The organism is Paraplanobispora siamensis (assembly GCF_016863175.1).
In the GTDB taxonomy this organism is placed as follows: domain Bacteria; phylum Actinomycetota; class Actinomycetes; order Streptosporangiales; family Streptosporangiaceae; genus Planobispora; species Planobispora siamensis.
In genome coordinates this window covers 99,295-145,224 of the sequence record NZ_BOOJ01000052.1, presented here as the reverse complement: position 1 = coordinate 145,224, position 45,930 = coordinate 99,295, and the positions used below count along the sequence as shown (strand labels likewise).

Here is a 45,930-nt window from a genome sequence, read left to right as displayed (position 1 = left end):
CCGTCGATGCGCACCTCTTCGAAGTGCGTCAGGTGGGCGGCCCACACCTCCGGCAGCAGCGGCTGCCCGGCCTCCGGGAGTGGCTGCATGCGGGCGACGGCCAGGCAGGACCGGCCGCCGATGGCGTCGGCGACGGCGTCGATGATCTCTATTTCGGCTGACGTGGTGACCACGGATGATCCTTTCTATTTATGCGGTGATCTGGGCCATGGTGGTGGGGTCGGTGACCCTCTTGACCTCGATCCACGTCTCAGTGCGCTTGGGCATGGGCAGGCTGGCGACCCAGTCGGCGAAGTCGCCGCGGAAGGACGGGTCCCAGCTCAGGTACTCATCGCGCAGGTCGGCGACGGCCTGCCAGTAGCGCTTGTAGTCGTTGACCTGCCGGGTTTTCTCCACAATCCGGTAGTCGCCGAAGCGGCCCTGCTTTTCGCCGCGCAGGGCGCCCTTCAGCATGGAGATCGCGGCCTTGTATTCGCGTTCGGCTTCGTTTTCGTCGTCCTTCCAGCCGCGGGCCACTTCGGCGGCCCAAGCGACCAGGTCGGGGTCGGCGTCGATGCCGAAGGTGGTCAGGAACTCGGGGGAGACCCCGGCGGCGCGGGCGGCGGTGACGCTCCAGCAGTCGTCGTAGAACTCACAGAATTCGGTGCAGATGGGGTCGGTAGTGCCGCGGCCGTCGCGCGGCAGGTCCAGCCCCAGGTCCAGCGCGACGTTCAGGGCGATGAGCGATCCGACGGCCGATCGGGCGAAGGCGTCGCAGTAGGGCCGCTCATAGGTGCGCTCATCGCCGGTGGCGCGGTTGATGTAGGTCAGACGCATGACCTGCACCGGGTGACCGGCGTCGGCCAGGCCGTAGCCGTAGACGGCGACCTGCTTCCAGTAGCCCTCATCGGGGCCGGTCTCACTCAACCGTTCCCAGCCGCGCGGGCCCTTGGTCTTGATGTCGTCGACCAGCGCCAGCACCGGGTCGTAGCGGTCGATACGGCCGGGCCGGTCCAGACCGGGCACCCGCACCGGCATCTCCACCTTCTGCCAGGGGTACAGCGCCCGGCGGGCGGTGGCGGCGACCTCATGGATGATGTCGCCCAGCAGGGCGGCGGAGGTGCTGACGGGGCGGGCCAGCTGCGGGTGCAGCTCCCGGTACCAGATGCGCTTGCGGCAGGTGGTGACGTCGGAGGGGCCCACGCCCCAGCCGCCGGCGGCCGGGACGGGCCGCGGGTAGGTGGCGGTGTGCCAGCGGTCGATGTCGTCCATGACGGAGGAGCCGTAGGCGGTCATCGCCTCCTGTGCCAGGACGTAGGCGCCGTCGGCGCGCCAGGCGCGGCAGCCGCACCCGGTGCGGCACTTGCCGGAGAACGCCCGGCCGCCGTGGTGGTGGCGGCCGTGGCCGCAGCAGCAGGGGTCTTCGCGCGGGCCGATCGGCAGCCCGGCGACGATGATGCGGCGGGCTGCGGCGATGGTGGCATGGGTGGGGACGCTCACGCGGCCCCCCTGACGTGGGACATGGGGCACCCTCTCCTGACGATCCGCCCCCGCCGGGTCGCTCTCCCGGCAGGAGTGGATACGGTGCGTCATGGGCGCCGACGGTATCGGCGCCCAGCGGGTAAGGTCCCGCCCTACTCCGATAGGACAGGTACTTAGCGCTTGGATGTCATGGTATCCCGAGGATGGGGGCACTCGACAAGGGTTACGGGCGAGGCTGCGATTTTCCCCTCAGGCAACACCGGCCTTGGCGATCCGATGGCGCACTGGTGACACAAAGAGTTACGTTGCATGCACTATCGGATGCCGGTTGTTTGCGAGAGGAAAGATGACCCGTCCCTCTGCGGTCCTTTTCTGCTCCCGCGCCGGTTACGCCGGATGTCATACCGGACAACAGCGCCCGGACAGGCACGATGCCCACCCCGCTTCTCCCTCCAAAATCGTGGTGGTAGCCGATGAATCCAGAACTCCCAGCGGCAGAGGATCCCGACGAACGCCGCCTGACTATGATCTACAGCGGAGGTAAAGTCGATAGTGTGGCTGCGGACACAAGGAGCGAAGAGCTACTGAAGCGCCGTACGGAGACAGCGCACGCCATCGCCGCTGAAGACATCCGCGCCTACACGGCCACGGTCGCCGCCCGCGCCCTGGATCCCGACCTGGACGTCACGGAGATGATCGACGCGGCGCGGGAGATGGCCGCCCGCGACAGGCGTTTCCGCGTGCTGACCGTCCTGCGCGCCCGCATCTGCACTGGCGCCTCCTGGGACCAGATCGGCGCCCTGCTGACCATCGACGCCGACACCGCGAAGGCGCTGTACGCCGACGCTGAGCAGCGCTGGCGCGACGGCGATCCGGCCCCCTGGGCACCCCCGGCAGAAGACCCGGCCGGCACGCATCCACGCCGCCCGGTCGCCGCCCCGATCCACCTGCCGCCGGAGACCCTTAACGATCTGGTGGAGCGGCTGGACGTGGAGCGGCTGGCCGATCTGGCGGTGCAGGTGCTGACCCGCGCCCGCCGCGACCCCGACGTCCCTCCGTAGCCTTCAGTCGCCGTCCTGGCCGTCGGCGTGACCGAACAGCACCGCCACCGGCGCGGTCGCCCCGGCCGGGAACCCCGCGTACGCCGCGGCTTCACCATGGCGCCCCAGCTCCCGCAGCCGCACGGCGACCACGGCCCGCAGCGGACCCAGCACATCCACGATGAAGTCGGTCGGCACGTCCTCCAGCACCGCGCCCGCCTGCCCGTAGCGGCGCACGATCGGCACGCAGACGTCCCGGCCGATGATCGTTGATACTTCGGTCAGTTCCGCCAGTGCCCACGCCCGCCGCTGGGCGGGCGTGGGCGGCGGAACATGCACGGCCTCAGCGTGCGCGCCCACGGTGTGAATCACGATGTGCCGCACGGGCAGCCGCAGCGCCGCTGCGGGCGCACGCCCGCCATCGTGCACGCCGTCGCGCACGCCCGCGGCTGGGTCGACCAGCACATTCACGGGCCGCGGGGTCGTGCGCACGGGGGAGGCCGGGCCGCCCACGCCGTGCGCACCGGCGTGCTGGGCGGCGGCCAGCGCGGCGGCCCGCGCCTGGATGACCTGCGTGGCCGCCTCATCGCGCACGCGTGCGTCCTGGGCGTGCAACTCCTCATCGATGAACACGTTGCCGCACTGGGCCGGGAAGGCCAGGCGCAGGATGTTCGCCCGGGAGCACTTAGCCAGCATGTAGATGCCCTTGCCGCCGGACCAGCCCGGCTCCAGCTCCACCAGCGGCACCCCGTCGGCGCCGATCACCTTGCGCCGGTCCTCACCGTGGCCTTCGTAGACCAGTTGGTAGGGCGCGAACGTCTGCCAGGCCACCTCCGCGGTCATCTCCCGTTCGGTGCCCTTGCCGTCGTAGTAGCAGATCGTGGTGCGGGCCGCGGCCGGGTGCGTATCCGGCCAGACCCAGGTCGACACCCACACCCGTTCCCGCTTGCCGGTGACGGGGTTGAGGTGCCACCAGGCCGGGGTGTCGTCGGCGGAGGTGAAGACGGTCTCCCCCCAGCGAATGAACCGGCCCGTGCGCTGCGCCAGCTCCGTCAGGCCGTGGATGCCGGTCTGGATGACGTAGCGGGCGTGTTCACCCTCCCCCCGCCGATACAGGTGGATCTTTCGGGACCACGGCGACAGGTTCAGCTCAATGCACAGCTGAAGGAAGACGTTGATGTGCGGCCAGGACGCCGGCTCAGCGCGCGGGTCGAAGTTGGAGATCGCCCGGAACGCCTGAGCTTGCAGCGGGGTCAGCCTGCTCTGGCCCGGCTGGATGGTCAGCGGCCCGACCAGCTGCGGCACGGGGACGGCAGCATCATCGATCACCACGGTCATGATTGATCGCCTCCTGATGGCACGGCCGGGTCGCTCTCCCGGCCATCATGGAATGCGCAGCTACTTAGCGTCGCACCCACAGTCACGGTACCGCGCACGGGCCGGGGAGGCGAGGGTGGGGCGATCTATGCTGAAGGGGCGCCGGGCGTGAGCGACGTCCGGCCACCAGGACTTCAGGAGGCCTCCATGTCTGTACGCCCCCACCCGGCTGATGCCCCCGGCCAGCCGGCCACACCGGATCGTTCATCGGCCCTGACCGCTGTCGAACAGAGGGAAGTGACGCTGCTGGCCGCCATGAGCGATGAAGACTTCGTCGACGCCGTCGCTCACTACGCCGCCAGCCCCGACCCCTCTGGCCGGCGGGTCTTTCGCAGCCCGCAACTGCTGGAGCGCACCTACGACGCGCTGGCGCTGCTGATCGACCGGGCCGGCCACCGCATGCGCTCCGCCCAGACCCACCGGGCCCGGGAGCGGGCCACTGCTGATGTTCAGCGCTACCGGGAGCACCGCGCGGAGCTGAGTCCCTTCATCAGCGCGGCCCGCGCCGCCGCCGCCGATGGCACCGTGCGCCGCCAGGCCGAACGCATCTTGGCCCAGGTGCGCTACCCGGACACGAAGTTCCTGATGGGCTGTCTGGAGCGGGGGATGAGCGGCCCCGAAGCCGCCGCGGCGCTGCGCGAGAAGATCAAGGGGGAGCGGGCCCAGACATGATGCTGGCCACCCCTAACCCGGCGTCCATGACCTCGCCGTGGTGTCCTCTTACTGCTCGTGGTACGGAGTCATCGGGAGCGAATCCTCGTCCGCCCGTAACTGCATCTGTCGCTGCCCGCACGCGGGCGGCCAGGCCTTCGGAGAGGTCATACCTGGTTTCGTCAGATGCAGCCGCAGGCCCGAAGGCCAAACGCGCAGCAAGGGGGTGGCCTTGCGCTCTCATGGTAGGGCACACTCCTCGCCAACCCAACCCTTGGCGTGGATCTAGATGCTGGATCCGGGCGGCGGAATGTACGGTTTCGTCCTCAGCGCCTCAGGGTCACTCCGCCAGGTGTGCTTGGCGAAGAACCCGGCCGCCAGCGCGCACAGCCCCGGCACCGCAACATAGATCAGCGTCACGATCGGCTCCGGCACCGCGCCGTGCAGCACCGTGGTCTCCAGCAACCACACCAGCGCGCCGGCCACAGCCGCGGCCGTGCTGGAGGCCGTGACCTTCCGCTCAATCGGCGCCCTTGCGCCGGCGGTCGCTTCGCTCATGACAACTCCCCTTCGCGGTCACTCTTCAGCCGGGCGATCTCCGCCCGGGCGATCACCAGATCGGCGCGCAGCCGCGACACCTCTTCCCCCAGGTGCTGGATCTGCCGGCGCAGGTCAGCCTGTTCGGCGGCGTTGCGCTTGGAGGTCTCCTCCGCCGCGACCTTGGCGTCCTGCAACTCCGTGCGCAGCATCGTGACGACCGTGTCGGCCGCGCCGACGGCGACGCTGTCGGTCTGGCGGTCCAGTTGGCGCAGCTCTGAGCGGCGCCGGCTCCAAGCCAGCGCGCCCTGCACGATGCCGCCCCCGACGGCGACCTGGGCGATGGCGATCAAGATCTCAGACAGTTCCATCGCCACCGGCCCCAGCAACCCACCGCGCCTGCCGCATGATCAGCCGGACCTTCAGCAGGCAGCCCACGGCCAGGGCCGCGGAGATAGTGCCGGCGGCCAGGCCGTGCACCTGGAGACCGGTGGTGACGGTGAGGCTGTAGAAGCTGTAGCCACCGAACATCACCCATAGGCCGGGGATCTCCATCGTGGTGCGGTGCCGGTACAGGCCGATCAGCTTCAATGCGCCGCCGACGGCGAAAGCGACTCCCCACAGGTGGGCGACGACGTCGGCGCTGTTGGCCAGGGAGTTGGCCATGCCCCGGCTGACGTCATCGCCCAGCACGGCGCCCAGGATGCCCAAGACGATGGCGGCGACCGCCGCCATCGTGCCGAACGGGTTGGCGTACAACCGATCGCGCCAGAGCGTCATGATCTCTCCAATGCGGTGATCTGCTCCCCCAGCCTGCGCATTCGGGCCCGTTACCGTCGCGCCCTTACCGTTGCCAGGCCCGCAGCACCCGCACCGTGGTGGCATCGCCTCCCGACACCCGCCGGGCCTGGATGTACACCCGGTGGGCCTCTCCCATGGGCCAGGCGTCCGGCAGGGACAACTGCACCCGGATGTCGCGCTCAACGCCGCCGGCCGGGGTGTCGATCGCGGCCCCGGTGATACTCAGGTCCGGCACGGTGATGCGGGCCTCCATCACGCTGGCAGCCCCGGTGCCCATCGCCAGGTCGACATACAGCGTGTGCCCGGACCGGTACACCGTGGTCACCAGCGTGTTGGTCATGGCGGCGGCCGTGCACGGCTCCCCGCGCGCCGGGTCGGCGGAGGTGAAGGTCACATCTTCGCGCCGTACCCGGGCGGCCTGGGCGCCGACCTGCTGGCGGATGTCGGTGACCGCCCGCACCACGTCCGGGGTGGTGGTCACCACCCGGGATCCGGGGTGACGGGAGGGTTGCGGGGTGACCGGGATGATCCGGCGCTGCCCACGGGCCATGCTCACCTCTCCTTTCAGGCGGCGGCGAAGTCGGCGCAGGTGAACGTCAGCCGTTCCGCGCCTTGCACGCCGGGCGCGACTGCGCAGCCGGTGATGCGCAGGTAGTTCAGGTAGCCGGGTGCGCCGGTGGTCGGGTTGGGCGGGTGGCGCCAGTCCGACAACCGCACCAGCACCTCATCGCCCATGCCGAAGTCGCCGATGTCGACACCGGCGCCGGCGACCAGCGTGAACTGGGCGACGACGCGCGGGGCGGAACGGAAGTCCTGTAGAGCATCGGCGTGGGTCTGCAACGTGGAGCCGTTGACGACGCCGTCGAACGATTCACTGTTTTCCATCACCGGGTAGCCGTCGGCGATCAGGTCGGGCCGCTCCGATCGCGCGGTGAGCTGCACCCCTTCGTCGGTCTCACTGTTGGCCCAGGTACGCGTCGACATCGGTACACCGGCATCACCCCAGGTGTAGCTGTCGATGTTGCCGCCGGATCCGGAAAAGCGGTCAAACTCAAAGACCAGGCCGGAATCTTTGCCGGTACGGCCCAGACGGGGGTAGCCAAGGACCAGCAGCTCATGGGGCAGGCCGCCGACCCATCCGACCTGGGTGGAAAAGTCAAACCCGTCGATCACCTCTGACAGCTGGGTCAGCGCGGTCAAGACGGGCGATTGGTCGTATTGGCTGTAGGAGCGATCCCGCAGCCGGCCCGACAGCACCGACGGATCGACGGCGATCCACATGTCGCCACCGGGTTCGGCTTGCGCCGTGGTGAGGAAGGAGCGGGCGATGGTCAGCTGGTCGACGCCGGAGAAGACCACCGACGGCATGGTGCGGCGCGCGAAGTATCCCAGCGACTCCTCCGCGCTGACGGTCAGCTTCCCGGTGGAGGAGTCGTAGGAGGGTTCCTGGTGGATCCAGCCGCCCCACACCAGACCGCCGTCCCGCTCCGCGAAGATCTTCGTCCGGTACGGCTGGACAGCCTCCAGTACGCGTGCGGCCGGCAGCTCATCGGCATACAGCGGGATCTGCCCGGTGAAGGTGCCCACGCCGCGCAGCTCCCACGAAAACGACACCTCATCCATGGGCAGCGCGTCGATCAGCCGGCGCGTGGAGAAGTCGTAGAACAAGTAGCGGTAGGTGGCCATCACTGCACCGGCTGGGCCAGCAGGTAGGAGTCGGAGATGGCGTGGGTGGCGGGCGCGCCGGAGGAGATGCGCGCCTGAAGCGTGAACGTGGTGCTGCCGGGGGTCAGGCCGGTGTACAGCTTCGTGCGCGACGCACTGCGGATGGGCGCGTTGGCGCCGCCGGCGTTGTCCAGGTTGCCCGACACGCACGCGCTGTTGCCCAGCGTTGGGGTGCTGCTGTTGGTGCCGGTCACGTTGACGCCCAGACGCACCGATGCCTGGTCGGAGGCGCTGTTGTAGCCGGTGAACCCCCAGGTGACCAGGACGTTTCCGGAGGCCGGGACCACGACGGACACCGACGGGGCGCCGGTGTAGGCGACGAAGCTGCCGACGGTGGAGATCGTGCGGGTGTTGCCTTCGTCGTGGGCGTAGGCCGGGGCGTAGACATCCAGGGCGGCGGCCACGTCCGCAGCCGTCTGGTAGCCCGCATCCACCCAGCCCTTCCAGGCGCTGCCATCGAACCACACCGGCCGGTTGAGATCGGTCTGGTAGGCGGCCATGCCTTCGTAGGGGTTGGCGGGCATTGCGCTGGACAGGACCGGGATGGTGCCGCCCAGCGCGGTGGTGTAGACCCGCAGGTCCGTGATGGCGGCGTTGGTGATGGTCGTGGCACCGGCCGACACCAGCACGCTGGCCAGCGCGACGGCGCCAGCCGGGGTGGCCGGGGTGACCGGGGAGCCAGCCGGGGTGCCGGTGACCGCCTCCAGTCGCCATTCGTTGGTCGCGCCGGAGACCTCCGCATCGTAGATGCGGGCCACGATCAGGTCGCGGCGGCCCAGCGTGGCGTGGGCCGCGGCGATGGCCACGTCGTAGCTGGCGTCGTTGTTGACGATGTAGACGCCGCCGGTGGCCGACTGGGCCTGGACGTAGCCGACCCCGGCGCCGACCGTGACGAACATCGCCGGCGTGCTGCGCTGCGTCACCTGCAAGCCGGTGTTGCTGGGCGTGGGGCGCACACCTGAACGGATGGCCAGGGCACCGGAGCCGTGCGCGGGCATCAGCAGGCCGGCCTGCGACAACCGGTCAAGGCGGGCGGAGTAGGTGCCGGCCTGGAGGTAGGTGGGCGGGTTGATCGGAGCCATGGTGTCCCCCGGGTCAGGTCCACGCCGATGCGGCGGTGACGGTCATGAGCGGTTCGGTGGGTGGCAGGGCGACGCCGCGGAAGGCGAACTCATTCAGGCCCGGGGTGGCCATGAACCAGGCGCTGCCGGCGCTGATGGTGTAGGCGCGGTTGGAGGTGCCGTTCAGCAGCGCGGTCTGGCGCAGCAGGTCGACCACCAGCACGTCGCCGACGTCCAACGTCAGGTCGAAGGTGAGATTGCGGCCGGTCTGCACGTGCTCCACCCGCGGGGTCTGCACGGGGCCGTTGAACGTGATCGTTGCGGGGGTTTCGTCGAAGTCGCCTTCGTTGAGGAAGAACACGCTGCCGGTGCCGCCTTCGACGACGCCGCCGTACAGCACCGGGTAGGTCTTGGGGTAGGTGCGGCCGGTGGTCGTGGCGGCGGGCAGAGCGGTGGAGACGGTGGTGGTGGTCGGGTCGTAGCGACGCGGGTCCCCGGCCGTGATCGTCATGCCCCAGGAGAAGATGTGGGCGCTGACGTCGGTCAGCTCCACCCGGTCCGACATGCGCACCTGCGCGGTGCGGGTGCGGTGCGCTTCGGCCACCAGCAGCTGGATCGGGACGCGGGGCTTGAGGGCGGCCTTGATGCGGTCCTTGGCCTCCAGCATGCTGATCCGGTCGGGGGCCTGGGCCTTGCCCGTCAGGTTGATCACCCGGGCGGCGTAGAAGCCCGGTCCGGTCCAGGCGCCGTCGCCAGCCGTTTTCTCCTCAATCGTCGCCTTGACCGGCGGGCTGGAACTCCAACCGTCTTCGACTTCGACGACCCACTCCACGCCGAAGTCGTCGACGACGTTGCCCTGCCAGGTGCCCAGCGTGTAGACGGGGGAATCGATGGGGGTGCTCATCCCAGCATCGCCCCCAGACGGCGGGCCGCGATGGCGCCGATCTCCTCTTCGGACTGGTGCGGTTGCGGGAACACGTTGACGACCCCCTGACGGGCGGCGGCGGTGGCGGCGTGGGTGTAGGCGCGGGCGACCTGGGCGCGGGCACGGCTGACCACGTCGACGCCGCGGTTGAGGTCGTGCACGGTGCGCACCCCGCCCAGCAGGTCGATGGCGCGGGGGTTGAGGATCCACTCCAGATCCCCGGTCCGGTTGTCGATCAGGTTTTTGCCGGGGTAGACCGGGCCGCCGCCATCGCGCAGGAACGACTGCGGCACCCGGCCCCACCACGCCGGCCGGACGTCGGTTTCGCGCACGTGGGCGCCGGTGAAGGGCGCTTCGATCACCCTGCCGCGGCCGGCGTACATGAAGGTGTGGTCCGGGTTGGGCTGGCCGATGTCGCCTTCGCGGGGCTGGCCGGAGACCGGCGTCAGCCACGGCCGCTGGCTGTAGGTGGTGCGCGGCATGACCTTGCCCACGGCCCGGTACCAGCCGTACTGCATGAGGCTGGAGCAGTCGAAGCCGCGGATCCCGGCGCCCTGGGCAAAGCCGAAACTGGGTCCACCCGGGCCGCCGCCGCCCCAGGAGTACGGGGTGCCGATCACACCGCGGACGGCCCGTACGGCGCGGCGGCCGGGCCCGCCCAGCTTCGATTCCTGGTCGTCGGCCCAGTTCAGCACCCACGGGATGACCTTGGCCGGGACGCCGGCGACGATGCTGCCCCACGGGGTGGCGCCCAGGCTGCGCTGCGCCCAACCGATCAGCGGCTTCAACACGGTGGAGGCCGCGGCCCGCACCCCGGAGGAGAAGAAGTCCTTGGCCTGGTTGAAGAAGCCGCCCAGGGTGTCCAGGATGCCGCCGCCTGCATACCCCGGCACGCCGGCGGGGTCACCGACGCCGATCAGCCAGCGGGTGGCCGCGCCGATGCCGCTGCGGGCGATGCGGTTGCCGGTGTCGATCCACCGCTTGCCCAGCGCCCGGGTGAGTTCGGGGCGCAGGATGGCTTCGCCGCCGGACAGGTTGAGGGCGCCGCCGGTGGGGGAGACGAACCGGTGCACGTCCCGGCCGGGGGTGTAGCCGGGCAGGATGCCGCCGCGGGCGAAGTTCAGGTTGAGCCGTCCCAGGACCTGCGCGCCCGGGATCTTCGTGGCAATCGCATTCCAGACTGCGACGATGCCGCGGTCGTAGATGTCGTCGGAGACCTTCTCCACCGGGCCGCCGACCTTGGCCGGCAGCCGCCCCCAGGTGAGGCCGATGGCGTTGGTAGCGGTGGAGAAGAACCCCTTGACGCGATCCAAGATCGTGTCGACCTTGCCCGGGACCGGCCCCAGGTGGGTGGTGACGCCGGCAGCCACCGCCTTCCATCCGGCCTGGGCCTGGCCGGCGGTGTCGTTGGTCTTCAGCAGCCCGAACCGGGTCTTGATCTTGTCTAGGAGGGTGTCGACCCGGGGCGGGACCGGCCCCAGGTGGGTAGTGACGCCGGCAGCCACCGCCTTCCACCCGGCCTGGGCCTGGCCGGGGGCATCCTTCCGCAACCCGGCGAACCGGCCGCGGACCTTGTCCAAGATGGTGCCGACGCCGCCGACGATCGGTCCCAGCACCGGCACGCTGCCCGCCGCGGCCTTCAGCGCCGCATCGGTCAGCGCGGGCGCCTTGGCCCGCATCTCCGTGAACTTGCCGACGGCCTGGCTGACGATGCCGCCCACGCCGGAGGCCAGCGGGCCCAGCCCGGGAACGGCGTTCAGTACCGCATCGAAACCGGTGCGCACCGACTTCGGTGCGCCGCGGTTCAGGCCGTCGAACTCGCCTTGGGTGCGGTTGACGATGTCGCTGACGCCAGCCACCAGCGGCCCCAGGAACGGCACGTTGCGCGCCGCCTGGGTGAAGCCGGTGCGCACCGTGGCCGGCGCGGTCTTGCTGAGGCTGGCGAAGTGGCCGCCGGCGCGGGTGAGCAGTCCCTGCACCAGGCCGGGCACGCCGCCCAGGCCGCGGGTGCCGGAGGCGTCACGCAGGATGGTCGCCCAGCTGCCGGACAGCGCCTGCGGAACCTTCTTGCCGAAGTCGGCGAAGAACTTCCCGGCGGTGTTGAGTTCCTTTTTGATCAGCTCCGGGAAGGCGACCGCCTTGGCGATGCTGCCGACCCCGCCGAAGTAGTTGCCGAACGTCTCCAGGCCCATGTTGACCGGGTGGTGCGGGCCCAGCCCGGAGCCCTTCATCAGCCCCTGTAGACCGCCAATGCCGCCGCCCAGCAGGGCGCCGGGCAGGCCCAGCAGGGAGCCCAGCCCGCCGTAGGAGACGGCGCCGGAGAAGCCCTCTCCCAGAGCGCCGCGCAGCCCCTTCTGGCCGCCGGAGATGACGTTGGCGATCTCATCGGAGAACAGCAGCGCCAGCAGGCCCACACCGGCGGCGCCGCCCTTGGCCAGGGTCTTGCCCTTGCCGCCCTTGCCGGCCTTACCGCCCCCCAGCAGCGGCAGCGCGCCCGCTCCGGCCGCGGCCACCCGCTCCCAGGCCCTGGCCAGACCGCGGCTTTTCTTGGCGTTGACGGCGGCCTTGTCGCCGACGTCGTCGAAGGCCTTGCCCAGCCTGTTGGCCCGCCCGGAAGTGGTGCGGGCCTTCTTGCCGATGTCGTCGACCGCCCGGGACTTGTCGCGGTCCTTGGGCAGCTCCCGGTCGATGGCGTCGCTCAGCCCGTCGACGTCGTCAGCCAGATCCCGGATCCGGGAGCGACCGCCGCCTCCGCGGCCGGTCATCAGGCCGAACAGCTTCGACAGGCCGCTGAAGCGGGCCACCTTGCCCAGGTTGGAGGCGATGCCGCCAATGGCGCGGGCCACCAGGCCCAGCGCCAGGCCCGCGCCGGCCAGCACCAGCAACGTCGTCAGGACGGTGCCGCCACCGGGCAGTTCGGTGATCTTCTCCAGCACGTCCAAGATGGCGTTCAGGACACCGAAGAACCCGGCCAGGCTGTCGCCACCGGTCAGTTCCGCCAGGCGGCCGATCAGCCGGAAGATGCGGCCCAGGACGGAGGCGAACTCCCCCATCACCGGAAGTGCTTCTTCGAAGAACTTCCGCAGCCGTTCCTGGTTTTGCGGATCTTCGGTCCATTCGCGGAACTTCTCCGCGCCGGCGGCGATGGAGTCCAGCAGGGTGGAGCCGGACGGCGCCGCGGCCTTGGCGATGTTGCGGATGCCGCGCACGACGTCGGAGATGGTGCCGACGATCTTCTTGGCGACGTCGCGGACCCGCCGCAGCGAATCGGCCAGCTCACCCGTCTTGCGGCGGGCTTTCAGGGATTCGCGCCAGCCTTCGGCCAGCGTCTTGATCCACTTGGCGAACGGCTCCAGCAGGATCGGCCCGGCGACGACCGCCAGTTCCTTCAGCGCGTCGACCAGCGCGATACCGGCGTCCCCGAAGTCGCTCAGCGCCCGGGTGTTCGACCGCATGATCTTTGCGACGTCGTTGCGGAACGCCGGAGTGCGTACCAGTTCGGCGAAGTCCTCCGCCAGACGGCCGATGACCTTGGCGGTGCCGACCAGGCCGGTCTGGATGGTGTCCAGCAGCGGCATGCCGCGGGTGATGGCCCGCTGGAGCGGCGGCAGCAGCGCTGCCTGTACCGCATCGCGCAGCCGGCGAAAGCGCGGCGTCAAGACGCTGTGCACGAACCGGGCGAACCTGCGACCGGCAGGGCCCAGCTTGTCCATCTCGATGCCGACGTTGCGGACCGCCGCCGACTGGGCCTGCGCCGCCTGCGTGCCAGCCGACATCGCCTCCACGATCGCCCGGCGGGCATCGGCGACATCACGGGCGCCGTCACGCTGGGCGGCGCGCAGCGCCCGCTGGGCGTCGGCGACCTCACGCATTCCGTCGCGCTGGGCGCGCACCAGGTCGGCCTGCGCGTCGGCGACATCGCGGGCGCCGTCACGCTGGACGCGCGCCAGTTCGGCGATGGCATCGGCCTCATCGCGGGCGGCCTGGGCACGGGCATCACGCAGGTCGCGTTCGGCTTCGGCCTGGGCTTCGGCTGCCGCCGCCACCCGGTCGCGGGCCTCCACGACCTCCTGGGAGCCTTCGACGCCGGTGCGGTCGGCTTCGGCCTGTTCGGCCGCAAGGTCCGCCTGGTGTTCGCGGATCTTGTCCAGGGCCAGCACGGCCTTGTCGTAGTCGACCTGCGCCTGGCGCCTGTCCAGGTCGGAGTGACCTTCGGCGTACGGGCTGGTGATCGCTTCCAGGCGGCGCCGGGCATGCTCCAGCGCCACGACCGCGTCCTGCTCATCCAGGGCGGCATCGCGGATGGCCAAGCTCAGGTCTTCGAAGCGTTCGGCCGCTGCGGCGCCGGCCCGGTTCAACTCCTGCTGGGCGCGGGCGGTGGCGGCGTGGGTGGCCGCCAGGCGCCGCTCCGCCTCCTGGACGCGGCGGGCCCCCTCCACCCGGGCATCGGTCAGCCGGACCTCGGCGGCCAGCGCGCGTTCGGCCGCCGATTCGGCGGCGCGTTCGACCGCCTGGCGGGCGGAGGCGACCCGCTCAGCGGCCGATTCCTGGGCCCGGGCCAGGCTGCGGCGGGCATCGGCAATGCGTTCGGCGACCGCCTCTTCGGTGCGGGCCAGGCGTTCGCGGGCGGCCCGCACCTGGTCGGCGGCGGCCGACTGGCGGGAGGCGCCCGTGGTGGCCGACTGGCCGGCCTGCTCCTGGGCGCGGCCCAGCGCCTTGACCGCATCGCCGATGCCGGAAAAACCCAGGAACAGGGTGCCGATGCCCTGGGCGGCAGCGCCGACCAGGCCGGGTACGGCGGCCAGCACGCCGACGGCCTGGGAGCCGGCCGCGGCCACCGAAAACAGGCTGGCGGCCAGGTTGGTGGCGGCGCCGGCGGCCACCGCGATTCCGGAGGCGATGGCCGGAAACCGCGACAGGATGACCAGGGCGCGGCCCAGCGCTGAGAGCGCCTGGCTGCCCGACACCTGCACCGGGATGGTCACCGCGCGGCCGGACTGGCTGCGGCGGAATGCCTCCACCTGCGCAGTGGCGGCCGTGGTGTCGGCGTCGACACCGACGTTGACCTTCTGGTCGCGGGTGACCTCACGGATGCGGCGCCGGGTGGCGGCGTCGTCGACCTCCAGCACCACCCGCGCCCGCACATCCCGGGCGGCCTGGGCCAGCTTGGTGGCGATCTCTCGCCGGGCCTGGGCGCGGTCGACCTCAATCTTCGCGGTGATCTTCGCGCGTTGGGCGGCGGCCTTGGCCTGCGTCGCCACCCGTGCCGCATCCAGTTCCACCTGGATCTTGGCCTTGGTGCCGGCGAGTTCGGTCTCCAGGCGCTCCTTGGCGCGTCGGCGCAGGCCGGTGGTGTCGATCTCCACCGTGGCATACAGCCGACCGGCCGATGCGTCCTCGCTCACCCACGCCCCTCACGCGCGCACCGCACCGCGGCACGGTGCGGCGGCTACCTCGTGGGGGTGGGCATCCGGGGTTGAACCTAGGGATCGGCGGGCGCTTAGGTCGCCCCCTACGTGCGCCCGCCTACGGGTCCGGTCAGGGGCCTCACGCGTCGGCGGCTGAGCGGTCCTGCCAGGCCTGCATCAGGTCCTCCAGGGTGGGCGGGGGTTCACCCGGCGCCATCAGCCGCCAGAACGCCGGGTCGTCATCCGCCGGGCGCAAAGCGGCGCCGTCGACGGTGGCGGCCACCACCCGCCGGCTGGGCGGCTGGTCGGCTTCCACCAGCCGGGAGCCGGTGACGGCGCACACCAGCACCTCTTCTTGCACCAGCCAGCCGGGCAGCGCGGCCGTGGCGAACCCCCGTTCCACCGGAGGCAGCAGCAGATACAGCAGCCGCCAGCCGTCGGAGGCGGGTTGGAAGTCGGTGGTGACCCACTGCCGTTCCACCTTCACTGCGGATCCCGGGGGCCGAAGGTGGAGTCGACATCGGCCAGGAAGCGCCGCATCCGCTGCACGTGCCGGGCATCGGCCAGCGCGTGGTGGGCGCCGGCCGTCTGCTCCGGCAACTGGGGGTTACCCAGCCGGTCGCACTCCTGCTTCACGTCGCAGGTGTACATCGGCACGTTGCCCGGAAGGTCGGCCATGGTGCCGAACAGCTGCGCCATCACCACGTGGTCGTAGGCGCCGTACCAGGCCCACAGCCGCGGCTGCGGAGTGGCGGTGATGAACGCCTGCACCATGCGGGCGATCTTCGCGCGGGGGTGCACGTCGGGGTGGTTGCGGTCCAGGTGCCCGGCCACGCACCGGCACCGGGCGCCGCCAGCGTGGGAGGTCAGCGGCAGGTGCGGGTAGACATGGGCGCGCAGCCACGGATGGGCGTAGACCGCGCTCAACTCCAGGTCGGCGTTGATCGCATACAGCTCCCGGCCGTCGTCGGCGACCATGCCGATGGACACCAGCATGATCGGGTGGTCCGGGCCACGCTCCAGAAATTCGGTGTCGTAGTGGATGTCGATGGTGGATCTCCTATGCACTGGCCCGGCGGTTGGCCTGGGCCTGCTTGAGCACGGCCACGGCGTGCGCGGTGCCGCGCTTGCCGGTACGCGCCCGGGGATTGGCCGGCCGCGATGGCCGGGGGATCTGGATCGGCTTCTTGATCCGCATCTCCGCCGCCAGGATCGACACAACCTCGATGACCTGCGCCAGCAGTTCGTGATGCAGCGTCCACTGCTCTGCCTGCCGCAACTGCTCGCGGATCTCCGGCGTGGTGCGGATGTAGGACGTCTCCGGCAGCCGGGCCAGCCAGCCAGCCAGCTGCCGCAGGCCTATGAAGCCTTCTTCGCCCGGCCGCCGCCACGCCCCCCGCGCGTCGACGCCGAGGTGGTCACGGAGGTCGTATTCGAGGTCTTCCCAACGGGCGATGGCGTAGTGGACGGCGCAGATTCCCCCAGGCCCACCCCGTACCAGGAGAACAGGGTGCTGGCCAGGTCGGTGATGTCCCACGGGGTCGGCCGGATGGACAAGAACGCCTCATAGCCGGCGTCGCTCAGCAGCCGCCGGGTCATCTCCTTGATCATCGCCACGACCTGGGTGGGCAGGTTCGGGTTGCCGGCCAGCACGCCGACGATGAACTCCATGGCCGCTTCGGCGTCGACCCGGTTATCGTTGCCGGCCGTCTGTCCCAGCATGGTCAGCGCCTGCTGGATCAGCAGCGGCAGGTCCAGGTCCAGGTCCTGGAGGGGCTCCAGCACGTCAATCGGAAACTCCGGGCCCAGATCTGCGATGAACACATCACCGCATTGCAGCCGCAGCATTTCCCCGCGGCCCTCCCGGCGCGCGGCCCGGGCCTTGGCCCGCGCAGCGCGGCGGGCGGCGATGTCGACGGTTTCGGGGGTGTAGGACATGGGCGTCTCCTTCAGCGAATGATCGACTGAAGGGTCACAGCCAGGGGGCGCTAAGGTCGCGTCCTTGATGCGGCGGCCGGGCACCGGACCCCGAGCTGGGTGCCCGGCCGCATCGTCCCTGCCCAACCCGCCTTGGAGCCCGGGACAGCCCGCGGGCGGATGGCCGGCCCGGCGGGCGCTGGCATCGACGATACGAACGCCCGCCGGGACGGCTCCAGCCTGTGCGGGGACCAAGCGCACATCCGGGGTGAACCTTTACCAAGGTCACCGAAGGTCACGGCACGGGGGCGAACGCCTCATCTTCGGTCAGCAGGTACCAGTCGTCGGCGAAGTCGTTGCCCAGCACCGTCAGGCGCAGCGGCAGCGTCGACTCCGACGTCTTGTTCAGGCTGATCTCCGCGCCTTCGCCCTGCTCCGCCTTCGGGATGATCAGCCGGTAGACCTTGTCCTCATCGATGATCTCGATGATGGCCGCCACCGACTGCCGGCCGCCGACCGCGGGCGGGCTGTACTTGTAGTGCTTGGGGATCGCCGGAGGGCCAACGACCGCGGCCACTTCGGTGATCGTGCCACCGCCGAAGACCGCCAGGAAGTTCTCACCCGACCACTCCTGGAGGTCGACCTGGGCGGTGGCGTTGTCTTCGGTCTGCCAGCGCCGGGTGGGCCGGTTGCTCTGGTGGGAGCGGACCTCTTCGAAGGAGGGGTCGGTGTTGAACTGGAGGCTGTCGGGCGTGAAGTAGCCGACCTCCCGCCAGGCCGGGTCAAGGGTGGCTTCCGGTCCGGCCGGTGCCGTGGTGCCCACAGGCGCCAGGTAGACCCGGGCGTTCTGTGCGATAAGGATGCGGTCGCTGTCCACCGCCATGGGGGCGTCCTTCCGACGTCGCTCATGGGGGTGGGCGTCGCGGGAACCGTAGGACGGGCTTGCTGCTTACGTCGCGCCCTCAAATCCGGGGCAGCCGGTGGCGGGCAGATCTATGCCGGAAGTTGACCGCCCCATAAGATAGTTGCTGGTGCAACCACCCCACGAAGGAGCGCCACGTGCAGACGCTTGACGCCCTGGACGCCGCCTTATCGGCCAGCGCCGACGGCCGCCGGTTCCTGACCGCCGTCGGCGTCCGGCCCGCCGACCCGTTCCCGGCCGCCGCTGAGCGGGACCCGGTGTGCGTGCATGCACGGCGTGCGCGCCGCACCGCCCGCCGCGCGCTGATGGCCGCCCTGGGCCTGCCGCCAGCCGGAACATGCACGCCTGAGCACGCGTGAACGCCTGCGCCCGCACCGGGAAAGCCGCACGCCCCCGCGGGTGTGCACACCCTGCGTGCAGGCGTGAAAGCCCACGTCAGAGCCGTGCACGCAGAAGGTGGGCGTGGGTGTGCACGCCTGCGGCGAAGCGTGCACACCCACGCCGGCTGGAGGGGTTCACGCGTGCCGGGACGCGTGGCAGTACACCCGGCACGACCCGACGTAGCGGCCCTGCCCGGTCGGCTCCGGCGCCCATCCCACGCCCACCCCGCCCAGCACCTCCGTGATCACGGCCTGGCCGGGTGGGACCGGCAGTAGCGGCAATTCCTTGATCGCCGCGATGGCGATGTAGCACAAGTCCTTCAGCGCACCCTTGCCGATCGTGCCGTCCAGATCCCCGTAGGCCTCCACCTGAACGGTCGCGATCACCAGTTTGATCAGATCGCGGTCGTCGCCCGGCGGATCGGTGATCCGCAGCCGCGGGTACGGCGGGACGTTGTCCAGCCCGACCCGGCCCGGCCCGCCCAGGGCGGCCGTCACCTCCGGATGCTCCGACAGGTGAGTGATCACCCGGGGGATCGGGTCGGCCCGGGCCAGACGGCGTACATCCACTACGACGACTTGCTGCTGCCGCTGGAGGTGGACTTGGCCGATGCGCTGCTGGTCCGGCCCAGCGCCGCCTGCACCTGCTCATCGTCTTCGGGGTCGACGGTGGCGTAGCCACTGGAGATGACCCCATGCGCCTCGTGATACGGCACCTTGATCTTCTCCCCGATCTTGTAGTCCCGGACCTCTTGGGCCCGCACCCGCTTGGCGCTGGCCTCCGGCAGCGGGTGGGCCAGGGTCAGGGTGACCATCTTGTTCGACACGGCGCCTCCATCAACGTCTCCAGACGAAGTGAGGATGCTGCCGCCAGGGGGCTAAGGTCGCGCGCTTGCCCGCGCCCGCAACCGGGCCGCCACCGCGTCGATCGCGTTGGCCAGGAACGGCGCCGGCGCGTCATCGCTGGTGCCGGTGTGGGATTCAACGATCCGCGGGAAGGCCACGCTGACCCGGCCCACCGCCCGCGACCCGGTCAGCACCGCCGGATGCGCCTGCACCTTCGCCGCGATGACCCCGGGCACGGTGATGGCGATGCACCGGCAGCCGCCGCGCTGCCCGGCCGGCAGGGACGGATCCCGGGGTTCCCGCGCCAGGTCGTAGCCGGCCAGCAGTTGCGCCCGCCGCCCTGGGGCGGCGCTTTGCTTGCGCAGCTTGAATCGCAGGTTCGCGGGGATCATCTGCCGGTGCGCGTCCTGGTGGGAGGGACGCACCCGATCGTCGCCCATCGTCACCCACACCCGGGCCGCGGGCGCCCGCGCCGCCGCTTCGGCGGCCACCTGCGCTGCCAGGGAGGTGGCGCGGCCCAGCACCTGGCGGGCCACCGCCGTATCCAGGTCCCGCCGTAGCACCGCCCGCATCCCGCCTCCCGATCTACGCGTAGTGCGTGGCCGGCACGTGCAGCGCCCAGTCCCGCGACGTCATCCACAGATCACCCAGCCCGGCCAGCGTCACATCCGGCTCCCCGGGCATCAGCTCCACCTGCGCCCGGTGGTAGACCGCGGCGACGAACTGGGCAGGCAGCAGATGGTGCGGGCTGGCCACGCGCCGCATCGCGCCGATCCACGGCAGCCGCATCCGGGAGACCGACAGCGCCAGGTAGTCCACCAGCCCGTAGCCGATGCCGTGCAGGCTCAGGGCGGCCTGCGCCAGCGCGTCGCGCTGACCGGCGCTCAACCCCAGCCGCCAGCCGTACATCACGTAGTCGTAGGCGTAGTCGGCCAGCGCACTGATGCGGGCTCCGCTGGGCCAGGCCTCCACGATGCGTTCGGAGTCGATGACGATGAAGGCGTGGTTGTGAGCGGTCGATTCACCCACCAACATCTGCCCAACCGTGGCACGAATGTTGGTCAAACCGTAGGAGCAGGTCAGCCCGACGGTGCCGGGCGGCGGGGTCCAGGACACCCCCCAAAAATAGGGGATGACCAGCCATAACGTCGCGTCGTCAAACCCGTCCATAGCATCCGATAAAGACGCTCGTGGGCAACTAAGTACCCGCTCTTTGGAATCGGCAGGTTCGGCCCTCTATCCCCCTCGCCCACGTCGCTAAGTACATGTACTATCGGGGTGGGGAGAGCGACCCCGTGATCAGGAGGAACCGTGACCGTCTTCGTCCCGCATGAGAACGCCGAACGCTGGGACTTCCGCGCCGCCCGCACCATCCTCACCGGCGCCGGGAACACCGCCTCCCACGCCGGCAGCGACGGCTTCGCCCTGATCAGCGACGGCTGGGACGTGGCCATCGTCCGCATCCAGGACGGCGACATGTTCCGGCCCCGGACCGGCACGGCCCGCACCCGCTGGGAGGCCGCCCTGAACAGCTACGCCCGCACCATGACGGAGTCCGGCTGGCAGATCGTGCGTACCAACGCCATCACCGTCGTGGTCCGCGCCCCGCTGCCGGAGACTCCGCAGACCACCGCCCGCCTGCACCGCATCGACGTCGGCCACCACCGCCTCACCTTCGACGGCCACCCCGGCATCGGCGGAGAGATCCGCATGCACCTGGGCGGCACCAGCGCGGGCGCCGGCGGCTACCACGCCTACAGCCACACCGGCCGCCTGGTCTTCCACCGTGGCGACATCACCCCGGCCGTGGAAGCCTTGGCCCACCACTACGGTCTGCCGTTCCCCATCCAGATCCACCACTGACCCCGACGCAAATGTGAGGTGAAAGATGAGCAACGACCCCTTGACCGTCCCGCAGCCCCGCCCGGCCGCCCTGGCGATCAACATCGTCATGCCGGAGCGGACCGTGCACATCGGCCCCTTCTCCTCCGAAATCGACCGCGACGAATACGCCCGGCGCCTGCGCCGTGCCATGCTCAGCACGGCCCACCCCGACGGCACCCTGCTGGGCTCCGTCCCCCATACTCCCGACCTTGACGGGGTCGACCACCTCAGCCCGACCCTGACCAGCGACCCCTACACCCTGGCCGACTTGATCGACGCCGAACCGCCCGGTGATGGCACCGGCCGCACCTTCCCCGACGTCTTCACCCGCCTGACCATCCAGTACGGCCACGACAGAGGCATCCGGCTGTATGAGAACGCCCTGGCCCACACCCGGGAAGAGCAGGCCCACGCCGACCACTTCGCCTCCCACGTCGACGGCTGCGACCGGATCCTGGAGCTGACGGGCAGCGCCAACAGCGACATGGCGGTGGCCAGGAAGATCCTGGACGACATCAAGGACGCGGAGTGGGGCGGCGACGGGGAGCTGAGCCACGCTGACTACGCCGATGCCGTCGCGACGCTGGATGACATCCGGCGGCAGCTGCGCGCGGTGGAGCGCATCGTCACGGCGTTCCGCAGGGAGGCGGAGTCGTACCGGGTGGAACACGCCGCCGCGGCCGACGAACGCCAGCAGCGCCGTGAGCAAATGCGCGGCGAAAAGGCGGCAAAGAGCGCATGACCTCCCTGAGCCAGCGCATTCAGGAAGAGCGCCTGTACCTGGGCTACGACGCCGACGACCTGGCCCAGGCCGTCGGCGTCACCGCCGCCCAGGTCCGCTCATGGGAGGCCGGGGAGACCGAACCCACCCCGGAGCAGGCCCAGCAGCTGTGCCAGGTGCTGGGCCTGCCGATGGAGCGGCTGCACGGCGCCGACCTGACCATCGACGCGGAGACGACCGCCATCTTGTGCGGCCACCCAGGCCCGACCCACGACGACCTGTACGAAGTCGCCCGCTTCAAGGAGTTCCTGGCTTACCACCTGGACGGCCCACGGTGATCGGCAGCGGCCCCATCGAAGAACCGACCGACCCCCGGCTGCTGGCGGTGACCGCCTATGCCGGATCCCGGCACGGGGAATGCATCATCCGGGGCCTGATCGTCTTGAACCATCTGCACCGGCCTGACGGCGATGACCTGCGCTGCCCGACGTGTCGCGATTCCCGCGGACGGCGCGTGCCCTGGCCGTGCCGCACCTATATCGAAATGTCGCGGGCGCTGGGCGCCGACGCCCAGCCGATCCTGGAGCTGGCCGACACCATCGGGGTGAAGGTCGCACCCCTGCTGGACATCGACGCCATCGTGGCGGCCGACCGAAAGGCCCGATGGGAACGCAACGCGATCGAGGAGTGAGAGGCCGGGGAGGCACTATGAGAGGAGAAACGGGAGTGCCTCCCCGGCGGGCCGCAGATCGGGGGACCGGGCGGCCGGTGGGGGGCGTGCACGGCCGAAGGGTGGCCAGCAACGCCCTTCCACGGTGCCAGCATCTGACCGCTACCGTCGCGGCCTACGGTCGCGTGGCCGCCTGGGTGCGCGCGTGCGCCTCCACCCGCACGTAGTCCACATCGGGATGGGCGTTGTGCTTCATCAGATCGGCGGAGGTCACCAGCCACTCCAGGCCGGAGGCCGGTTCCGCCACCAGGTCGCCCTGGGCCACCGGCCAGGCCGCCGGGTCCAGCGCCAGCACCCACGTGCGCCCTCCGGTCGCGCCGATCGCCGCGTCCGGCCCTTCTTCGGCCCGGCCCGGCCACGGCCCGGCCAGCGCCGCCCAGGTGTAGCCGGCGCGCTCCCCATGGGAGCCCACCGCACCGCCGGAGCGGCGGCGCACTCCCAGCATCCGGTCGGCCAGCAGCACCGCCATGCGCTACACCGCTTCGTCGTGGACGCGCCGCACGCTCTGCCAGAGGTCGGCGTCGGCCAGCGCCTGGTCGTTTTCGCCGTCCAGCCAGTGCACGACCGTCGCCCCGTCGTGGCCGTGGATCTTCTCGATGTCGGCGATGGAGTCGGCGATGCACGTGGTCTTCCACGGGCTGTTCCACCGGTAGGCACACACCCCGTCGGGGAAGCGCACGCCGTGCACGACGACGCCCGACCCGGACACCCCCGTCACGTCGACCTTGCGGATCAGAACGAACCGGCGAAACATCATGCTCCCCACTGCCCGGTGTAGGTGTGCTGGTCGTACGGCCAAGGCGCGCTGGCCCGGCTGGGTTCCTGGTAGGCGCGGCGCCCGCGGACCTTCCACTGGTCACAGGAGGCGAAGGTCGGCAGTGATCCCACGGCCCGGTCCCCGTCGGCCACCTGCTGGCCGGAGTCGTTGTCGTTGGCGTAGGTGACCGACTGGCCCTCCACCGTGATCGACTGCGGGAGGCGGGGCGGCTGCGGCGCCAGCCGGCGGGCCAGCTCCCGCAGCGGCGCCGACGCCATGGCGTGCGCACGCACCAGGCGCCGCATCGGCTCTAGCGCCGGGTCGGTGGCCGCGTCCAGGCCGGCGGTGTAGACGACGCTGTAGCGGCCGGTCGGCTGCCCGTCGACGACCTCCGGCGTACTGGAGATCACCGCGATGACCGGCTGGTGGGCCAGGTGCCAGCCGAACGGCTGGCCGGGATCGGGCCACAGCCCGGCCTGGGTGTAGGTCCGGGGGGTGATCGGCCGCCCCAGGTAGGACTCCAGGTCGGTCTGCGCGTCCACGATCGCCTGTTCGACCACCCAGCGGTCGCCCTCGGTCATCGGCTGCGGGATGGACATGCGCCGCGCCAGCTCCGACGGCGACACGATCAGCACAGGGGACGTGGGTGCGGGCATGCTCACGACGCCGACGCTCCCAGCCGGAAGGCGTTAAGGTCGCGCCCTAGAAATGGAGGCGCGGCGCCCCCCACCCCCTTTGGAAAAGGACGCCGCGCCATGCGCGGCCGGGCCCCGCCCACCCCACTTGTGCCGGGGCCCGACCGCACGCTCAAGGTCCGTCTTACGACGGCTGGTTCTCCTGGATGTCTCGGTACTTGTCGGTGACCTGCCGGGCGATCCACACCGGCACCTGCGCCCCGGCCGGATACAGCAGCTGCGTGGTGACCTGGGAGGCGTTGGGGTACTTGAACCGCTCATACACCCGCGTCTTGACGGTGGCGAACGTCGACGGGTTGCCGGCGGCGGGGAAGTCGAAGACCTCATCGGCCGTCAGCGGATTGCCGTCCTCATCCACCAGGCCCTGGTGGCTGGAGCCGGGCACCGACCGCAGTGCGGCGTTCGCGGCGACGTGGTTGGTCGTCGACTCCGGCACGCCGTCAGCCGGTTCCTGCTGCCGCTTACGCTCCGCCGGCGGCTCCAGCGGCGCGGCGTCGGTCTGCGCGACCAGGCCGCGCGGCTGGGTCGTCGTCTCGTCCTCCACCGCCGTGGTGGTCGTCTGCGCCGCCTCCGGGTCCGCCGCCGGCTCCGGGGTCTGCGCCTTGCTCTTGCGTTCGGCCACGTCAGCTCCCTGATCTCAACTTCGGCTGCACCCTAGGGGCGGGATCCGGCTTAGGTCGCGGGCTTAAACGTCGGCGTCGACGTCCAGGCCCAGCAGGACCGACAGCACGACGTCCAGGTCCACCTCCACGTCGGCGGCCACCTCCACGTCGGCCGCGGCGGGCGCGGAGAAGGCCAGGGCAGGCAGCAGGACGGCGGCGGCGGTGGCCACGATTGCGATCAGGCGCTGGAACACAGGGGACCCCTTACGGTCGGGTGATCTCACATCGCCGCACACCGTAGGCAGGGCCGCGCCGTACCGTCGCGCCCTTGGAAAGCAGGGAAGGGAAGGGGTCAGCGCAGGCGGGCGTAGTCGGCGGCGATACAGCGTTCCAGCAGCGCCGCATCGCCCCACATCTGGCTCATGCGCGCGGTGTACTGCGTGCGGCTGATCTGGCCGTGCTGGAAGGCCAGCGCCAGGTCGCGCCAGGCGTCGGCGCGGGCCCGGATCGCGGCGATGCCGCCAGCGCTTTGCACCCCGGTGATAGCCAGCGCCCGGATGTCGTCCAGGCCCAACGGCTGGACCGGCAGGCCCGCGGCATACAGGGCCGCGGCCAGGTCGCCGTACCGGAAATGATCGTTCAGCCAGCGGGCGGGATCGTCGCCGGACGATGTTGGCAGGTGTCCCACTACGGCAACCATCGCTTCTCCCGCTACAGTGAAAGTCATATGACTTTGATGGTGAGTGTCCCTGACAGCGCCCTACGGGGTCAAGTCAGCGGCCGGGCATAGGCGGGAGCGACACATGATGGTGGCCCGGTACCAACAACTCGCCGACGACCTCCGCCGCGACATCCTGGGCGGCCTCTACGCCCCAGGAGAGGCCATCCCGCCCATCAGCGCGCTGGCGCAGCGCTACGACATCGCCAAGACCATGGTGTCCCAGGCGTTGCGCATCCTGGAGAACGAAGGACTGGTCCGGCCCGAACGCGGCCGGGGCACCATCGTGCTGGACCGACGCGCAGTCGACTTCGACCTGTCAGTGTGGAGCCGGGTCAACGTCCCCGGCGGCGGCGGGCCGGTCGGCGGCCCCTGGCAGACCGCCTGCGCCGCCCAGGGCATCAACGGCGACATGAAGGCCATCGAAGTGGTCACCGAATCGGCCGGCGCCGACGTCGCCGCACTACTGGGGATGGCCGCCGGGGAACTGGTGGTGCGCCGGACCCGGCACGCCACCATCGATGAGCGGCCGGTGCAGATCCAGCACGCCTACTACCCGCACGCCAGCCTGGCCGCCGGCACCGCGCTGGAGCGGCCCGGCCGCGTCGAAGGCGGCGTCTACGGCCTGCTGGCCAGCCTGGGGGTGCAGCTGACCCGCTGCGCGGTCGCCCTGGAGTCCCGCCAGCCGACCCCGGAGGAGGCGGCGGAGCTGGGCCTGCGGACTGAGGCGGTGACGGTGGTGGAGCGGGTGTCGTTCACCGCCGACGGCACCCCCATGGAGGTGCTGCGCATCACCGCAGTGCGCACCCGCTTCCGGCTGGAGAACGTCAGCCTGATCGCATAGGCAAACCTGCGGTCAACATCATTCCTGGCTTGCTTGACCTGCGCTGCGGGCCCTGGCCGTACGGCCAGGGCCCGCAGCAGGGGGAGCGGAAGACGGCTACGCCGGTTCGGTGAAGGTGCCGATAACGAAGCTCTCGGGCCTATCCACCACGAGCCCTACTCGCTCTTCGCAGCGAATCGTCACGGCGTTTCTTTCGAACATGTCCCTGTTCTCAGTCGAAACTTGAATGTTGACCTGCTCACGGTCGTAGAGCTTGGCGCCGGTGCCCCAGGCGCCCAGTACGAAGCGGCCTTCCTGGATGGCCGGGGTGTCGACGACGTCCAGGCGCCACACGCGCTTCTCGCCGCCGACGGCGACGGAGACGGCGATGACGTAGGCGCCGTTGGCGTCCTTCTCCAGTTCCAGGTTCTCCCAGTCCAGCGGGTGCATGACCACGCCGTTGGGCATGAAGTAGGCCAGGATCGACCGGGTCATGGCGCGGCGGACCTGGGCGGAGAGGCTGTCGGCGGAGTTGCCGGTGTAGGTCTGCACGCCGGAGGTGTTGAACAGGCCCGTCAGGTTCTCGCCGACGCCGTCGCCGTAGAGGATCTGCCAGTCTTCCTGCATCTTGATGCCGTCGATCATGTCCCTGTCGATCAGCCCGCGCAGGCGCGGCTCATCCTCCAGGGTGTTGCGGTGGGCGTACATGATGTGGGCGATGGTGGCGATCGGGTACGAAACGGGCACAACGGTCAGGTCGGAGCGCGGCTTGAGGCCGTAGACGTCGGTCGGGCCGCCGGTGGGGGCGTCGACGCCGTTGGCGGCGCGTCGCTCCGGCACCGCGGCGGCGCGGTTGGTGAACCCGGTCTCGCGGATACCCCACAGCAGGTTCGCCGTGGTCCGCTCCGCCGGGAAGAGATCCCTCACGCGGCCGGGCCGCAGCATGCGCGGGGTCAGGCCCAGGTTCTCCTGGCGGCCCAGCGCGGGCAGGGTGATGTTGCCCGCCATCGCGGAGAAGACGTCCTTGACCTGGAAGGAGGCCAGGCCCTTTTCGAATCCGGCGATCTGGCCGAAGCGGCGCCAGCCGGACTCCCGCATCTCCGAGAACGCCTCACTGGCCAGCCATTCGTCGGCCAGGGACTTGGCGGCGATCAGGGCGTGCTGCTGCTGGACCTGGTCGGTGCCGGCGGCCGGGGCGGGCCCGGCCGGGTCGGTCATGAAGGAGAAGACGCCCAGGCCCTTCTGGGCCACGACGATGGCCTGGCGGATCTCGTCGGCGTCGTTGACCGCCTTGGCGAACTTGGCGTACTCACCGGTGCCGATGACGAAATGGCCTTCGCCCGTTTCGTCCTTCCAGGCCTTGGCGTACTGGTCGATCTCTTCGGCCTTGGCGGCCAGGGCGGTGTTGAGGTCCTTGAGGCGGTCCTTGACCGCCGTGGTCGACTTCATGTGCTGCTCCACAGCGAACGGCGGCCGGGGCGCTGTGGGGTGCGCTGGCCGCGGAACACGCGGGGGTGTTCGCCGTTCGCCCCGTCAGCACGGGGACGACACGATCACGGCTGACCGTAGAGATCGCTGGGTGTTAACGTCGCGCCCTACCTGCGGAAATCCGCAAAAATATTTCGTATTCAGATACGACGTCGTATCTGAATACGAAATCCGATGTTTGAAATGCAGGAAAGGTCATATGCGTTCGGTGACAGCGTCGTTACTGTGAGCGTCAGCGCATCGCCGGGACGGCCATCTCGTCCGCCCGACCGGCGACGGCCACGACGTCACGCGAAGGCACCCGATCACACCCACCTTCGCCAGCGTCCATCGCGACCGTGCGGAACGTCCGGGGGGGCACTCCGCACCGGGCCGCACCGGCCAGGCGCATGGGGGATAAGACGGGCCCCGCGGCAGCAGGACGGTGAAGGGGGAACTCCACCGTCCGCCCGCGGGGCCCGCACCGGACTCACACCGGCTGAACCGCCTTCGCTGCGGCCAGGATCTCCGCCACCCTGGCTTGCATCTGCTCATTCACCACGACTACCTGGTCTGCGTCGGCCCTGGCGTCCTTGACGGCACGCGCCGACGGCGCAGTGGAGTCCGGCGCCTCCGGCGCGCTCTCCTGCTCCTCCACCCGCGGCTTGTCGTTGATGCTCAGCCCGGCGGCCTTGAGCACCATCACGATCTGCTCCACCGCCGCCACCAGCCGCTTGGCGTTGGTCGTCGACAGCACCCGGCCCGCCTTGCTCTCCTGGTGGCGCAGCAGCGTCTTCAGCCCGTCGGCCGCCTCTTCGATCATCGCCGCGTACGGCAGGGGCGCGTCGGCATCGCCGTCCACCCAGACGCTGACCTCCACCGGCACCGGCTGACCGACCAGCAGCCCGCCGCCGGCACTGGCGGTGTAGGGCAGTTCGAACGACTTGACTCCGCCGTCGGCCAGGGTGGTCACCACGACCCGGTCCATCCAGGTCGCCACGACGTCAGTGTGGCTGATCGGCACCCCCAGCATCTTGGCCGCCAGCTCCCGTAGCGCGTCGCGCCGCTCTTCGTAGCTGTCGGGCAGGTACAGCCCGCGCGTGGACTCCACCGCCTGGCCGGCGTCCTTGCCGTCACGGTTGGCGCCCGGCCAGCGGCCGGTGGCCGCCTTGTGCACGTTGGCACAGAACCCCTTGGCCTTCTCCGGCGGCATGTGCTGAGAGGCGATGCGCACGCACCGGTCGAACGCGCCCGGCGTGTTCCAGCGGATCTTCGCCGCGCCCTCTCCCCGGATGTACCAGCGCTTCAGCCGGGCGACCGCGGCGGCGTCAGCCGGGGTGTCGGCCACGCCGGGCGCCCCGCCCTTGGTCCCGTCCGCCGGCCCGTCCTGCGGGGCGTCGCTGCTGTCCGGTACGGTCGCGCTGTCCGCTGCGGCCTGCGAATCGGCCGCTTCGTCCTGCGGGCCGTCACCGCTGTGGTCGTCGGCGTCGTCGCTGTCGGCCGGGTCGTCATCGGCACCGCCCTGAGGTTCGGGGTCCGGATCGTCGACGGGAGCATGCGCGGCGCCTTCGGTCAGCTCCGCCTCATCCAGCTGTGCGACGGCGGCGTGCAGCTCCGCCTCATCGACCGGTTCGTCTTCGCCGGCGGGGTCGGCGTCGGCGCTGGAGGCGGCGTCGGCCTCCCCGCCGGCGCCGGGGTCCTGCACCGGGGCACGGTCCTGGCTGTCGGCGGCCTTGACCTCGATCGGCTCATAGGCGGCGTCGTCGCCGTCGGCCGTGCCGATGGCCTTGACCGCCAGGGTGCCGGTCTGGCTGTTGGCGCCGAACAGCACCGGTGAGTATTCGAACAGATCGATGCCCTTGATGCGGCGGATACCGTCCTTGCCGCGCACTCCCTTGCCGCGCGGCACCCGGTAGCCGATGCTCCACTCACACTGCCCGACCTCGCTGAAAAACTTCACGTCGTGGTAGGCGTCGCGACCGGTGGTGGTGTCCAGGTTGTAGCGGGTCTTGACGTACAGCGCGCCCGCTTGCGCAGGCCACGGCTGGCCGTTCTTGGTGGTCTTCGGCAGCCGCGGATCCCCGGGCAGCCACTCTTCGATCACCTCAGTGCGGCTGGCCCACTTCTTCCAGTCGTGAGAGAAGATCCCCTTCGGGTGCCGGCGGGCCAGCGATTCGGCATACACGCCCGGCTCGATGACGTCGTTGTCGGAGTCGACGACGCCGGTCACCGACACGATGGCTTCCACGACGCCGGTTTCATCGTCGGCACCCAGCAGTTCGGTGTCGGCCGCCGCGGTGGCGGTCTTGATTTCCAGGCGCACGAACGCCCCTCCCCTTGCACACGTCCGCGGGGGTGGGTGCGCGTGGTAATCGCAAGGTAGAGGGGCGTCGGAGGTAAGGTCGCGCCCTAGGCTGCGCGCTGGCGCAGCACGGCGGCGATGTCGGCCAGCAGGCCGGTCAGCGCGGCGCCACTCGCCCGGCAGGCGTGCGTGATGGGCAGATCACCCAGCATGCCGATCGGGCAGCCCACCAGGTCATCGCCCTCCAGCCAGTACATGACGCCGCTGTGGGCCAGGTGCGTCATGCCCAGCGGCTTGTAGTGGCCCTGGTCGATGCGCATCAGGTAGGAGCGCACCGCCAGGTGGTGGCTGAACAGGTCGTAGGCGTCGTGGTCGTCGACGGGGATCTGCGTGCTGGACATCTGAACCGGACGGCCCTCACGGTCACTGCCGATCGGCCGGGAGTGCAGCTCTTCACCCTCCAACCAGTATTCCGTGGTCAGGTCGCGCAGCCGGGCCCGGCAGGCGGGCGCGACCGCCTGCACCGCGGTGGTGACGCGAAAGCAGGTGCCGCCGGGCAGGTTCACGGTCAGGCGGCCGGAGCGGCGATCGAAGGCGATGGTTTCTGCGGTCATCGTGGCGCCTTCGGCCTCCAGGTGCGCCCGGACGGCGTCGAGGACGGCATGCATGACCAGCGGGTGGATCTGGTGGGGGTACATGGACTCTCCTGATGGTGGGTTCGCTCACCACCATAGTACGGGTACTTAGCGAATAGGGGGAGGGGGAATCGGCTGCGCCGCAGCGGCCCGCGCCGCTACCGTGAGAGCACGGACCCAGTCTGCGGCAACGATCAGGAGGGCTGGTTTCCGTCTTCTGTGGTCGACCCCCGGCGTCTGGGCGCCGGGGGTCGATCTGTGTGCAGACTCAGGCGGTGTAGGTGAAGGCGCCCGCCTTGGTCGCCGACCCGCCCGCGGTGGTGACCACGACGTCGGCCGGGCCCGCGCTGCCGGCCGGGGTCGTGCACTTGAGCTTGGTGGCGGTGTCGACGTCGACCGCGGTGGCCGCCACGCCGTCGACGGTGACGGCAGCATCGGCGGTGAACCCGCTGCCGGTAATGGTGATGACGGTGCCGCCCGCGGCCGGGCCGGTGGCCGGGGAGACGGCCGCGATGGTGGGCGCGGCGAATTCGGCATCCCATTCGCTCTGCCGGATGATCTGCCCCTCCCGGAAGCGCAGCTGCCGCATCTGGGTGGGGAACTCCACGTTGTCGTACGGCGTCAGCTCATACACGTTGACCTTCACGCGGACCTGCGGGTCGGTCTCCGCGATCGGCTCCAGCACGGTGTTGCCCGGCGCCTTGGCCAGCGCCGTACCGTTTTCCCTGATCAGAGCCATCATCCACCCCTTGACTGAAACGGGCCTGTCGGGGGTGGCAGGGCTGATCGTCGCAGCATGCCGGTCTTATCGTCGCGGTCTTGTCAGGTACGCCCCGACGCCAGCGGCGACCGCGGCCAGCGTCAGCAGCGCGGTGACGAAACCGCGCATCTGCCCGACGGTGGCGTCCCGGTCGGCCGCGCTGGCCGTCCGGCCGTACAGGGCGGCATCGGCCATCAGGTGTGGCAGCCACACCACCAGGACGGCCAGCACGGCGGCGCCGGCCAGGACGGCAGCCCGGCGGCTCACGACGCCTGCCGTTCCGCGTCGGCCGCTTCCCGCTCAGCACGGGTGAAGCGGGTGCGCTCCGGCGCGGCCACGAACCGGCCGCTGACGCGGGAGCGGTGCATCACCCAGCAGCGGCAGCCGTAGGTCTCCGCCGGTGGCCCGGACGGGTCCCCGGGGTAGCGCAGCAGCGCCGCTCCGACTTCGAACCACTCACCCAGCGGCTGAACCTGGCCGTGCGCGGCCCGGTGGGTGGGGCGCACCTGCTCATCGCGGCGGGAGCGCCACACCTTGTCGATCGGCTGGCCGATGCTGACCAGCGCGGTCGCCGCACTGTCCCGGGCGCCGTTGATGGTGACGGTGGCGGCCTGGACGGCGACCCGCTGCGCCCAGTCGGTCAGCTGCGGTGCGCGCTGCCGCACCGCGGCGGTGATGGCCTCCATGTCGGCGCCGGAGGAATCCAGATCGGCGATCAGCACCCGCAGGCGTTCGGCCTGCACAGCGGCGCTGGCGCCCAGGATGGCCGTGACGCTGGCCACCAGCGGCTCCAACACGTAGCTGACCGGGGCGTCAGGGGCCAGGTCGGCCACCAGCGCGGCGGCGGCGGCCACCGCGGCGGCCGTCAGGATCGGGTGGGTGGCTTGTTCCACCTCTTCCTGCCAGCGGCCCGCGTCCACCGCGCTGGCCGCATCGACGGCCTTGGTGCCCACCCGGGTGTCGACGTCGTGTTCGGCCACCCAGTGGCGGGTGCCCTTGCGGGTGCGGGGGGAGGACAGGCGGGCCGCGGTGCGCTCCGTCAGACGCAGCATGATGGTGGTGATGGCGGCGGCCAGCGTGGTCTCCAGCCGCTGCCAGGCGGCCGGGTCCGGCTCAGAGGCGCGGTCGGCGGCCTTGGTCTGCGCGGCGGCCGGGGCGGGCCGTACCAGACGCAGCACCGGCCGGGCCGTCGTGGCCACCGGGCCCAGGACGGGGGCGGGCGGGCCCAGGTGGCGGGTGGCCACCACGGCCGCGGCCTTCGGCACGTCGGCCTCCTGCGGCTCTTCCTGCTGCGCCCCGTCGCCGTCTCCGTCGTCGCGGTCGCTGCCGGTGCCGGGCGGCAGCGCGGCCAGCCGGCCGGGAGCCATGTTCGCCGCCAGCGCCGGCGGCACCTTGTCGGCGGCTTCGGCATCCAGCGCCTTCTGGTCGGCGTCGCTGGTGGCCACCAGCGTCTTGCCGGTCGGCAGCCACAGGGCGCGGGTGCGGGGCATGTCGAAGGGGCGCAGGCCGATCCGCTCCCGGTACTCATCGATGCTGATCAGCCCGGCGGTGAACTCCTCCAGCGCCTGGGCCCGGCGCGCCGCCGCGGCACGTTGCAGCACCTCCACATCGGAGGTGTCCAGGAACCCATCCAGCTCATCTTCGCTGTCGCCGTCGAACCCCGCCGCCAACAGCGTGAGGAACGGCGGCATCGTGATCGTCCAGAAGTTGTATAGCTCAGCCTCAGCGTTGTCGTAGGTGCGGTCGGCTGCGTACCCGATCACTGATTCGCCGACGCCGAACGCCGTCAAGATCTCCGTCTTGGCGGTCTTGGCCGTCTCCGCATACGCCATGTCGGAGGGACGGGCCGCGGTGTCGATGTAGGAGACCTGTCCTTCGATCACCGTCAGCTTCCCGGCCTCCTGGGGGCCGGTGCCAAAGCGGGAGCGCAGCTCCGCCATGCCCCAGTCGTCCAGCTCCCCGTCGACGGCGACGATGCCGCCGGGCCGGCCGTCGTTCTTCAGGGCGGTGACGTTGTACAGGCGGGCGAAGAAGTCCAGTTCAAGCGACAGGCCGGCCGCCTCCAGCGGGGTGACGCCGCTGTAGGGATCCAGCGGGTGCGGCTCCCTGAACCAGATGACCCTCTCCGCGGGGATCGGCTGGCGGGTGCCGTCTGCGCGCAGCACTTCGAACCGGTCGATCAGCGTCTGGCCGGTGCCGGGCACCGGGTAGGTACGGCCGGGCGGCAGCAGGTCCAACCGCACCACGGCGCCGGAGGCCGACAGCGTCTTCTCCACGAACGCGCCCCGTTTGGACAACAGGATCTGCGTGGCCAGCCTCTTGCGGAACTGCTGGCCGCTCTCCAGCGGGTTGGCCTGCTTGTTGAGCACCCCGTACATGGGGTGGTCGTCCAGCACCTCTTCGCCCTGGCGCAGCCGGTACGGCAGGCGGGAGGCGTGCCCAGCGATGGCTTCGACCGCCTTGTAGACATAGACCAGGCGCTCATAGGCCTCAGCGACCGCGCGTTCCACCGGCCACGGCCGGGCCTGGTAGGTGGAGTACAGGCCTGCGCTGGCCATGGCGGCGTAGTAGTCGGCCAGCACGACCTTGCGTTCGGTGCGGGCCGGCGCCACACGCCCCCGGCCGGGCAGCAGTCGCCGCACTATCGAACGGATTTCCATCCGGCCCCCTTACCGTTCACACCGTGCGGCATGACGGTAGGGGGCCCGATTGCCTTAGGTCGCGGCCTGGATTACACCGCCTCCTGCCCGATCTCCTCCTCCGGCTGGTCGTCGTGGTCGTCGAACAGCGACGGCTCTTCCGCGTCGTCATCGGCCGACGACAGGTCACAGCCCAACAACGCGCAGTTGTGCTTGTAGTGGGCCCGCTTCTGGCGCACTCCGATTGGGCCGCCCTTCAGGTGCTTGCTGGACTGGGCGGCGCTGCACAGCTCATCCTGGACGTCGTCGTAGGGCCGCCGGCACTGCTCGCAGTAGATCTCCAGAATCGTGATTTTGGTGTCCTTGACCGTCCGCACCGACTGGCGCAGATAGGCCCGGCGCACCTTGCGCTGGGTGATGGGCACGGTGGCGGCCCCGACCCAGACATGCGTGGGTGAATATTCCGGCAACGGCATGCGATCCCCCTGGCATTGCGCGAAGCCGGGGATGGTGCGGCACGCCAGGCGCGTGCATCCCCGGAACCGGTTCGGTTCTCACCGCCCGCCATCAGGCGGTGAAGGGTGGCCCCCGGGGTGGGCAGGGCGGCCGTCGGCGCTTCGGCTGGTGGCGGGATGGCCGGGGCGCCGCGGTAGGAGGTGGGTGGTATGTCCACGCTAGTCCGCTCCACCCACCTCATGATCGGTGCGGGCGGGTACGGTCGGCGTGTCGTTTCGGACCCGGGTACGAACGCCGCCGCTACGCGATCACGCGGGCCCGCTTCTTCTTCGTCTTCGGCGGCGCCGGCTCATAGACCGACAGCAGGGCCGCTTCAGCGCGGTCCGGGCTGCTCAGCCCGCGAAGGCGCATCTTCTTCTTCGACTCCACCACAGTCTTGCCGCCGGAGTTGGTGCCCATGAGGGGGGAGCGCAGCTGCGCCAGGGTGCGGGCATCGACCCGTAGCCGCAGTTGCTGGCCGTGGCCTGTGGGCCGCAGCAGGGCCCGCATCGCCAGCCACATCTCATCCCTCTTCAGGTTCGGCTTCAGCGTCTCCCCGTCGGGCTCCCGGTCGGTGCCCTCCGACACGTCCACCCCCACGATCTCGGCGTCGTGCACGCCCTCCTCACCCCACCGCTGCAAGGTGGAGACCACACCCCAGCCCAGGCCGATGGCGTCGACCTTCACCCGGATGGGATCACGGGTGCCCAGCGCGGCCCGCAGCGCTTCGGCCTTGCGAATCTCCGCCAACACCTGCCCGGCCACGTCGACCTGGTTGGCGTTGGCAGAACCTGCGGAGGTGTGCTGGATCGTCAGCAGGTCCCCGACACAGCGGGCGATGACCAGCTCATCACCGCCGTCGGAGGCCACATCGACACCCAGCCGGATCCAGGCGCGCCGTCTGACCATCCAGGTGCCGCTCTCATCGGCCAGGCCCAGCGCCGGCAGCGGCACGTAGTCGTCATCGTCGGGTTCGGCCGACGTGGCCGCCTCATCCACCCACACCGACGGCAAGACCCGGTTTGGGCCGCCCCGCGGAAAGCGCGCGTAGACCTTGGACTGGACGTAGGCGCTGTCTTCGCCGTGTTCGGCGATCGTCTCAGTGATCCACGACGGCTTGACCAGATGCTTGGTGACCTTGTGAGGAGCGACGGTGCCCAGGCAGGTCCGGCAGACGGGCGCGTCTTCGCCGGAGGCACCCGGGGTGTCGAAGGCGGAGATCGGGATGCACAGCGCCTCTTCCGGGCGGCTGCACAACCCCTCAAACCATGATCCTTCTTCGTCGCTGGGCGGGTTGCCGATCGCCAGCATGTGGCTGCCGTCCGTGGACGTCATGCCCCGCAGGTTGTTGCCGATCACATGGGAGATGCCGCCCGCCTCATCGACGATCAGCAGCAACTCCTGCTTGTGGATGCCCTGCACCCCGTGTTCGTTGGTCGGCGCCCCCGACAGGCCGTAGGCGACCACCTCATCGTGACCGTCGAACATCGGCAGCTTCATCTGCACCATGTCGACCGTGCCCGGCAGGCTGGCCCGGCCGTGCGCGAACCGCACCTCCGTCCACAACAACCTGGCCACCTGCCGCCAGGTCGGCGCCATGGTGATGACCTGCACCTGGCCGGGCGGGCGGGTCAGCGCGAACCACAACAACGCCCGACTGGCGGTCCAGGTGTTGTGCTCCACAAACAGATCCACCCACGTGTGATCGATATCCACCTCGATCGCCACCGTGCGCTCATCGGGCAGCTGTTCGACGCTCTTGACGACCTCCCACCGGTACCCGGCCGGGGCGTTGCGCCACCGCCACGTCCGGTGGGCCTTCCGCAAGGACGCCACCTCAACGGCCTGCCGAATCTTCTCGTTCTTCGCGGGGGCGTCGATCACCTCCGCGAAGCGCGCGATGTCCCGGGCGGAGTTGATGACCCACTTCCAGGTCCGGAACGGGTTGCCGTTCCACATCTTCTGCTGCGTGGCGGAGACGACGCCGGGCACGCCTAGGCGGATCATCAGCCGTTGGAAGTCACGCACCAGCCCTTCGTTGTTGACCTCCAAGGAGATGTACGCCTCATTGCGCGGCTTCTTCTCCCCCCGGATGGTCGCCTCCGTGCGTACGTGCACGTAGCCGTCACAGGAGAACAGGCGGCCCGCGATGGCGGCCAGTTCGTCCGGGTGCAGCCGCCAGGCTTCATCGGGGATGCGCTTGTCTACGGCCTTGCAGCCCAAGATGCCCCACCGGCGGGCCAGGTCACGCACCGGGTTACGGCCGGCCTGCGTGCCGACGACCTCCAGTTCCACGTGTTTGCGTTCGTTGCCGGGGGCGCGTTTCTTGAGCGTCGCGCGACAGCCCAGCTTCTCCGTCAGGGCCAAGAACTCATCCAGGGCCGGGCCGGGCATCTGGGAGAACCCGATGTTGGTGGTGGTGCCGCCATCGCCCAGCAGGTAGCCCAGCATCGCGGCGTGCCCCTCCGGCCAGCGGGCATCGCCGACCGTTTCCACATGCTCAGGCACCAGGACCAGGTCACGGTCGGCGACGATGTCCCGCAATGGGGTCCAGCCGCGCACCTGCGGGATCAGGCCGGAGCTGATGCTGCCGTTGCCGCACCGGGGGCGGGCCTTGCGTTCGGCCGTGGCCACCCAGAACGGGTGGGCGCCGTTGCGGACGACGGTGCGCCCGCTGTCGGTGGTGATGCGGAACACCGGCTCATAGGCGTTCCATTCGGCTGTGGCACGGCGGACGGTCTGCGTGCCGTCCTCCTGCCAGCCGATCATGTGGAAGGTCGTGCCGACCAGGTCAGCGGCACGTACCACAGAGCCATCGGCAAGCTGAATCATCTCGTTCCACGCTACGCACTTGCCGCTGGCGAAGCAGCTGGGAACGGCGATCTTGTTGTGGTGGGGGAGTGCCGACAGGATCTCCCGGGGCTTGCTCCAGGTGTTCTCCCGCAGCACGTCGGTGACGAAGCCGACCGGGTCGTCTTCCCACAGGCAGTACGGCGTGCCGCCTTCGCGGGCGGCCACCGTCAGGACCTGGCGCAGGTCGGCCCGGTCCAGGCTGGCCAGGAACCGGCGCCGCTGGCGGATCGGCGCCGCCTTCAGGTCATGGAACAGCCGCGCGGCTTCCTTGGACCGCCCCGGGGACCGGTGCCGGACCGCCTCAGCGACCGCGCTCACCCTGTTCCCGGGAGGCTGTAGCAGTGCGGGCACCGGTTGGCGCCGGTGGGTGCCAGCAGCAGCGGGCCGGCCGCACCGCAGATGGTGCCGCCGTCGCTGTGGCGGCGGTGGGCCACCTGGTCGTCATTGCCGGTCACCCACCGCAGGGACGGGTGCATCACCGCATGCTCAGCCAGCGCCAGGCGGCGTTCGACGCGCGCCTGACGTGCCCGACCGATAGAGATCACCTCGCCCATGCCGGTCACCATGACGGTCGGAAGGGCCTTATGTCGCGCGCTACCGGCAGGCGGGCACGAAGAAGGCGCTGGAGGGCTCCAGCGCCTGTTCGCTCATCTGCGCCGCACCGCGGCCGAAAGAGGTGGCCGTCAAGCGCTGACGGCCACCGGGGCGTCGTCGCCGGCGGTTCCCGCGTCGGTGCCGGCGTCGGTGCCGGCGTCGCCCTTGTCCTTCTTGCGACGCTGCTTGCGGACCGCGGCCGGGGCGTTGATTTTCCCCGTGCGGATCTGCGCCAGCGCCGCGGTGGAGATGTCCGCGGCCCGCGCCAGGTCAGCGTTGGACCGGGAGGTGCCGTACTTGCCGCCAGTCCACTCGATGATCAGCACGCGGCGGAACTCCCGCGCCGTGGTGGCGACCGCCTCACACTTCAGCATCGCCAGGTGGTTCTTGCGGGCGATGGTGATGGCCTCATCCCGGCTCCACTCCGGCATGACGGCGGCGCTTCCTTCGTTGGCGACCTGCATGGCCGACTCCAGCAGCCGCCGGTCGGCCGACTTGCCCTGGCGGGCCATCTCCCGGGGCGTGATCTCCCGCGCAATGGCCATCTTCGCCACCTTGTGCACCTGGTGCAGCACCCGGAAGGCCACATCGCGCTCCGTGCGCAGTGCGGTCACCTTCTCCCCGTACCGGTAGTTGTCGTTGGCGATCTCACACGCCTTGACGTACCGCTCCCACGGGTCGTCGATGGCCTCCAGCTTCGCCCGGGTGGGCGGGTGAGCGTTCAGCTTGTCCTCATCGGCCAGTCCCTCAAACCGGGACGGGTCGACAGTGACGGTCATGTTCTCAGTGGTCATGGGTCGATCCTCTCCCTCCTGTCTCAGATCGCTCGCTCCTTCGATCTCGATTCAGATTGTACAGGTGGTTAGCGTTGTCACAATAGGTGGCGTCACGATGATGCCTGGTTGGCGGCAGGTGCATCAGCCGTGACGACCTCAATTTCCGCCACGCCGGACCCGGGCACGACCATGACTTCGACGATGTCGGAGGTGATCGGGACGGCCGCCAGGTAGCCGACCTCATCTCCGTCGGATCGGTAGCAGGTGACCTGCACCGCGCTGGAGCCCAGATTATGGCGGACCTCCACCACCTGGCTGTTGACCTGCTCAGCGGTCACCGGAACGCGCATCGACACTTCCCCCTTGTCGTGATGCGGCGCCGGCAGAACGGTCCCTGCCGGCGCCGCGGTGTACGTGCGGTCATAGGCTGGCGATCACCCGCGCCGCCGCGTCGTCGGAGGCGTGCTGCTCTTCGGCGGCCATGTCGGCCACGTCCAGCGGGAACCGCTTGTCGAAGTAGGTGATTTCCACCGCGTGGCCGTCGGCGACCACGGTGTGGTCGGGCCCGGCGCGGTCGCCGACGTATTCGGCCACCTTGGCCGCCACCGCGGCGGCGTCCTGTTCCGATAGGCACATCAGGCGCGTTACGCGCAGGTTCGGTAGTGCAGGCTGTCCCATCAGGTCCTCCTGTCCGGCCGGGCCGTGCCCAGCGTACACATACTTAGCGGTTGAGTAGGGGAGTGGGGAACTGGCGGATCCGCAGGTCGTCCAGGTCCGACGGCCATTGCCCCCACTTCTCCCCCTTGAAGTCGGCCAGGCCAAGGCGCTGGGCCTGCGCGGTGCCCAGTTGCTTGACGAACACCGCGGTGCCGGCTTCCTGGCACTGGGCGACGACGTCGCGGGCCCAGGTCAGATCCATCGGACGGTAGCTGTCGCCGAAGCCCGACTCTCCGCCGACGATGACCCAGTCGATGCGCGGCTGGTCGGTCACCCGGTTGGCGTACTCCTCCTCCGCGTTGCCGACGGCCGGCCACCATTCACCCGTGAGCGGGTTATGCGCCCCCGGAAAGCCCTCCATGTGGGGCGGGGCCCAGTAGTTGCACATGTTGAGGTGGATCGGCCCCAGCAGCGGTTCGGCCGACACGAACCGGACGGCGGCCGGGGTGCTCAGCAGGCTGGGGATACGCCGATCGGCCCAGTACTGGGTCTCCGCCGAGACCCCGAACCACACGTTGGGCAGCGGGTAGGGCACATCGAAGTAGACGTGGTGACTGATGTTGTCCAGGTCTGGCCGCTTGCGCGCGTACTTGCGGGCGATGTCGGCCATCTTCGACTTCAGGTGCACGCCCGGCTGATGCCCGCCCTTGCACCGGCAGGCGTCGGTTAGGAAGGTGCGCAGGCGTGAGTACCGCTTGGTCAGGATCTGGTAGGTCAGGTTCGGCGTCAGCGCCGCCACCGTCAGCAGCTCCGCGATGTAGTCGTCGTCGTAGAAGGGGTGGAAGGTGTCGGTCATGGAGTTCAGGAACACCTTGGCGTGACCGTCGCCGATCTTGCGGGACAGGGCGAACATGTCGGCGAAGGCCTGCGGGCGGCGCCGTACGACGGTGAAGTCCCGGCCCCAGCGGCGGTCGCCGCGTTCGCTGTAGCAGTTATCGCAGCCTTCGGAGACCTTCTTGCAGCCGCCGCCGAAGTTGATGGTGAAGTCGGTCCAGGAGATCGTGGTGATGTTGACCATGGCGCCGCCTACGCCAGCCGGATCGGCATCAGCACGTGCCGGTAGTCGGTACCGCCGACCGGCCGACACATGATCGGCTGCGTCGCCTTGCCGAACTGCATGCGCACTTCCTCCGTCGGCATGGCCGCCAGGGCGTCCAGCAGGTACGCGTGGTTGATCGCGACGGTGATGTGCTCACCCCGGGTGTGGGCGGCCAGCGGTTCGGCCAGCTGGGAGTCATCGCCGGCGGCCTGCACGCCGATCGTCTCATCGCCCACGGCGATCTTTACGGGCTGGTTGCGGGACAACACCAGGGAAGCCCGCTTGACCGCGGCGGTCAGCGGCGCGACCTCCACCATGACCTCCGTGCTGTGGTCGCGCTCGCCGATGTCGGCCAGCCGCTCTTCGTACTTGATGTAGGCCTCATCGATGACCCGGCAGGTGATGATGCGCTCATCGACGGTGAAGGCGACCATGCTCGCGTCGCCGTTGAGGTTGCGCACGGCCGCCATCTGCACCGGGTTGGCGCTGGAGCCGATCGCGGCGCACACCGCCTCCAGCGCCGGGACCCGCACCAGCAGGCCGTAGGTGACCGGATCGGCGGCCGGAGTCCACTCCAGGCGCCGGCAGGTCAGCCGGTAGCGGTCGGTGGCGGCCAGGGCGCCCCGGCGGCCGGTGACGTCGATGCGGACCGCGCACAGGATCGGCACCGTTTCGTCGCGGGAGGTGGCGCACTTGGTCTGGGTTGCGGCTTGGGCGAACGCCTGGCCGGGGAAGTGCCCGTCCGGGGCGGGGACCTCCGGCAGGGCCGGGTAGTCCTCCACCGGCATCAGCGGCAGGGTGAAGACCGCGCCGCCGCAGCGCAGCGTGGCCCGGGCGGTGTCCACGTCGACCTGGACCTGCCCGTGTGGCAGGGAGGCCAGCATCTCCCGCAGCGGGCCGCCGGGCACGGCGAAGGTGCCCGAATCGCCGGTCATCACCTCCACGGTCGTGGTCAGGGAGACGTCGTAGTCGAAGGCGGCCAGCGTCACCGCATCCGGGCGCACGGTGACCTTCATGGCGCCCAGGATCGGAGCGGTCGGCCGGTTGGGCAGGGCCTTGGCGACCCAGGCCGCAGCGGCCGACAGGGACTGCTGGTCGGCGATGAACTTCACGCGCCCTCCTTGGCGGTGTCGGTGATGAGCGGGCGCAGCTGCGCGGCGGCGCAGATGCGGGTGCCGTCCTGGCGCGACAGCGGGTGGTTGCGGTAGAGCGGGTCGTCGAAGCGGATGACGTAGAAGTCGCCGTCGTCGCCGTGGGCGGGGCGCACGACCGTGGCGTCCGCCCACACCGCCGGGTCGTCGGCCCGGGTCTCCGCCGGCACGGCCTGCACCCGCTCCCCGGGGGCGTAGGCGCCGTCGGGCAGCAGCGTGAACGCCACGCTCTGCTGCCCGGACGGCGTCTCCTCCGGCGGCAGGTTGCCGTAGACGATACGCATGCAAGATCCCTTTCTAGGTGAGGACGAACACGACGATGGCCAGCACGACGGTGGCCACTACTGCGATGGCGAGGGTGACCTTGACCAGGGCCAGGCACAGGCCGATGCCGATGCCGGAGTCGCGGGGGGAGCGGTTCACCCGGCCGTCGCCTCCTCCAGGCGCGCCTGGGCCCAGCAGACCGGGCAGTCGGAGCGGCAGGGCCAGATCACCCGGCCGTCGGTGGCCTGGCCGGCGCGGGCCAAGTCGATGGGGTCGACCCGGACGGTGATGTGCGCCGCCCTTTCGATCAGCGCGGCCAGTAGGCCTGCGTCGATCTGCACGGTGGCGGTGGGGGCGTGGGTGGTGGTCATGAGGCGGGGACCTCCTGCCGCGCCTGGCGGGCGGTGCGCCGCAGCTGGTCGGCGGTCTCCTGGACGCGGGCGGCGTCCAGTGGGTCGCGCAGGGTGCGCGCGACCTGCTGGTGGATGGCCAGGACGGCCGTGGGGGGCAGGCCGTCGGTGTTGATGGGCATGGGCATCTCCTTCTCACGCGACCTTCGCGGTCGTGGCGGTGATCGGGAGAACGTGGGCGGCGGCGGCGTTCAGGGCGTCGTTCAGGCTGCGCACGCATTCGGCGTGCCAGCCTTCGACGTCCAGCGCGCCGTAGTGGCCGTCGCCGTCATCGGTGAACATGCCGGAGGTGTCGAAGGTGCCTTCCTCCACCGCGTCCAGCTGGTCGGCCCAGTAGCTGACCTCTGACCACAGCTTCAGCAGGGTGGCATCGGTCGGGCTGATCTGGATGACGCCCTGCTGGGCGATCGTCTGGGCCTGCTCCGGGGTGATGTTCGGGCGGCCCAGAGCGCGCAGTGCGGCCGACATCTGCTGTTCGGCGGCGCCGGGGACATGGCCCCAGATGCGGCGCAGGTCGGTCAGCAGGCCCTCCAGGGTGACGGGCGCGGTGTCGATGAGGGCTTTCAAGGCAGCGCGGCGCGCAGCAGTGTCCACGGTCGTTCTCCTGACTGTCGGGTCGCTCTCCCGACACCTCCAAAGTACAGGTACTTAGCATCGTGGACAAGGTGCTCGTGCGAGTTTGCACTGGAAAAGGCGAACGCACCGGCCCACCGTGGCGGATCCGGTGCGTTAGCGTCGCGCCTAGGGAAGGGTGAGCTGCCCGGCCCGGCGGCGGACCCGGGCCAGCACGTCGGCGGCCAGGGCGCGGGCCCGGTCGACGTCTCCGACGACGGGGGCGAACGTCGCTGCGTCCGGGTTCACGATCGGCTCTGCCTGGCCGGATTTCAGGTTCAGCGTCTCCGCCATCAGCGGGTCGGTGCCATCGTCGGACAGCATGAAGTAGGTCAGCACCTGGTTTTCCTGGCCTTCGCGGGCCAGGCGGCCTTCGCACTGGGAATGCACGCCCGGTGACCAGTCCAGCTCCCCGAACACGCCGACCGAACACACGCCCTGAAGGCCGTCCAGGCCGGCACCGGACCGCAACGACATGATCAGCACCCGGGAGCGGCCGTCGATGAACTCCTGGGCACTGCGCGCCTTACCGGCCGCGCTCTCACTGCCGGTGTAGAGCACCGGCTGGAACGCCTTCAGCTTCTCCAGCCAGATGTCGTAGACCGCCCGGTGCCAGCCCCACAGCACCACCCGCCGTTCGGACTCCAGCAGCAGCCGCACGAATTCGGCCACGTAGGGGGCCTTGGCGATGCCGGTGGCCTCCCGCATCCGCCAGTCGATCTGCCCGGCCGCGCTCCAGCGCTCCTTGGGGTCGCTGTCGGGCGACAGCAGCAGCTGGGCCATGGCTTCGACGTCCCCGGCGACGCGGTCGATGACCGCGTGGTCGGCGATGACGTCCTGGGTGACGCGGGTCGGCTCCGGGAGCTGGCGGCCGACTTCGGCGCGGGTGCGGGCCACCATCAAGCCGGTGTCGCGCAGGTAAGTGCCCAGCGCCCGCGGATTGGCGACCTTCACGTGCCGGTCGTTCATGCCACGCTGGCCGCCGCCCCATTCGCGCAGGAATTCATCCCTGGATCCCAGGGCGCCGGGCGCCAGGATGTCGTAGATCTCCCAGGCCTCATCGCCGTAGTTGTAGACCGGCGTCGCGCTCAACCCGGCCCGGTACAGCGTGCCTTCGGCCAGCAGGGCCGCGGCCCGGCCCTTGTTGGTGGCGGTGCCGGTGCGCAGCTCCTGCACCTCATCGAAGATCAGTGTTTTGATCTTGCCGTGCAGGTGGTGCGCCCACCCGGCCAGCTTGGAGTACGTGGTGATCCACACGTCCGGTTGGCGGCCGTCGGAACCGCGCCGGGCCGTCGGGTCGTAGGGCTTGGTGCTGGTGATGATGTGGCCGCGCAGCCACGGCAGCGTCGCCTCCAGCTCCCGCAGCCACTGAGCCGGCAGGTGGGTGGGGCAGACCACCAGGGCGGGCAGCGCGGCCGGGTCCCGCAGCACCAGCAGGGACGTGTAGGTCTTGCCCAGGCCCACCTGGTCGCCGATCAGGACGCCGCCGCGGCGGGCGTGCACGATGTCGGCAGCCTGCTGCTGGTAGGGCCGGGCCGGCCGGGCGGGGGCGCGCCAGGTATCCGGCGGCCGGTAGCCCTCCAGGATCGCGGTGACGACCTCTTCGGTGGCCCGGTGCGCTTCGGCTTCGGTCTTCAGCCGGACGGCGACGTCTTCGCTCATCTCCAGCGGGAAGCGCTCCAGCAGCCACTCCAGGTCGCGGGCGACCTCCGGGGTGTGCTTGATGTAGATGTCGCCTGTGCGGGACTGCTCCACCCGCGGGAAGATCCTCTTGATCCGCAGGGCGACATGCGGGTGGGCGCGGATGCCCCAGGTGTCGCGGCCCAGGTAGGGGCCGAACACCAGCAGCCCGTACGTCTTGGTACGGCTCATCCGACCACCTGGCTGATCCACACGATGGTGACCGGCTTGCCGTTGACCGTGCCGTCGGTGCCGATGGTGCGGTCCAGGGTGCGGTGGGCGGCGCGGCTGGTGATCAGGACCAGCGCGGTGATGTCCGGGCAGGCGGCGTAGCGGGCCACCTGCCGCATCACCTCTGAGGCCCGGCCGTTGACCTTCACCTCGATGCCGACCGTGCCGGTCATCAGGTCGATCCGGCCGCCGGTCGACAGCGGCACCTCCTGGCGCACTTCGAAGCCGGAGTCGGCCAGGATGGCGGCCAGCGCGATGTGCAGGTCGTGTTCGTTGGCGTAGCTGAAGCGGTGACTGCCGACGATGGTGGCGACCTGTTCGGCCGTGGCCGCCGCCCCGGCCGTGGCGCGGCCGGCGCCCAGCATGTCGGCCAGGATGTCGGCCTCTGCGGCGGCCCGGCCGTCGCCGTGCGCGGTGTGTGCCCAGTCCTGGGTGTAGGTGCACCCCGCATCGGGGCACACCCAGCCTTCCGGGGTGGCCACCAGGGACGGGGGCGTCCCGTCGTGGTTGCCGCCGCAGGTGTAGGGGTGGAAGAACCCGACGGCCTGGTAGGCGTTGAGGCGGCCGACGACCTCCGGCGGCCACGGCGCCTGCATCATGGTGAACGTCATCTCTCACCTTTAGTCGATTCGTCCAGTGCGGCGGCGACCACGGTCTGGTCCAGGTACCGGTCGACCTCATCGGCGCCGCCGTGGGTGGCGGCGACGGCCATCTGCCCGCCGACGGTCAGCAGGCCCAAGACCAGGTTCACCGCGCTTTCGTGGGGGAGAAGGTCAGCCTCCTCCAAGACGGCCATCACGCCGTCGACGTCGTCGCGTCCCCAGTGCCGGAACAGCACCGCTGCCCGGCGGCACGCCACGGCCCGGTAGGGGTCAGTCACCGGAGCGCACCCCCTTGGCGCCGGGGCAGGTGCAGCCGCGTTCGGCCAGGAAGTCAGTGACCGCGTCGACGGCGATGTTCGCGGCCGACGCGGCGTTCAGGTCGCCGGGCTGGTCCTGGGTGTGGGCGCGGATGCGGTCGCGGATGCGCAGGTACAGCAGTGTGTCCGCGGGCAGGTCGCGGCCGGTCTTGGCCAGCCAGTCGGGGTTGATGCGCACGGTGGGCGGCAGAGGTTCGGGCGGGTCGGCGGGGTGGGCCCGCCAGATGATGAACAGCGACCATCGGCGTGCGCAAAGCAGGGGCCGCCAGTAGAAGCGGGCGGTGTCGGCGCGGGCCAGGTGGCCGGAGAAGCGGGCCAGGTGGGCCATGGGGGCACCGGCCAGCAGGCGGCGGATCAGGGAGCGCATCATGCCGCCCGCCAGGTGACGGCCTGCTGAGCCAGGGC

At 70.4% G+C, this 45,930-nt stretch carries 57 protein-coding genes (1 of these 57 only partly in view); 8 read left to right on the top strand and 49 right to left on the bottom strand.

What is annotated here, in order from left to right; translation table 11 throughout:
- Positions 1–189: 189 nt before the first annotated feature.
- Positions 190–1,479 (bottom strand): hypothetical protein, encoded by a 1,290-nt coding sequence (locus Psi01_RS30370; protein ID WP_204067549.1) that lies wholly within the window; start codon positions 1,477–1,479, stop codon positions 190–192.
- Between the two features lie 536 nt (positions 1,480–2,015).
- Here Psi01_RS30370 and Psi01_RS30365 point away from each other — a divergent pair.
- Entirely contained in the window at positions 2,016–2,522 is a 507-nt protein-coding gene (locus tag Psi01_RS30365) for a hypothetical protein (protein ID WP_204067548.1), read from the top strand.
- 3 nt (positions 2,523–2,525) lie between these two features.
- Here the strand turns inward: Psi01_RS30365 and Psi01_RS30360 are convergent, their stop codons facing one another.
- Complete coding sequence (locus tag Psi01_RS30360; RefSeq protein WP_204067547.1) at positions 2,526–3,839, bottom strand: recombinase RecT; 1,314 nt, start codon at positions 3,837–3,839, stop codon at positions 2,526–2,528.
- A 294-nt stretch (positions 3,840–4,133) separates the two neighbouring features.
- On the opposite strand from Psi01_RS30360, the gene Psi01_RS30355 reads away from it, so the two are divergent.
- Entirely contained in the window at positions 4,134–4,550 is a 417-nt protein-coding gene (locus Psi01_RS30355; protein ID WP_204067546.1) for a hypothetical protein, read from the top strand.
- A gap of 264 nt (positions 4,551–4,814) precedes the next feature.
- Here Psi01_RS30355 and Psi01_RS30350 read toward each other — a convergent pair whose 3' ends face one another.
- The 13 genes from Psi01_RS30350 to Psi01_RS30290 form a co-directional block, all read right to left on the bottom strand.
- A complete protein-coding gene (locus Psi01_RS30350; protein WP_204067545.1) occupies positions 4,815–5,087 on the bottom strand; it encodes a hypothetical protein in 273 nt (90 codons plus the stop codon).
- Complete coding sequence (locus tag Psi01_RS30345; protein WP_204067544.1) at positions 5,084–5,443, bottom strand: hypothetical protein; 360 nt, start codon at positions 5,441–5,443, stop codon at positions 5,084–5,086. Before Psi01_RS30345 ends, Psi01_RS30350 begins: the two co-directional genes overlap by 4 nt.
- Positions 5,424–5,846, bottom strand: a complete 423-nt coding sequence (locus tag Psi01_RS30340) for a hypothetical protein (protein WP_204067543.1) — start codon at positions 5,844–5,846, stop codon at positions 5,424–5,426. The genes Psi01_RS30345 and Psi01_RS30340 overlap by 20 nt, the downstream gene beginning before the upstream one ends.
- Before the next feature lie 64 nt (positions 5,847–5,910).
- On the bottom strand, positions 5,911–6,417 hold the full coding sequence (locus tag Psi01_RS30335) for a hypothetical protein (protein WP_204067542.1): 507 nt from the start codon (positions 6,415–6,417) through the stop codon (positions 5,911–5,913).
- A gap of 14 nt (positions 6,418–6,431) precedes the next feature.
- Entirely contained in the window at positions 6,432–7,553 is a 1,122-nt protein-coding gene (locus Psi01_RS30330) for a hypothetical protein (protein WP_204067541.1), read from the bottom strand.
- Entirely contained in the window at positions 7,553–8,674 is a 1,122-nt protein-coding gene (locus Psi01_RS30325) for a hypothetical protein (protein WP_204067540.1), read from the bottom strand. Before Psi01_RS30325 ends, Psi01_RS30330 begins: the two co-directional genes overlap by 1 nt.
- A 13-nt stretch (positions 8,675–8,687) precedes the next feature.
- On the bottom strand, positions 8,688–9,557 hold the full coding sequence (locus Psi01_RS30320; RefSeq protein ID WP_204067539.1) for a phage distal tail protein: 870 nt from the start codon (positions 9,555–9,557) through the stop codon (positions 8,688–8,690).
- The gene (locus Psi01_RS44210) at positions 9,554–14,983 is read right to left on the bottom strand and encodes an NlpC/P60 family protein (protein WP_275424612.1); all 5,430 of its coding nucleotides are present in this window, start codon (positions 14,981–14,983) and stop codon (positions 9,554–9,556) included. Before Psi01_RS44210 ends, Psi01_RS30320 begins: the two co-directional genes overlap by 4 nt.
- Before the next feature lie 142 nt (positions 14,984–15,125).
- Positions 15,126–15,473 (bottom strand): hypothetical protein, encoded by a 348-nt coding sequence (locus tag Psi01_RS30310; protein ID WP_204067538.1) that lies wholly within the window; start codon positions 15,471–15,473, stop codon positions 15,126–15,128.
- A complete protein-coding gene (locus tag Psi01_RS30305; RefSeq protein WP_239128130.1) occupies positions 15,470–15,982 on the bottom strand; it encodes a 3'-5' exoribonuclease in 513 nt (170 codons plus the stop codon). The genes Psi01_RS30310 and Psi01_RS30305 overlap by 4 nt, the downstream gene beginning before the upstream one ends.
- Before the next feature lie 64 nt (positions 15,983–16,046).
- On the bottom strand, positions 16,047–16,265 hold the full coding sequence (locus Psi01_RS30300; protein ID WP_204067537.1) for a hypothetical protein: 219 nt from the start codon (positions 16,263–16,265) through the stop codon (positions 16,047–16,049).
- A gap of 80 nt (positions 16,266–16,345) precedes the next feature.
- On the bottom strand, positions 16,346–16,924 hold the full coding sequence (locus Psi01_RS30295; protein ID WP_204067536.1) for a hypothetical protein: 579 nt from the start codon (positions 16,922–16,924) through the stop codon (positions 16,346–16,348).
- Positions 16,925–17,198: 274 nt separating this feature from the next.
- Positions 17,199–17,786, bottom strand: a complete 588-nt coding sequence (locus tag Psi01_RS30290; protein ID WP_204067535.1) for a phage tail tube protein — start codon at positions 17,784–17,786, stop codon at positions 17,199–17,201.
- 176 nt (positions 17,787–17,962) lie between these two features.
- Here Psi01_RS30290 and Psi01_RS30285 point away from each other — a divergent pair, with 176 nt between their 5' ends.
- The gene (locus tag Psi01_RS30285) at positions 17,963–18,184 is read left to right on the top strand and encodes a hypothetical protein (RefSeq protein ID WP_204067534.1); all 222 of its coding nucleotides are present in this window, start codon (positions 17,963–17,965) and stop codon (positions 18,182–18,184) included.
- Positions 18,185–18,340: 156 nt separating this feature from the next.
- On the opposite strand, the gene Psi01_RS30280 is transcribed toward Psi01_RS30285, so the two are convergent.
- Genes Psi01_RS30280 through Psi01_RS30265 form a run of 4 tightly spaced genes read right to left on the bottom strand, consistent with a single transcriptional unit; the run spans position 18,341 to position 20,086 of the window.
- Positions 18,341–18,775 (bottom strand): hypothetical protein, encoded by a 435-nt coding sequence (locus tag Psi01_RS30280; RefSeq protein ID WP_204067533.1) that lies wholly within the window; start codon positions 18,773–18,775, stop codon positions 18,341–18,343.
- Positions 18,775–19,032 carry a hypothetical protein gene (locus tag Psi01_RS30275; protein WP_204067532.1) on the bottom strand — a complete coding sequence of 86 codons (258 nt, stop codon included), beginning with the start codon at positions 19,030–19,032 and terminating at the stop codon, positions 18,775–18,777. Before Psi01_RS30275 ends, Psi01_RS30280 begins: the two co-directional genes overlap by 1 nt.
- 51 nt (positions 19,033–19,083) lie before the next feature.
- Complete coding sequence (locus Psi01_RS30270) at positions 19,084–19,623, bottom strand: hypothetical protein (protein WP_204067531.1); 540 nt, start codon at positions 19,621–19,623, stop codon at positions 19,084–19,086.
- A gap of 13 nt (positions 19,624–19,636) precedes the next feature.
- Positions 19,637–20,086, bottom strand: a complete 450-nt coding sequence (locus Psi01_RS30265; protein WP_204067530.1) for a hypothetical protein — start codon at positions 20,084–20,086, stop codon at positions 19,637–19,639.
- 276 nt (positions 20,087–20,362) lie between these two features.
- Here Psi01_RS30265 and Psi01_RS30260 point away from each other — a divergent pair, with 276 nt between their 5' ends.
- Genes Psi01_RS30260 through Psi01_RS30245 form a run of 4 tightly spaced genes read left to right on the top strand, consistent with a single transcriptional unit; the run spans position 20,363 to position 22,347 of the window.
- A complete protein-coding gene (locus Psi01_RS30260; protein ID WP_204067529.1) occupies positions 20,363–20,914 on the top strand; it encodes a hypothetical protein in 552 nt (183 codons plus the stop codon).
- Between the two features lie 25 nt (positions 20,915–20,939).
- Positions 20,940–21,677: a hypothetical protein gene (locus Psi01_RS30255; protein ID WP_204067528.1), complete on the top strand. Its 738-nt coding sequence runs from the start codon at positions 20,940–20,942 to the stop codon at positions 21,675–21,677.
- Complete coding sequence (locus tag Psi01_RS30250) at positions 21,674–21,994, top strand: helix-turn-helix transcriptional regulator (protein ID WP_204067527.1); 321 nt, start codon at positions 21,674–21,676, stop codon at positions 21,992–21,994. Before Psi01_RS30255 ends, Psi01_RS30250 begins: the two co-directional genes overlap by 4 nt.
- Entirely contained in the window at positions 21,991–22,347 is a 357-nt protein-coding gene (locus Psi01_RS30245) for a hypothetical protein (RefSeq protein ID WP_204067526.1), read from the top strand. Before Psi01_RS30250 ends, Psi01_RS30245 begins: the two co-directional genes overlap by 4 nt.
- A 154-nt stretch (positions 22,348–22,501) precedes the next feature.
- Here the strand turns inward: Psi01_RS30245 and Psi01_RS30240 are convergent, their stop codons facing one another.
- The 6 genes from Psi01_RS30240 to Psi01_RS30215 form a co-directional block, all read right to left on the bottom strand.
- Complete coding sequence (locus tag Psi01_RS30240; RefSeq protein WP_204067525.1) at positions 22,502–22,855, bottom strand: hypothetical protein; 354 nt, start codon at positions 22,853–22,855, stop codon at positions 22,502–22,504.
- A gap of 3 nt (positions 22,856–22,858) precedes the next feature.
- Entirely contained in the window at positions 22,859–23,143 is a 285-nt protein-coding gene (locus Psi01_RS30235; RefSeq protein ID WP_204067524.1) for a hypothetical protein, read from the bottom strand.
- Positions 23,140–23,805, bottom strand: coding sequence for a hypothetical protein (locus Psi01_RS30230; protein WP_204067523.1), 666 nt, complete (start codon positions 23,803–23,805; stop codon positions 23,140–23,142). Before Psi01_RS30230 ends, Psi01_RS30235 begins: the two co-directional genes overlap by 4 nt.
- Positions 23,806–23,962: 157 nt before the next feature.
- On the bottom strand, positions 23,963–24,460 hold the full coding sequence (locus Psi01_RS30225; protein ID WP_204067522.1) for a hypothetical protein: 498 nt from the start codon (positions 24,458–24,460) through the stop codon (positions 23,963–23,965).
- Between the two features lie 63 nt (positions 24,461–24,523).
- A complete protein-coding gene (locus Psi01_RS30220) occupies positions 24,524–24,694 on the bottom strand; it encodes a hypothetical protein (RefSeq protein WP_204067521.1) in 171 nt (56 codons plus the stop codon).
- A gap of 98 nt (positions 24,695–24,792) precedes the next feature.
- Entirely contained in the window at positions 24,793–25,140 is a 348-nt protein-coding gene (locus Psi01_RS30215; protein WP_204067520.1) for a hypothetical protein, read from the bottom strand.
- Between the two features lie 103 nt (positions 25,141–25,243).
- On the opposite strand from Psi01_RS30215, the gene Psi01_RS30210 reads away from it, so the two are divergent.
- Positions 25,244–26,002 (top strand): GntR family transcriptional regulator, encoded by a 759-nt coding sequence (locus Psi01_RS30210; RefSeq protein WP_204067519.1) that lies wholly within the window; start codon positions 25,244–25,246, stop codon positions 26,000–26,002.
- A gap of 96 nt (positions 26,003–26,098) precedes the next feature.
- Here the strand turns inward: Psi01_RS30210 and Psi01_RS30205 are convergent, their stop codons facing one another.
- From Psi01_RS30205 to Psi01_RS30095, 24 genes are all read right to left on the bottom strand, one after another.
- Entirely contained in the window at positions 26,099–27,430 is a 1,332-nt protein-coding gene (locus Psi01_RS30205) for a phage major capsid protein (RefSeq protein ID WP_204067518.1), read from the bottom strand.
- A gap of 508 nt (positions 27,431–27,938) precedes the next feature.
- Entirely contained in the window at positions 27,939–29,771 is a 1,833-nt protein-coding gene (locus Psi01_RS30200; protein ID WP_204067517.1) for an HK97 family phage prohead protease, read from the bottom strand.
- 86 nt (positions 29,772–29,857) lie between these two features.
- The gene (locus Psi01_RS30195; RefSeq protein WP_204067516.1) at positions 29,858–30,448 is read right to left on the bottom strand and encodes a hypothetical protein; all 591 of its coding nucleotides are present in this window, start codon (positions 30,446–30,448) and stop codon (positions 29,858–29,860) included.
- A gap of 205 nt (positions 30,449–30,653) precedes the next feature.
- Positions 30,654–31,124: an IPT/TIG domain-containing protein gene (locus Psi01_RS30190; protein WP_204067515.1), complete on the bottom strand. Its 471-nt coding sequence runs from the start codon at positions 31,122–31,124 to the stop codon at positions 30,654–30,656.
- Between the two features lie 66 nt (positions 31,125–31,190).
- Positions 31,191–31,412 (bottom strand): hypothetical protein, encoded by a 222-nt coding sequence (locus tag Psi01_RS30185; RefSeq protein ID WP_204067514.1) that lies wholly within the window; start codon positions 31,410–31,412, stop codon positions 31,191–31,193.
- Positions 31,409–33,805 carry a phage portal protein gene (locus Psi01_RS30180; protein ID WP_204067513.1) on the bottom strand — a complete coding sequence of 799 codons (2,397 nt, stop codon included), beginning with the start codon at positions 33,803–33,805 and terminating at the stop codon, positions 31,409–31,411. The genes Psi01_RS30185 and Psi01_RS30180 overlap by 4 nt, the downstream gene beginning before the upstream one ends.
- Before the next feature lie 71 nt (positions 33,806–33,876).
- Positions 33,877–34,254: a hypothetical protein gene (locus tag Psi01_RS30175; protein WP_204067512.1), complete on the bottom strand. Its 378-nt coding sequence runs from the start codon at positions 34,252–34,254 to the stop codon at positions 33,877–33,879.
- Between the two features lie 286 nt (positions 34,255–34,540).
- Positions 34,541–37,450 (bottom strand): LAGLIDADG family homing endonuclease, encoded by a 2,910-nt coding sequence (locus Psi01_RS30170; RefSeq protein WP_204067511.1) that lies wholly within the window; start codon positions 37,448–37,450, stop codon positions 34,541–34,543.
- Positions 37,447–37,686: a hypothetical protein gene (locus tag Psi01_RS30165; protein WP_204067510.1), complete on the bottom strand. Its 240-nt coding sequence runs from the start codon at positions 37,684–37,686 to the stop codon at positions 37,447–37,449. The genes Psi01_RS30170 and Psi01_RS30165 overlap by 4 nt, the downstream gene beginning before the upstream one ends.
- A 129-nt stretch (positions 37,687–37,815) precedes the next feature.
- Entirely contained in the window at positions 37,816–38,520 is a 705-nt protein-coding gene (locus Psi01_RS30160; RefSeq protein ID WP_204067509.1) for a hypothetical protein, read from the bottom strand.
- 92 nt (positions 38,521–38,612) lie between these two features.
- On the bottom strand, positions 38,613–38,852 hold the full coding sequence (locus Psi01_RS30155; RefSeq protein WP_204067508.1) for a hypothetical protein: 240 nt from the start codon (positions 38,850–38,852) through the stop codon (positions 38,613–38,615).
- A gap of 70 nt (positions 38,853–38,922) precedes the next feature.
- A complete protein-coding gene (locus Psi01_RS30150) occupies positions 38,923–39,138 on the bottom strand; it encodes a hypothetical protein (RefSeq protein WP_204067507.1) in 216 nt (71 codons plus the stop codon).
- An 85-nt stretch (positions 39,139–39,223) separates the two neighbouring features.
- Positions 39,224–40,237 (bottom strand): DUF5131 family protein, encoded by a 1,014-nt coding sequence (locus Psi01_RS30145; protein ID WP_204067506.1) that lies wholly within the window; start codon positions 40,235–40,237, stop codon positions 39,224–39,226.
- 8 nt (positions 40,238–40,245) lie between these two features.
- A complete protein-coding gene (gene dnaN / locus Psi01_RS30140; RefSeq protein ID WP_204067505.1) occupies positions 40,246–41,370 on the bottom strand; it encodes a DNA polymerase III subunit beta in 1,125 nt (374 codons plus the stop codon).
- Complete coding sequence (locus Psi01_RS30135) at positions 41,367–41,693, bottom strand: hypothetical protein (protein WP_204067504.1); 327 nt, start codon at positions 41,691–41,693, stop codon at positions 41,367–41,369. The genes dnaN and Psi01_RS30135 overlap by 4 nt, the downstream gene beginning before the upstream one ends.
- Positions 41,694–41,706: 13 nt before the next feature.
- Positions 41,707–41,832, bottom strand: coding sequence for a hypothetical protein (locus tag Psi01_RS44205; protein ID WP_275424610.1), 126 nt, complete (start codon positions 41,830–41,832; stop codon positions 41,707–41,709).
- Positions 41,829–42,044, bottom strand: a complete 216-nt coding sequence (locus tag Psi01_RS30130; RefSeq protein ID WP_204067503.1) for a hypothetical protein — start codon at positions 42,042–42,044, stop codon at positions 41,829–41,831. Before Psi01_RS30130 ends, Psi01_RS44205 begins: the two co-directional genes overlap by 4 nt.
- Positions 42,041–42,205 carry a hypothetical protein gene (locus Psi01_RS30125; protein WP_204067502.1) on the bottom strand — a complete coding sequence of 55 codons (165 nt, stop codon included), beginning with the start codon at positions 42,203–42,205 and terminating at the stop codon, positions 42,041–42,043. Before Psi01_RS30125 ends, Psi01_RS30130 begins: the two co-directional genes overlap by 4 nt.
- Positions 42,206–42,218: 13 nt before the next feature.
- Complete coding sequence (locus Psi01_RS30120; protein ID WP_204067501.1) at positions 42,219–42,677, bottom strand: hypothetical protein; 459 nt, start codon at positions 42,675–42,677, stop codon at positions 42,219–42,221.
- 147 nt (positions 42,678–42,824) lie between these two features.
- Positions 42,825–44,567 carry an SNF2-related protein gene (locus Psi01_RS30115; RefSeq protein ID WP_204067500.1) on the bottom strand — a complete coding sequence of 581 codons (1,743 nt, stop codon included), beginning with the start codon at positions 44,565–44,567 and terminating at the stop codon, positions 42,825–42,827.
- The gene (locus Psi01_RS30110) at positions 44,564–45,217 is read right to left on the bottom strand and encodes a PDDEXK family nuclease (RefSeq protein WP_204067499.1); all 654 of its coding nucleotides are present in this window, start codon (positions 45,215–45,217) and stop codon (positions 44,564–44,566) included. Before Psi01_RS30110 ends, Psi01_RS30115 begins: the two co-directional genes overlap by 4 nt.
- The gene (locus Psi01_RS30105) at positions 45,214–45,486 is read right to left on the bottom strand and encodes a hypothetical protein (protein WP_204067498.1); all 273 of its coding nucleotides are present in this window, start codon (positions 45,484–45,486) and stop codon (positions 45,214–45,216) included. Before Psi01_RS30105 ends, Psi01_RS30110 begins: the two co-directional genes overlap by 4 nt.
- Positions 45,479–45,895: a hypothetical protein gene (locus Psi01_RS30100; protein ID WP_204067497.1), complete on the bottom strand. Its 417-nt coding sequence runs from the start codon at positions 45,893–45,895 to the stop codon at positions 45,479–45,481. Before Psi01_RS30100 ends, Psi01_RS30105 begins: the two co-directional genes overlap by 8 nt.
- Positions 45,892–45,930: the end of a hypothetical protein gene (locus Psi01_RS30095; protein WP_204067496.1), read on the bottom strand. Its footprint extends 594 nt past the window's final position; 39 of the gene's 633 nt are visible here — the last part of the coding sequence; the start codon falls outside the window, past its right edge; it ends in the stop codon at positions 45,892–45,894. Before Psi01_RS30095 ends, Psi01_RS30100 begins: the two co-directional genes overlap by 4 nt.

Bases quoted from the DNA above. Each gene is read 5' to 3' on its own strand.
- Psi01_RS30320 (WP_204067539.1), bottom strand. From the start codon at position 9,557: ATGAGCACCCCCATCGATTCCCCCGTCTACACGCTGGGCACCTGGCAG.
- Psi01_RS30270 (WP_204067531.1), bottom strand. From the start codon at position 19,623: ATGCGGGCGGTGCTACGGCGGGACCTGGATACGGCGGTGGCCCGCCAG.
- Psi01_RS30155 (WP_204067508.1), bottom strand. From the start codon at position 38,852: ATGCGCGTTCCGGTGACCGCTGAGCAGGTCAACAGCCAGGTGGTGGAG.
- Psi01_RS30160 (WP_204067509.1), bottom strand. From the start codon at position 38,520: ATGACCACTGAGAACATGACCGTCACTGTCGACCCGTCCCGGTTTGAG.
- Psi01_RS30100 (WP_204067497.1), bottom strand. From the start codon at position 45,895: ATGATGCGCTCCCTGATCCGCCGCCTGCTGGCCGGTGCCCCCATGGCC.
- Psi01_RS30305 (WP_239128130.1), bottom strand. From the start codon at position 15,982: ATGCTGGTGTCCATCGGCATGGTCGCCGACGACGGCCGGGAGCTGTAT.
- Psi01_RS30125 (WP_204067502.1), bottom strand. From the start codon at position 42,205: ATGCCCATCAACACCGACGGCCTGCCCCCCACGGCCGTCCTGGCCATC.
- Psi01_RS30115 (WP_204067500.1), bottom strand. From the start codon at position 44,567: ATGAGCCGTACCAAGACGTACGGGCTGCTGGTGTTCGGCCCCTACCTG.
- Psi01_RS30355 (WP_204067546.1), top strand. From the start codon at position 4,134: ATGAGCGATGAAGACTTCGTCGACGCCGTCGCTCACTACGCCGCCAGC.
- Psi01_RS30210 (WP_204067519.1), top strand. From the start codon at position 25,244: ATGATGGTGGCCCGGTACCAACAACTCGCCGACGACCTCCGCCGCGAC.
- Psi01_RS30250 (WP_204067527.1), top strand. From the start codon at position 21,674: ATGACCTCCCTGAGCCAGCGCATTCAGGAAGAGCGCCTGTACCTGGGC.
- Psi01_RS30195 (WP_204067516.1), bottom strand. From the start codon at position 30,448: ATGTACCCCCACCAGATCCACCCGCTGGTCATGCATGCCGTCCTCGAC.
- Psi01_RS30265 (WP_204067530.1), bottom strand. From the start codon at position 20,086: ATGTTGGTGGGTGAATCGACCGCTCACAACCACGCCTTCATCGTCATC.
- Psi01_RS30360 (WP_204067547.1), bottom strand. From the start codon at position 3,839: ATGACCGTGGTGATCGATGATGCTGCCGTCCCCGTGCCGCAGCTGGTC.
- Psi01_RS30130 (WP_204067503.1), bottom strand. From the start codon at position 42,044: ATGACCACCACCCACGCCCCCACCGCCACCGTGCAGATCGACGCAGGC.
- Psi01_RS30205 (WP_204067518.1), bottom strand. From the start codon at position 27,430: ATGAAGTCGACCACGGCGGTCAAGGACCGCCTCAAGGACCTCAACACC.
- Psi01_RS30240 (WP_204067525.1), bottom strand. From the start codon at position 22,855: ATGGCGGTGCTGCTGGCCGACCGGATGCTGGGAGTGCGCCGCCGCTCC.
- Psi01_RS30135 (WP_204067504.1), bottom strand. From the start codon at position 41,693: ATGCGTATCGTCTACGGCAACCTGCCGCCGGAGGAGACGCCGTCCGGG.
- Psi01_RS30255 (WP_204067528.1), top strand. From the start codon at position 20,940: ATGAGCAACGACCCCTTGACCGTCCCGCAGCCCCGCCCGGCCGCCCTG.
- Psi01_RS30190 (WP_204067515.1), bottom strand. From the start codon at position 31,124: ATGGCTCTGATCAGGGAAAACGGTACGGCGCTGGCCAAGGCGCCGGGC.
- Psi01_RS30110 (WP_204067499.1), bottom strand. From the start codon at position 45,217: ATGACGTTCACCATGATGCAGGCGCCGTGGCCGCCGGAGGTCGTCGGC.
- Psi01_RS30350 (WP_204067545.1), bottom strand. From the start codon at position 5,087: ATGAGCGAAGCGACCGCCGGCGCAAGGGCGCCGATTGAGCGGAAGGTC.
- Psi01_RS30235 (WP_204067524.1), bottom strand. From the start codon at position 23,143: ATGATGTTTCGCCGGTTCGTTCTGATCCGCAAGGTCGACGTGACGGGG.
- Psi01_RS30325 (WP_204067540.1), bottom strand. From the start codon at position 8,674: ATGGCTCCGATCAACCCGCCCACCTACCTCCAGGCCGGCACCTACTCC.
- Psi01_RS30215 (WP_204067520.1), bottom strand. From the start codon at position 25,140: ATGGTTGCCGTAGTGGGACACCTGCCAACATCGTCCGGCGACGATCCC.
- Psi01_RS30340 (WP_204067543.1), bottom strand. From the start codon at position 5,846: ATGACGCTCTGGCGCGATCGGTTGTACGCCAACCCGTTCGGCACGATG.
- Psi01_RS30335 (WP_204067542.1), bottom strand. From the start codon at position 6,417: ATGGCCCGTGGGCAGCGCCGGATCATCCCGGTCACCCCGCAACCCTCC.
- Psi01_RS30290 (WP_204067535.1), bottom strand. From the start codon at position 17,786: ATGGCGGTGGACAGCGACCGCATCCTTATCGCACAGAACGCCCGGGTC.
- Psi01_RS30330 (WP_204067541.1), bottom strand. From the start codon at position 7,553: ATGGCCACCTACCGCTACTTGTTCTACGACTTCTCCACGCGCCGGCTG.
- Psi01_RS30295 (WP_204067536.1), bottom strand. From the start codon at position 16,924: ATGTCCTACACCCCCGAAACCGTCGACATCGCCGCCCGCCGCGCTGCG.
- Psi01_RS30165 (WP_204067510.1), bottom strand. From the start codon at position 37,686: ATGGGCGAGGTGATCTCTATCGGTCGGGCACGTCAGGCGCGCGTCGAA.
- Psi01_RS30145 (WP_204067506.1), bottom strand. From the start codon at position 40,237: ATGGTCAACATCACCACGATCTCCTGGACCGACTTCACCATCAACTTC.
- Psi01_RS30180 (WP_204067513.1), bottom strand. From the start codon at position 33,805: ATGGAAATCCGTTCGATAGTGCGGCGACTGCTGCCCGGCCGGGGGCGT.
- Psi01_RS30150 (WP_204067507.1), bottom strand. From the start codon at position 39,138: ATGTGCCTATCGGAACAGGACGCCGCCGCGGTGGCGGCCAAGGTGGCC.